50 protein-coding genes and 2 pseudogenes (1 of these 52 running past the window's edge) are annotated in these 57,671 nt (G+C 61.1%); 29 read left to right on the top strand and 23 right to left on the bottom strand.

All coding sequences use genetic code 11. From position 1 onward, the window contains the following. Positions 1 to 1,731: the 5' portion of a bifunctional 23S rRNA (guanine(2069)-N(7))-methyltransferase RlmK/23S rRNA (guanine(2445)-N(2))-methyltransferase RlmL gene (gene rlmKL / locus AD670_RS13415; RefSeq protein ID WP_053132804.1), read on the bottom strand. Its footprint begins 534 nt before the window's first position; 1,731 of the gene's 2,265 nt are visible here — the first part of the coding sequence; it begins with the start codon at positions 1,729 to 1,731; the stop codon falls past the left edge of the window. 532 nt (positions 1,732 to 2,263) lie between these two features. On the opposite strand from rlmKL, the gene rmf reads away from it, so the two are divergent. Next, entirely contained in the window at positions 2,264 to 2,479 is a 216-nt protein-coding gene (rmf, locus tag AD670_RS30910) for a ribosome modulation factor (protein WP_002553055.1), read from the top strand. A 159-nt stretch (positions 2,480 to 2,638) separates the two neighbouring features. Here the strand turns inward: rmf and AD670_RS13410 are convergent, their stop codons facing one another. From AD670_RS13410 to sctC, 3 genes are all read right to left on the bottom strand, one after another. Further along, positions 2,639 to 3,661 carry a quinone-dependent dihydroorotate dehydrogenase gene (locus tag AD670_RS13410; protein WP_053132801.1) on the bottom strand — a complete coding sequence of 341 codons (1,023 nt, stop codon included), beginning with the start codon at positions 3,659 to 3,661 and terminating at the stop codon, positions 2,639 to 2,641. A gap of 233 nt (positions 3,662 to 3,894) precedes the next feature. Further along, positions 3,895 to 4,293, bottom strand: a complete 399-nt coding sequence (locus tag AD670_RS13405) for a winged helix-turn-helix domain-containing protein (protein WP_053132798.1) — start codon at positions 4,291 to 4,293, stop codon at positions 3,895 to 3,897. A gap of 230 nt (positions 4,294 to 4,523) precedes the next feature. Continuing rightward, positions 4,524 to 5,912, bottom strand: coding sequence for a type III secretion system outer membrane ring subunit SctC (gene sctC, locus AD670_RS13400; RefSeq protein ID WP_082340976.1), 1,389 nt, complete (start codon positions 5,910 to 5,912; stop codon positions 4,524 to 4,526). A gap of 305 nt (positions 5,913 to 6,217) precedes the next feature. On the opposite strand from sctC, the gene AD670_RS13395 reads away from it, so the two are divergent. The 5 genes from AD670_RS13395 to cobA all read left to right on the top strand — a co-directional run bounded on the left by AD670_RS13395 (position 6,218) and on the right by cobA (position 11,940). Continuing rightward, positions 6,218 to 7,444 carry a CmpA/NrtA family ABC transporter substrate-binding protein gene (locus AD670_RS13395; RefSeq protein ID WP_053132791.1) on the top strand — a complete coding sequence of 409 codons (1,227 nt, stop codon included), beginning with the start codon at positions 6,218 to 6,220 and terminating at the stop codon, positions 7,442 to 7,444. A gap of 13 nt (positions 7,445 to 7,457) precedes the next feature. After that, positions 7,458 to 8,033 carry an ANTAR domain-containing response regulator gene (locus tag AD670_RS13390; RefSeq protein WP_053132788.1) on the top strand — a complete coding sequence of 192 codons (576 nt, stop codon included), beginning with the start codon at positions 7,458 to 7,460 and terminating at the stop codon, positions 8,031 to 8,033. A gap of 255 nt (positions 8,034 to 8,288) precedes the next feature. After that, complete coding sequence (locus AD670_RS13385) at positions 8,289 to 9,500, top strand: NarK/NasA family nitrate transporter (protein ID WP_053132785.1); 1,212 nt, start codon at positions 8,289 to 8,291, stop codon at positions 9,498 to 9,500. After that, on the top strand, positions 9,500 to 11,170 hold the full coding sequence (locus AD670_RS13380; RefSeq protein ID WP_053132782.1) for a bifunctional protein-serine/threonine kinase/phosphatase: 1,671 nt from the start codon (positions 9,500 to 9,502) through the stop codon (positions 11,168 to 11,170). The genes AD670_RS13385 and AD670_RS13380 overlap by 1 nt, the downstream gene beginning before the upstream one ends. A 26-nt stretch (positions 11,171 to 11,196) precedes the next feature. Then, positions 11,197 to 11,940, top strand: coding sequence for a uroporphyrinogen-III C-methyltransferase (gene cobA, locus AD670_RS13375; protein WP_053132779.1), 744 nt, complete (start codon positions 11,197 to 11,199; stop codon positions 11,938 to 11,940). A 59-nt stretch (positions 11,941 to 11,999) separates the two neighbouring features. Here cobA and AD670_RS13370 read toward each other — a convergent pair whose 3' ends face one another. The 8 genes from AD670_RS13370 to ppsA form a co-directional block, all read right to left on the bottom strand. Further along, positions 12,000 to 12,980, bottom strand: a complete 981-nt coding sequence (locus AD670_RS13370; RefSeq protein WP_053132775.1) for an OmpA family protein — start codon at positions 12,978 to 12,980, stop codon at positions 12,000 to 12,002. Between the two features lie 107 nt (positions 12,981 to 13,087). Continuing rightward, the gene (gene sigX, locus AD670_RS13365; RefSeq protein WP_053132772.1) at positions 13,088 to 13,678 is read right to left on the bottom strand and encodes an RNA polymerase sigma factor SigX; all 591 of its coding nucleotides are present in this window, start codon (positions 13,676 to 13,678) and stop codon (positions 13,088 to 13,090) included. Between the two features lie 87 nt (positions 13,679 to 13,765). Beyond that, entirely contained in the window at positions 13,766 to 14,590 is an 825-nt protein-coding gene (locus AD670_RS13360) for a mechanosensitive ion channel domain-containing protein (protein WP_003175519.1), read from the bottom strand. A gap of 2 nt (positions 14,591 to 14,592) precedes the next feature. Then, a complete protein-coding gene (locus AD670_RS13355; protein ID WP_025854229.1) occupies positions 14,593 to 14,838 on the bottom strand; it encodes a hypothetical protein in 246 nt (81 codons plus the stop codon). A gap of 86 nt (positions 14,839 to 14,924) precedes the next feature. Then, positions 14,925 to 15,920, bottom strand: coding sequence for a zinc transporter ZntB (locus tag AD670_RS13350; protein WP_053132769.1), 996 nt, complete (start codon positions 15,918 to 15,920; stop codon positions 14,925 to 14,927). Between the two features lie 25 nt (positions 15,921 to 15,945). Continuing rightward, on the bottom strand, positions 15,946 to 16,437 hold the full coding sequence (gene rraA, locus AD670_RS13345; protein WP_027603684.1) for a ribonuclease E activity regulator RraA: 492 nt from the start codon (positions 16,435 to 16,437) through the stop codon (positions 15,946 to 15,948). Positions 16,438 to 16,625: 188 nt separating this feature from the next. Continuing rightward, complete coding sequence (locus AD670_RS13340) at positions 16,626 to 17,615, bottom strand: alpha/beta fold hydrolase (protein ID WP_053132767.1); 990 nt, start codon at positions 17,613 to 17,615, stop codon at positions 16,626 to 16,628. Positions 17,616 to 17,721: 106 nt separating this feature from the next. Beyond that, complete coding sequence (gene ppsA / locus AD670_RS13335; protein ID WP_053132764.1) at positions 17,722 to 20,097, bottom strand: phosphoenolpyruvate synthase; 2,376 nt, start codon at positions 20,095 to 20,097, stop codon at positions 17,722 to 17,724. A gap of 177 nt (positions 20,098 to 20,274) precedes the next feature. Between ppsA and AD670_RS13330 the strand changes: the two genes are divergently transcribed. Then, a complete protein-coding gene (locus AD670_RS13330; RefSeq protein WP_003193298.1) occupies positions 20,275 to 21,093 on the top strand; it encodes a pyruvate, water dikinase regulatory protein in 819 nt (272 codons plus the stop codon). A gap of 177 nt (positions 21,094 to 21,270) precedes the next feature. Here AD670_RS13330 and AD670_RS13325 read toward each other — a convergent pair. Beyond that, a pseudogene (locus tag AD670_RS13325) lies at positions 21,271 to 22,694 on the bottom strand (PLP-dependent aminotransferase family protein). 160 nt (positions 22,695 to 22,854) lie between these two features. Between AD670_RS13325 and AD670_RS13320 the strand changes: the two are divergent. The 7 genes from AD670_RS13320 (at position 22,855) to AD670_RS13290 (ending at position 31,637) form a co-directional block, all read left to right on the top strand. Continuing rightward, positions 22,855 to 23,748 (top strand): DMT family transporter, encoded by an 894-nt coding sequence (locus tag AD670_RS13320; protein ID WP_172681474.1) that lies wholly within the window; start codon positions 22,855 to 22,857, stop codon positions 23,746 to 23,748. Positions 23,749 to 23,771: 23 nt separating this feature from the next. Then, positions 23,772 to 25,634 carry a molybdopterin-synthase adenylyltransferase MoeB gene (gene moeB, locus AD670_RS13315; RefSeq protein WP_053132758.1) on the top strand — a complete coding sequence of 621 codons (1,863 nt, stop codon included), beginning with the start codon at positions 23,772 to 23,774 and terminating at the stop codon, positions 25,632 to 25,634. Positions 25,635 to 25,649: 15 nt separating this feature from the next. Next, complete coding sequence (locus tag AD670_RS13310; RefSeq protein WP_053133371.1) at positions 25,650 to 26,564, top strand: PLP-dependent cysteine synthase family protein; 915 nt, start codon at positions 25,650 to 25,652, stop codon at positions 26,562 to 26,564. A gap of 37 nt (positions 26,565 to 26,601) precedes the next feature. Beyond that, positions 26,602 to 27,594, top strand: coding sequence for a serine O-acetyltransferase (locus AD670_RS13305; RefSeq protein ID WP_053132756.1), 993 nt, complete (start codon positions 26,602 to 26,604; stop codon positions 27,592 to 27,594). Between the two features lie 2 nt (positions 27,595 to 27,596). Then, complete coding sequence (locus AD670_RS13300) at positions 27,597 to 28,325, top strand: alanyl-tRNA editing protein (RefSeq protein WP_053132747.1); 729 nt, start codon at positions 27,597 to 27,599, stop codon at positions 28,323 to 28,325. Between the two features lie 229 nt (positions 28,326 to 28,554). Next, the gene (locus AD670_RS13295) at positions 28,555 to 30,300 is read left to right on the top strand and encodes an ABC transporter permease subunit (RefSeq protein WP_053132744.1); all 1,746 of its coding nucleotides are present in this window, start codon (positions 28,555 to 28,557) and stop codon (positions 30,298 to 30,300) included. 14 nt (positions 30,301 to 30,314) lie between these two features. Beyond that, the gene (locus AD670_RS13290; protein WP_053132742.1) at positions 30,315 to 31,637 is read left to right on the top strand and encodes an AAA-associated domain-containing protein; all 1,323 of its coding nucleotides are present in this window, start codon (positions 30,315 to 30,317) and stop codon (positions 31,635 to 31,637) included. 38 nt (positions 31,638 to 31,675) lie between these two features. On the opposite strand, the gene prpD is transcribed toward AD670_RS13290, so the two are convergent. From prpD to AD670_RS13260, 6 genes are all read right to left on the bottom strand, one after another. Then, entirely contained in the window at positions 31,676 to 33,160 is a 1,485-nt protein-coding gene (gene prpD, locus AD670_RS13285; protein WP_053132740.1) for a 2-methylcitrate dehydratase, read from the bottom strand. A 268-nt stretch (positions 33,161 to 33,428) separates the two neighbouring features. Then, positions 33,429 to 34,619 carry a 2-methylaconitate cis-trans isomerase PrpF gene (gene prpF / locus AD670_RS13280; RefSeq protein WP_053133368.1) on the bottom strand — a complete coding sequence of 397 codons (1,191 nt, stop codon included), beginning with the start codon at positions 34,617 to 34,619 and terminating at the stop codon, positions 33,429 to 33,431. A gap of 11 nt (positions 34,620 to 34,630) precedes the next feature. Beyond that, complete coding sequence (gene acnD, locus AD670_RS13275; protein WP_053132738.1) at positions 34,631 to 37,225, bottom strand: Fe/S-dependent 2-methylisocitrate dehydratase AcnD; 2,595 nt, start codon at positions 37,223 to 37,225, stop codon at positions 34,631 to 34,633. 209 nt (positions 37,226 to 37,434) lie between these two features. Next, positions 37,435 to 38,562, bottom strand: coding sequence for a 2-methylcitrate synthase (gene prpC, locus AD670_RS13270; protein ID WP_053132736.1), 1,128 nt, complete (start codon positions 38,560 to 38,562; stop codon positions 37,435 to 37,437). A gap of 42 nt (positions 38,563 to 38,604) precedes the next feature. Then, on the bottom strand, positions 38,605 to 39,498 hold the full coding sequence (gene prpB / locus AD670_RS13265; RefSeq protein WP_027603670.1) for a methylisocitrate lyase: 894 nt from the start codon (positions 39,496 to 39,498) through the stop codon (positions 38,605 to 38,607). Continuing rightward, the gene (locus AD670_RS13260; protein ID WP_053132732.1) at positions 39,495 to 40,205 is read right to left on the bottom strand and encodes a GntR family transcriptional regulator; all 711 of its coding nucleotides are present in this window, start codon (positions 40,203 to 40,205) and stop codon (positions 39,495 to 39,497) included. Before AD670_RS13260 ends, prpB begins: the two co-directional genes overlap by 4 nt. Positions 40,206 to 40,476: 271 nt before the next feature. On the opposite strand from AD670_RS13260, the gene AD670_RS13255 reads away from it, so the two are divergent. The 6 genes from AD670_RS13255 (at position 40,477) to AD670_RS13230 (ending at position 45,868) form a co-directional block, all read left to right on the top strand. Continuing rightward, a complete protein-coding gene (locus AD670_RS13255; RefSeq protein ID WP_032887566.1) occupies positions 40,477 to 41,010 on the top strand; it encodes an ATP-dependent zinc protease in 534 nt (177 codons plus the stop codon). A 5-nt stretch (positions 41,011 to 41,015) separates the two neighbouring features. Beyond that, complete coding sequence (locus tag AD670_RS13250) at positions 41,016 to 42,548, top strand: inactive transglutaminase family protein (protein ID WP_053132728.1); 1,533 nt, start codon at positions 41,016 to 41,018, stop codon at positions 42,546 to 42,548. Continuing rightward, the gene (locus AD670_RS13245; RefSeq protein WP_053132723.1) at positions 42,548 to 43,534 is read left to right on the top strand and encodes an alpha-L-glutamate ligase-like protein; all 987 of its coding nucleotides are present in this window, start codon (positions 42,548 to 42,550) and stop codon (positions 43,532 to 43,534) included. The genes AD670_RS13250 and AD670_RS13245 overlap by 1 nt, the downstream gene beginning before the upstream one ends. Before the next feature lie 102 nt (positions 43,535 to 43,636). Beyond that, positions 43,637 to 44,980 (top strand): aminodeoxychorismate synthase component I, encoded by a 1,344-nt coding sequence (pabB, locus tag AD670_RS13240; protein ID WP_053132721.1) that lies wholly within the window; start codon positions 43,637 to 43,639, stop codon positions 44,978 to 44,980. 229 nt (positions 44,981 to 45,209) lie between these two features. Then, on the top strand, positions 45,210 to 45,512 hold the full coding sequence (locus tag AD670_RS13235; protein ID WP_053132719.1) for a type II toxin-antitoxin system HigB family toxin: 303 nt from the start codon (positions 45,210 to 45,212) through the stop codon (positions 45,510 to 45,512). Continuing rightward, positions 45,512 to 45,868, top strand: a complete 357-nt coding sequence (locus tag AD670_RS13230; protein WP_053132715.1) for a type II toxin-antitoxin system HigA family antitoxin — start codon at positions 45,512 to 45,514, stop codon at positions 45,866 to 45,868. The genes AD670_RS13235 and AD670_RS13230 overlap by 1 nt, the downstream gene beginning before the upstream one ends. A gap of 139 nt (positions 45,869 to 46,007) precedes the next feature. On the opposite strand, the gene thrH is transcribed toward AD670_RS13230, so the two are convergent. Continuing rightward, complete coding sequence (gene thrH / locus AD670_RS13225; protein ID WP_053132712.1) at positions 46,008 to 46,625, bottom strand: bifunctional phosphoserine phosphatase/homoserine phosphotransferase ThrH; 618 nt, start codon at positions 46,623 to 46,625, stop codon at positions 46,008 to 46,010. Positions 46,626 to 46,776: 151 nt separating this feature from the next. Here thrH and AD670_RS13220 point away from each other — a divergent pair, with 151 nt between their 5' ends. From AD670_RS13220 to AD670_RS13210, 3 genes are all read left to right on the top strand, one after another. Then, positions 46,777 to 47,511 carry a phosphoadenylyl-sulfate reductase gene (locus AD670_RS13220; RefSeq protein ID WP_053132710.1) on the top strand — a complete coding sequence of 245 codons (735 nt, stop codon included), beginning with the start codon at positions 46,777 to 46,779 and terminating at the stop codon, positions 47,509 to 47,511. Between the two features lie 425 nt (positions 47,512 to 47,936). Continuing rightward, on the top strand, positions 47,937 to 49,466 hold the full coding sequence (locus AD670_RS13215) for an NCS1 family nucleobase:cation symporter-1 (protein WP_053132706.1): 1,530 nt from the start codon (positions 47,937 to 47,939) through the stop codon (positions 49,464 to 49,466). 13 nt (positions 49,467 to 49,479) lie between these two features. Next, positions 49,480 to 50,208, top strand: a complete 729-nt coding sequence (locus tag AD670_RS13210) for an aspartate/glutamate racemase family protein (protein WP_053132703.1) — start codon at positions 49,480 to 49,482, stop codon at positions 50,206 to 50,208. Positions 50,209 to 50,221: 13 nt separating this feature from the next. Here the strand turns inward: AD670_RS13210 and AD670_RS13205 are convergent, their stop codons facing one another. After that, positions 50,222 to 51,145 (bottom strand): LysR family transcriptional regulator, encoded by a 924-nt coding sequence (locus AD670_RS13205; RefSeq protein WP_053132702.1) that lies wholly within the window; start codon positions 51,143 to 51,145, stop codon positions 50,222 to 50,224. A gap of 126 nt (positions 51,146 to 51,271) precedes the next feature. On the opposite strand from AD670_RS13205, the gene AD670_RS13200 reads away from it, so the two are divergent. Further along, positions 51,272 to 52,018 (top strand): 3-oxoacyl-ACP reductase family protein, encoded by a 747-nt coding sequence (locus AD670_RS13200; RefSeq protein ID WP_053132699.1) that lies wholly within the window; start codon positions 51,272 to 51,274, stop codon positions 52,016 to 52,018. 48 nt (positions 52,019 to 52,066) lie between these two features. On the opposite strand, the gene AD670_RS13195 is transcribed toward AD670_RS13200, so the two are convergent. Then, the gene (locus AD670_RS13195; RefSeq protein ID WP_053132697.1) at positions 52,067 to 52,756 is read right to left on the bottom strand and encodes an HAD-IA family hydrolase; all 690 of its coding nucleotides are present in this window, start codon (positions 52,754 to 52,756) and stop codon (positions 52,067 to 52,069) included. A gap of 109 nt (positions 52,757 to 52,865) precedes the next feature. Here AD670_RS13195 and AD670_RS13190 point away from each other — a divergent pair, with 109 nt between their 5' ends. Beyond that, positions 52,866 to 53,237: a DUF2784 domain-containing protein gene (locus AD670_RS13190; RefSeq protein WP_053132694.1), complete on the top strand. Its 372-nt coding sequence runs from the start codon at positions 52,866 to 52,868 to the stop codon at positions 53,235 to 53,237. Here AD670_RS13190 and AD670_RS13185 read toward each other — a convergent pair. Further along, positions 53,209 to 54,192, bottom strand: coding sequence for an SDR family oxidoreductase (locus AD670_RS13185; RefSeq protein ID WP_053132691.1), 984 nt, complete (start codon positions 54,190 to 54,192; stop codon positions 53,209 to 53,211). The genes AD670_RS13190 and AD670_RS13185 overlap by 29 nt on opposite strands. A gap of 95 nt (positions 54,193 to 54,287) precedes the next feature. Here AD670_RS13185 and AD670_RS13180 point away from each other — a divergent pair, with 95 nt between their 5' ends. The 4 genes and pseudogenes from AD670_RS13180 to AD670_RS13165 form a co-directional block, all read left to right on the top strand. Next, on the top strand, positions 54,288 to 55,172 hold the full coding sequence (locus AD670_RS13180) for a LysR family transcriptional regulator (RefSeq protein ID WP_053132688.1): 885 nt from the start codon (positions 54,288 to 54,290) through the stop codon (positions 55,170 to 55,172). 55 nt (positions 55,173 to 55,227) lie between these two features. Then, on the top strand, positions 55,228 to 55,806 hold the full coding sequence (locus AD670_RS13175; protein WP_053132685.1) for a DUF4337 domain-containing protein: 579 nt from the start codon (positions 55,228 to 55,230) through the stop codon (positions 55,804 to 55,806). Positions 55,807 to 55,876: 70 nt separating this feature from the next. Then, the gene (locus tag AD670_RS13170; protein ID WP_053132683.1) at positions 55,877 to 56,536 is read left to right on the top strand and encodes a M24 family metallopeptidase; all 660 of its coding nucleotides are present in this window, start codon (positions 55,877 to 55,879) and stop codon (positions 56,534 to 56,536) included. 97 nt (positions 56,537 to 56,633) lie between these two features. After that, positions 56,634 to 57,476 (top strand): annotated as a pseudogene (locus AD670_RS13165) (EamA family transporter); the annotation flags it as partial. Between the last annotated feature and the right edge of the window lie 195 nt (positions 57,477 to 57,671).

Raw genomic sequence — 57,671 nt, 5'->3', positions numbered from 1 at the left:
CAGACCGGTGTCCAGGTAGTCGGTGAGATTGACCAGCAGCTTCACGCCGCCTTCGCTGACCTCGGTGAACTTACCCTGGGCGCTCTGGCGCTCATACTGCTTGGTACCGCTCTGGCGCTCGCGGCGCTTGACCACTACGCGGCTCTTGTCGATGTTCAGCGCCTGGGGAATGGCCGCCAGCGCATCGAACATGCGCGCCGAGGCTTTTTCCGGGTCGATGGATTTCGGCGCGGCGTATTCCTGAACGTGAACCCAATCGTGGTACAGGTCGATGGCCATGGAGTATTCCGGCATATCGGCGTCGTACACGCGGTAGCAATCCACGCCTTCACGCTTGGCCCACTTGCCCAGCAGCTTGAGGTTCTTTTGCAGGCGGTTGGCGAACATCTGCCCGCCTTCACTCAAGCGCGCCTGCTCGACCACGGGGACCGGGGCGGGCTTGATCGGGTTGCCATTCTTGTTGTACTGGCGTTCTTGCGGCTCGGCCGGGGCCTGGTCGTATACGGCTTGCTCACGTTCGGCCTGGCGCTGTTCCGGGGTACGGCGCTCGCCGGTGACGAATTGATCCGGGTTGACCTTGATCAGCAGCAATTTGCACGGCAACGCGCCGTTCCAGAACGAATACTGCTTGTGGCTGCGGATGCCCATGCGCTTGCCCAGGTCCGGCGCACCGGTGAACACCGCCGCTTCCCAGCCCATGCACGCCTGGCGCAGACGCTCGCCGAGGTTCTGGTAGAGGTACAACAGGCTGGCTTCGTCACCCAAACGCTCGCCGTAGGGCGGGTTGCAGATGACCAAGCCTTTCTGGTTCTGGTCCGGGCGCGGCTCGAAGGTGCCGACTTCGCCCTGGTACACCTTGATCCAATGGCTGAGACCGGCGCGCTCGATGTTGTTGCGTGCAGGCTGGATCAGGCGCGGGTCGGCTTCGTAGCCACGCACCCACAACGGCGGTTTGTTCATGCCGATCGCCGCGCGTTCAGTGGCTTCGGCGTGGAGTTTTTTCCACAGTGCCGGGACGTGGCCGAGCCAGGTGGTAAAGCCCCAGAGTTCACGATTCAGGTTCGGCGCCATGTCGGCGGCGATCATCGCGCCTTCGACCAGGAAGGTGCCCACACCGCACATCGGGTCAGTCAGCGCGCCGCCTTCGGCAGCAATGCGCGGCCAGCCGGCACGAATCAGGATCGCGGCCGCGAGGTTTTCCTTCAACGGCGCGGCGCCCTGCTGCAGGCGGTAGCCGCGCTGGTGCAGGCTGTGGCCGGAGAGGTCAAGGGACAGGATGGCTTCGCCACGGTCCAGGCGCAGGTGGATGCGCAGGTCCGGGTTGATCTTGTCGATGGACGGGCGTTCGCCGGTCGGGGTGCGCAGCTTGTCGACGATCGCATCCTTGACCTTCAGCGCGCCGAAGTGGGTGTTGTCGATGCCTGAGCCGTGACCGCTGAATTCCACCGCCAGGGTACCGTCAGAGACCATGTGATCGGCCCATTCAATATCCAGCACGCCATGGTAGAGGTCTTCGGCGTCCTTCATCGGGAAGCGCTTGAGCACCAGCAATACGCGGTTGGCCAGGCGCGACCAGAGGCACAGGCGATAGGCGGTTTCCATGTCGGCCATGCCGCGCACGGCCGAGGTGTGCTCGCGGGCTTCCTCAAGGCCAAGCCCCACGGCTTCCTCGATCAGCAGGCCTTCGAGGCCCTTGGGGCAGGTGAGGAAGAGTTCAAAACGGTCCGACATGGGGCATTCCAGGCTTTTCAGCAATAAATGAACGGGCGACGCATCGCCGGCTCGGTTTTCAATCAAGCACTTTTCTTGAAGAGTGCTCGCGTGGCACGAATGTGCCGTCCCACCCCGTCTGCCGGGCCTTTGGGCCTTGATTGACGGGGCAGATCAATAATTTGATGCAACAAAAAGAAATATTCCGACCCTTCGTCGAATAATAACCGACAGCAACAGAAGGACATTCTCACTAAAGGATTAAACCCATCCTCTTTGCAGGGTGCATCATAGCTGGCTTTGCCCAACAAATGGGGCGAAAAGCCATCCCAACTTATGGCTATAGCATCGTTATCGTTACGTGCTTATGACAAAACGATCATTGAATCCATGTGACCTATTGGTTAGAACTCAACACAGGTTGGCGCCGTAACGACGCCGACACCCAGGCTCGCCACGCCGGCAGCGAGCCCACCAACGGCAGAAAAACTCTGCCCGGCCTCAGACGAGGCCGAAGGATATCAAGACAGTCAACAAGTGAGGGAAACACCCTATGAGAAGACTTAAGCGTGATCCGTTGGAAAGAGCATTTTTACGCGGATATCAATATGGCGTTCATGGCAAATCCCGTGAGCTTTGCCCATTTACTCTACCGTCGGTACGCCAAGCCTGGATCAACGGCTGGCGAGAAGGACGCGGCGACAACTGGGACGGTATGACTGGCACTGCGGGAATCCACAGACTCAACGAACTTCACGCCGTCGGCTAATCAAGGGCATTTAATTCCGACACCACCACGAATATGTAACGACTTAACCACGCACGCCCTATCCAGGCGGCGGGCTTCGGCCCAGGGGCTCCTCTTGAGGAGCCCTTTTTATTGGCCTGAGAATAATGAGGACTACCTTAGGAGCGAGCTTGCTCGCGCCTACACGCGTAAGGCAGCAATCGCATCCACTGACTGGCGGATCAGCGCCGGGCCTTTGTAAATAAACCCCGAGTACAACTGCACCAGGCTGGCACCCGCAGCAATCTTCTCGGCAGCATGCTTGCCCTCGGTGATGCCGCCGACCGCGATGATCGGCAAACGCCCGGCCAGTTCAGCGGCCAGCACCTTGACGATGTGGGTGCTCTTGTCACGCACCGGCGCGCCCGACAGGCCACCCGCTTCATCGCCATGGGCCAAGCCTTCGACGCCGACACGGCTGAGGGTGGTGTTGGTCGCGATGACCGCATCCATGCCCGAATCCACCAGGGCCTGGGCCACCAACACAGTTTCTTCGTCACTCATGTCCGGGGCAATCTTGATTGCCAGCGGCACGCGCTTGCCATGGCGCACGGCCAGGTCTTCCTGGCGCTGGCGCAGGGCTTCGAGCAGTTGCTTGAGCGAATCGCCGAACTGCAGGCTGCGCAGGCCTGGGGTGTTGGGCGAGCTGACGTTGACGGTGACATAGCTGGCGTGGGCGTAGACCTTGTCCAGGCAGATCAGGTAGTCATCCACCGCGCGTTCGACCGGGGTGTCGAAATTCTTGCCGATATTGATGCCCAGAATGCCCCTGTACTTCGCCGCCTCGACACGCGATAGCAGGTGATCGACGCCGAGGTTGTTGAACCCCATGCGATTGATGATCGCCTCGGCTTCCGGCAGGCGGAAGATTCGCGGCTTGGGGTTACCCGGCTGCGGTCGCGGCGTCACGGTGCCGATCTCCACAAAACCGAAACCCAGTTGCGCGAAGCCATCAATGGCCGCGCCGTTCTTGTCCAGGCCGGCGGCCAATCCGACCGGGTTGGGAAAGTCGAGCCCCATCACTGACACCGGCATTTTTGCCGGTGCCTTGCATACCAGGCCATTGAGCCCCAGGCGGCCACCGGCGCCGATCAGGTCCAGGGACAGATCGTGGGAGGTTTCCGGGGAAAGTTTGAACAACAGCTGGCGGGCCAGGGTATACATGGGCGGGCTAGACTCGGATGGCGGCGAAAGGTGGCGGCGATTATAGCCGGGGTGACGGGGTGCACGCGAGGCGTGCCGCCCAAACGTCAGCAGCGCCGCTGTACCAAGGCCTCATAACGTGCCCCGATTTTTCCTGCATAGCGCATGCGTCGCGCTGAGCGCCGGGGCCAGCGTCCCAGGAATCTACCGCCGTACAGTTAATGAATACGATTGATCTCAGCCTGCCTCAGAAACTAACCATGACTGACCTGGCCACAGGCCGAACACACATGCTGCACGGCATCCAAAGGCGCGGGCAGATGCCGCTCAATCTTCACCGGGCATGTAAAGCGATACCCCCGACCGTAGATAGTCTTGATAAACCCCTTGTCAGCTCCAAGCTGCTTACGCAGTGAGTAAATGCAACGGGTCAGCGACTCCTCGGCGACCTCTCCCTGGGGCCAGGCCTGCTCCAACAAACGATCCTTAGTCATCAGTACGCCGCCAGAAACCAGCAGCAGCCGCAAAACATGCAACTCCTTGGGCGGCAACTGAACATCGCTGCCTTTGCCGGTCAGGCGACCATCACCATGAAGTGTCCACTGGGAAAAAAGCAGGGAAGTCGCAGTCACCCCATCATTCAAGACGGCCATATCTACCTCGGCATCCGACTACTGACATTGAAGTCCCTATTTCCAGTACTGGCTCTTGCGCCCACGTCATGACTATAAAAAACCGCCGTGCAGCCCACGCTAGGAAAAACCCCATACAGCCAGCGCTTTTTAGCAACACCCTGTAAGACACTTCACGCTCATCCGTCAGACGTCCCCATTTGGATAAACCTCATGCCACTCACCCCCAACCGCCTGGGCTAACACCTTATTCACGGAGAGCGATCCGGGTTTACAAACGCACGTTGCACACGCTCGTATTGCGCCGCACTCAATGGCGGTGCGCCAACCCCTGTGGCCAAATCCTTCGATTCGCTACCCACTGCCCGGGCCTGGAACACAAACAGGCGAACCTTGCTCGGGCTGACTGAGCCGATACTGCGTACCGGCTCATGTGACTCACGGCTAAACGCCCCCAGCCACAGGCGCTTGCCCTGCGGCACCCGCACCACGCTGCTGACACTCACGCGCCCGACCGCTGATGGTTTGCCGTGCCGCCCTGCCTGGCTCAGTTGGCGACCATCCTCGACGTGGAGAAGCATCTCGATCTGATTCGCTTCGGCAAAACGTGGCAGCACACTGACCTGGGAGCCGTACTGCACGGGCTTCCAATCCGCTGACTCATCGCCGGGCGCCGGCAGATAGAAGGTGTGGTTATCCTGAAACACTGCCGGCACATTCTCCTGACTGAGAATCACCGGCAATGTCATCACCCTCGCCCGCCGCCGCCGCTCCAGCATGGCAATCTTCGCCATCAGACGGTTATCGTCCACCGGTTCCAGAATTCGTGTGGCTTGCACCTTCGCTTCCGTGTCCCAAGCAGGGTCGAGTTTTTTCAGTTCGTCACGCTCCAGGTCCACCATCCATAGCGAGACTTCGATAGACCGCTTGGGCGTGTCCAACTCAGCCACCAGGCGCTCGATGAAACTCAGTTGCTCAGGCTCCCCCTTAAGCAACAGGCTGTTGGTGTCCGGGTAGGCGATCACCACCAGGTTCTTGTCAGCCAGCGGCCCATTCTGTTCAGACGCCAGCACGGTTTCGATCATCGACGCGATTCCCGGCACCGTGACCTTTTCGTCGCCTATGGTGTACCCGCGGTCTGCCACATGGGTGTTGAGTACCTGAACGACAGCAAACGCCTGGCTGCCTAAGTGCAACTCAGCACGCTCGCGGTCCATTAATTCGGCCAGGCGCAAAACCTGATCGACATAATGAGGTGGCCCGGACACATCAAATGTCCGGGGCCCGGTGACGCTCAGGGGGTAGCGCGTTTCATCAAGGCCCGAGCGGCGCATGAGCTCACGAAACCGCTCGACGGAAATATGCCGCAGCGCCACCTGCGAACTTTTTGCCTCGCTGACGCTGTAAAGGTAGAGCGCCTGCCCATCGCTGTACCAGATCAAGCCGTATTGCAATGCCAGCGTCTCCAGGGCGTGTTGCGGCGTAGCGAGGTCAATGACCTCACTGACGCGGATGCGCGCCACTTCACCGCTCACAACGATGGGCAGGCCCATCGGCACGGACAAGGCGGTGAAGACGGTCTGCAGGCGCTCGTCCTGCGCCTGGTAGGTCTCGCCCTGGGCACCGGCACTTCCTGGCATCAGCGTGACAAGCAGCAGCCAGAAGCAGGCAGTGGTTACGGAAAAGTGAGCGTACACCGTGGATATCCTGGGCGGTCTGGCAGTAAGAGGCGGCCATACTGAGAGGCAGCCCTTTTTCAATCTTGATGGAAAGTTGACGGCTGACTGCGCCTGCCGGACCGTGGCATGTGCCTTGCTTTGCACTTTCTATAAAGCGCGCACCAACGGCGGAGCGAGCTTACGGACAAAGGCGTCGTTACCCGCAATGGCCTTGCATCGCCATCTGAGGGAACGACGCTTTTTTTTGAAAGAAAAGGTAGGTGTTGATGAACGATTCGGTTGGCAACAGCCCGGTGAACGACCCGCTGGCGTGGGTCAACGGCAGTGATGCCCCGGAGAAAAGCAGCCTTGACCTGGGGTTCATGGCCTTAAGCGACTGCGCCTCCTTGGTGGTGGCGGCGACCCAGGGTTTCGCTCAACCCTATGGACTGACCCTGAACCTCAAGCGCCAATCCTCATGGGCCAACCTACGGGACAAACTGGTCAGCGGCGAACTGGACGCCGCCCACAGTCTGTACGGGTTGATCTATGCCGTGCACCTGGGCATCGGCGGTGTCGTGCCTACCGACATGGCAGTCTTGATGGGGCTGAACCAGAACGGTCAAAGCATCAACCTGTCCCACAGCCTGCAACAGCAGGGAGTGGTCACTCCTGAGGCACTGGACCGCCACGTGCACCAAAGCCGAACAAAACTGACCTTCGCCCAGACCTTTCCCACCGGCACCCATGCCCTGTGGTTGTACTACTGGCTGGCGAGCCAGGGCATTCATCCGCTACAGGATGTCGACAGCGTCGTGGTACCGCCGCCGCAAATGGTTGCTCACCTGCAAGCCGGGCGTATCGACGGTTTTTGCGTCGGTGAACCCTGGAGTGCCAGCGCGGTAGCGCAAAACCAGGGCTTTACCCTGGCAACCACTCAGGCGATCTGGCCGAATCATCCGGAAAAGGTACTCGGCTGCACCCAGGCCTTCGTCGACCAATACCCCAACACCGCCCGCGTATTGGTAATGGCCATCCTGGAAGCCAGCCGGTTTATTGAAGAAAGTACCGAAAATCGCCGTTCTACCGCGCAATTGCTCAGCGGCCGCGAATACCTCGACGCGCCGCTCGACTGCATTGAACCCCGCCTGCTGGGCGCCTATGACGACGGCCTGGGCAATCACTGGCAGGATCCCCATGCCTTGCGTTTTTTTGCCGACGGCGAAGTGAACCTGCCGTACCTCTCTGATGGCATGTGGTTCATGACCCAGTTCCGGCGCTGGGGCCTGCTGCGCGATGACCCTGACTATTTGGGTGTGGCCCGCCAGGTCCAGCAACTGGCACTGTATCGTCAGGCGGCCGATGCCTTGGGCATTGCTGCGCAACGCCAGGACATGCGCAGCAGCCAACTGATCGACGGCAAGGTCTGGGACGGCTCGGACCCCATCGGCTACGCCCGCAGCTTCCGCCTGCATGCCCTGGCCGACCACACTCATCGCCAAGCCTTGCGCTGACAGGAGCACATGTATGCTGCGAATCCTGTTGATCAACGACACACCGCGCAAAGTCGGGCGTTTGCGCGCAGCGCTGATCGAGGCCGGCTTCGAGGTGATCGATGAGTCCGGCCTGACCATCGACCTGCCGGCGCGCGTCGAAACGGTGCGCCCGGACGTCATCCTGATCGATACCGAGTCACCCGGCCGCGATGTGATGGAGCAAGTGGTGCTGGTCAGCCGCGACCAGCCCCGGCCCATCGTGATGTTTACCGACGAGCACGACCCGAATGTGATGCGCCAGGCGATCAAGTCCGGCGTCAGCGCCTATATCGTTGAAGGCATTCAAGCCCAGCGCCTGCAACCGATCCTCGACGTGGCCATGGCCCGCTTCGAGAGCGACCAGGCCTTGCGCGCCCAGCTGCAAGCGCGGGACCAGCAGTTGGCCGAGCGCAAGCGCATCGAGCTGGCCAAGGGCATGCTGATGAAAATGAAGGCCTGCAATGAGGAAGAGGCCTACACCCTGATGCGCCGCCAGGCCATGAGCCGCCAGCAGAAACTGATCCAGGTGGCAGAGCAGATTATCGCCATGAGTGAATTGCTCGGATGAACCCGGTAGATGCGGTCTTATCCAACACCACTACGGTCAGCGTGTTGGCGCAGGACTTGCTAAGTAATCATTACAGGTAACCAACGGCGGTTGCCCCTTCCACGACAAAGACGTCGCACACCCGGTTTGCCCTCGCGAACCCGGTGGCGGCGTTTTTTTGTTTTGGCCCCCGTAGCACGGGGCCGGTGGGGCGGCCGCAGCCGGCGGCTCCATCACCAGGCCTTCTTACAAGACTCCCAACCGTTGAGGTGCGTGATGAAATCAAGCTTCTGGAAATCCGGGCACACCCCGACCCTGTTTGCCGCGTTCCTGTATTTCGACCTGAGCTTCATGGTCTGGTATTTGTTGGGCCCCCTGGCGGTGCAGATCGCCGCCGACCTGCACCTGACCACCCAGCAACGCGGCCTGATGGTGGCGACGCCGATCCTGGCAGGTGCGGTATTGCGCTTCCTGATGGGCATGCTGGCGGACAAGCTGTCGCCCAAGACCGCCGGGCTGATCGGCCAGGTGATTGTGATCGTCGCCTTGTTCGGCGCCTGGAAACTGGGGATTCACAGCTACGAACAAGCCTTGTTGCTGGGACTGTTCCTCGGCATGGCCGGCGCATCCTTCGCGGTGGCGCTGCCGCTGGCATCCCAATGGTACCCCGCCGAACACCAGGGCAAGGCCATGGGCATCGCCGGGGCCGGTAACTCGGGCACGGTCTTCGCGGCCCTGCTGGCCCCGGTGTTGGCGGCGGCGTTTGGCTGGAGCAACGTGTTCGGCTTCGCACTGATTCCGTTGATCCTGACCCTGATCGTCTTCGCCTGGCTGGCGCGCAACGCGCCCGAGCGGCCTAAAGCCAAGTCCATGGCCGATTACTTCAAGGCCCTGGGCGACCGCGACAGCTGGTGGTTCATGTTTTTCTACAGCGTGACCTTCGGCGGTTTTATCGGCCTGGCCAGCGCCCTGCCCGGCTATTTCAACGACCAATACGGCCTGAGCCCCATGACTGCCGGCTACTACACCGCCGCCTGCGTGTTCGGTGGCAGCCTGATGCGCCCATTGGGCGGAGCATTGGCCGACCGTTTCGGCGGGATCCGCACCCTGCTCGGCATGTACAGCGTCGCAGCGATCTGCATTGCGGCGGTGGGGTTCAACCTGCCCAGTTCCTATGCCGCACTGGCCCTCTTCGTCTGCACCATGCTCGGCCTGGGCGCGGGCAATGGTGCGGTGTTCCAGTTGGTGCCACAGCGTTTTCGGCGTGAGATCGGCGTGATGACCGGCTTGATCGGCATGGCCGGCGGTATCGGCGGTTTTGCCCTGGCGGCAGGCATGGGCGCGATCAAGCAAAGCACCGGTAGCTATCAGTTGGCCTTGTGGTTGTTCGCCAGCCTGGGCGTACTGGCCTGGTTCGGCCTGCACGGCGTCAAACGTCGCTGGAGAACCACCTGGGGTTCGGCGGCAGTGACCGCCGCACGCGTCTGATGAGTCTGCAACTGAGCGTCGCCCATGCCAGCGCCATCGGCCCACGGGCGGAAAACCAGGATGCACTGCGGGTCGTCACCCCCGCAGCGGAACTGGCGGCGAGCAAAGGCTACCTGTGCGCCATGGCCGACGGTGTGAGCCAGTGCGCCGACGGCGGCCTGGCCGCACGCTCGACCTTGCAGGCTCTGGCCCTGGATTACTACGCCACGCCGCAAACCTGGGGGGTGGCACAGGCATTGGAGCGTTTGCTGCTGGCGCAAAATCGCTGGTTGCAGGCCAATGGCGGCGGCCAGCCGCTGTTGACCACCCTCAGTGCCTTGGTATTTCGCGGCCAGCGCTTCACCCTGGCCCATGTCGGTGATTGCCGGGTGTATCGCTGGCTGGACGGTGAGTTGCAGCGCATCAGTGAAGATCACGTGTGGGAACAGCCAGGCATGCAGCATGTGCTCAAACGTGCCCTCGGTCTGGATCAGCACCTGGTGCTGGATTTTCTCGACGGCCAATTGCGCGAAGGTGAGTGCTTCCTGCTGCTCAGCGATGGCGTCTGGGCCACGCTGGGCGATCACAGCATCAGCGCGATCCTGCGCGAACAAACCGACCTGGACTTGGCGGTAACCACACTGGTCAGCGCCGCACACCTGGCGGGCAGCCAGGACAATGCCAGCGCCTTGCTGGTGCGCGTCGACACACTCGGCGCCGCCACGCTCGGCGACGCCCTGGTGCAATTGCAGCAATGGCCCTTGCCACCGCTGCTGAAATCCGGGCAACGCTTTGAAGGCTGGCAGGTGGACACCGTGGTGGCGCAAAGCAGGCAGTCATTGCTGTACCGGGTGCGCGATGCCCAACAGCAACCCTGGCTGCTGAAAACCCTGCCACTGAGCCGCGACGACGACAGCGACGCCGGCCAGGCATTACTGTCGGAAGAGTGGTTTCTGCGGCGGGTAGCCGGGCGCGCATTTCCTGAAGTGCATGCCGCCAGCGGGCGCCAGCACTTGTACTACGTGATGCGTGAATACCCAGGGCAAACCCTGGCCGATCTGTTCCAGCACCAAGGCCCATTGCCGCTGGCGCAATGGCAGTCCGTGGCCGAACGTTTGCTGCGCGCAGTGGGCATGCTGCATCGACGGCAGATCCTGCACCGCGACATCAAGCCGGAAAACCTGCTGCTGGGGGATGACGGTGAATTGCGCGTGCTGGATTTCGGTCTGGCCTACTGCCCCGGTCTTTCAGAGGACCGTGCCCATGTACTGCCCGGCACCCCGAGTTTTATCGCACCCGAAGCGTTCAATGGCGACCGTCCCACAGCCCAACAGGATTTGTACAGCGTGGGTGTCACCTTGTATTACCTGTTGACCGGGCATTACCCCTACGGGGAAATCGAAGCCTTCCAACGGCCGCGCTTTGCCCAGGCGGTCAGCGCCAGCCGCTATCGCCCGGATCTCCCGGATTGGCTGCCCCTGAGCCTGGAACGGGCCGTGGCCGCACAGCCGGCGCATCGCTACGAAACCGCCGAGGAATGGCTGCGGGTGCTTGAACAGGCTGACCGCCAGGAACTGAGCATCCGCCCCAGGCCCCTGCTGGAGCGCGAACCGTTGAAGGTCTGGCGCACCTTGGGGCTGGTCTCGATGCTGATCAATCTGATTCTTCTGTATTCACTCTTTCACAGCTGACGTCAGCTCTCGACGAGGAAAAACCCATGAACGCAAAAGTCTGGCTGGTGGGCGCGGGCCCTGGCGACCCGGAGTTGTTGACGCTCAAGGCTGTACGGGCCATGCACGAAGCCGACGTGGTGCTGATCGATGATTTGGTCAACCCGGCGGTGCTGGAGCATTGCGCCAAGGCGCGAGTGATCACGGTCGGCAAACGCGGCGGCTGCCGCTCGACCCCGCAGGCGTTTATCCACCGCCTGATGTTGCGTTACGCCCGCCAAGGCAAGTGCGTGGTGCGGCTCAAGGGGGGCGACCCGTGCATTTTCGGGCGCGGCGGCGAAGAGGCGATGTGGCTGCGTGAGCGCGGCGTCGAGGTGGAGTTGGTCAACGGGATTACCGCCGGGCTGGCGGGCGCAACGAATTGCGCAATTCCACTGACGTTGCGCGGTGTCAGCCGCGGTGTGACCCTGGTCACGGCCCACACCCAGGATGACAGCAGCCTTAATTGGCGCGCGCTGGCGGAAGGCGGGACGACATTGGTGGTGTATATGGGAGTGGCCAAGCTGGAGGAAATTCGCCAGCAATTGCTGGAAGGTGGGATGGCAGCAAATATGCCGGTGGCGATGATCGAAAACGCATCACTGCCCCAGCAGCGCGAATGCCGCAGTGAGCTGTCGCGGATGCATGAAGACGCACAGGCATTTGCCTTGAAGAGCCCGGCGATTCTGGTGATCGGCCATGTGGCGGACGCCGAACAGACGGCGTGTGTCGCTACCGCAGTCAGTGCCTGAGACAAATTCCAGGCGAAAAAAAACCCGGCCGAAGCCGGGTTTTTTCTACATCTCAGTAATTACTGAGCGGTAGCTTCAACCGACGCTTCTACGCGACGGTTAACAGCACGACCAGCTTCAGTTGCGTTGTCAGCAACTGGGCGGGATTCGCCGTAACCTACAGCAGTTACACGGCTAGGAGCCACGCCGTCTTTAACCAGGACTTGCTTAACAGCGTCAGCACGACGCTGGGACAGCTTCTGGTTGTAAGCGTCTGGACCTACGGAGTCAGTGTGACCAGCAACTTCTACGTTGGTAGCTGGGTACTGAGCCATGAAGTCGGCCAGGTTTTTCACGTCGCCGTAGCTGTTAGGCTTAACAACGGCCTTGTCGAAGTCGAACTTAACGTCCAGCTCAACACGAACAACCTGAGCAACTGGAGCTTCTGGCTCTGGAGTTGGCTCTGGAGCTGGTGCTGGGGTAGGAGCTGGAGCAACTGCGCCAGCGTTACCGCCGAAGTTCACGCCCAGGCCGACCAGTGCGGAGTAATCCCACTTGCCGTTGTCCAGACCGTAGTCAGCTTCAACACCGGCACGAGCGTACAGGTTGTTGGTGAAGTAGTACTTCACGCCAGTACCAACGGTAGCGAAAGTAGTCTGGTCGCGACCGCTGTGGCCGTCAGCCAGTACGTTGGTACGGCTCTGGTGACCGAAACCGCCTTCTACGTATGGACGCAGGCTGTCAACGCCAGCTTGACCGAAGTGATACTGGGCAACCAGGCTGCCGGTATCGCCTTTGATCTTCTGGTTACCAGTACCGTCGTTCGAACGGGTGTGGTTAGTCTTGTCATACGACAGGTTCAAGGACAGGTCGTCGGTCAGGAAGTAACCGATGCGAGCGCCAGGATTGTAGCCGTCTTCGATGTGCTTAACGCTATCGTTGAACTGCTTTTTGTAGAACAGCTCGCCTTCAACTGCGCCTTGGCCTTGTGCCAGCGCGCCGAAAGAAGTAGCGGCAATAAGAGTACCAATGGCCAAGCCCAAGGTGTTTTTCAGTTTCATCCGTTAAATCCCCATCTGGTGATTGTAAAGCAGTCCCACAAACCGGGGGACAACTCGGCGACAAGTCTAACAGAACTTGCCTACACGTAAGAGATATTTGCCACGCACTAAGTTTCAGTCTCGTCCGCAAATTTCTCACGTAATTTATCAAGAGCACGTTTGTAACGCATTTTTGTAGCACTCAAACCCATGTGCATGATGTCAGCGATTTCCTGGAATTCCAGCTCTGCGACAAATCGTAGCACCAGAATTTCTCGGTCAATCGGGTTCACATACACCAGCCAGCGATCGAGTCCGCCCTTATCCTCGGGTGTCGGCGCCTTTTCTTCAGACGCTTCCTCAAGGGGGTCCAGACTCAAAGCGTCCATCAAGCGACGCTTTCGCCGTTCCTTCCGATACTGCGTGATGCACTCGTTGTAGGTGATGCTGTAGAGCCAGGTCTTGAACTTCGATTTGCCCTCGAAGTTCTTCAGGCCGTACAACACCTTGAGCATCACTTCCTGACAGACATCGTCCGCATCTCTATCGTTCCCTAAATACCTTGAACAAACGTTGAACAGAGTGCGTTGATATCTGCGCATCAATTCTTCGTACGCGCGAGTTACGTGAAACAGCTCCGTGTGCGAGCGCGCGACCAACTCCTCATCAGAGAGCTCACGGGGGTCATAGCGCGTGGACAGCGTTTGGGCTTTATTCAAAACAAGTCGTGCCGACAGTCAGGTCAATGTCCGCTACAGCCCGGTCAGCCGGGTTTGCGGCGGCGTACATTAGCAGGATTTGCCGGGTTAGCGGCTACTGACCTGCTGCTCCAGGAGAATCCGATTGGACAACGACACCAGGTCGCCGTCATCGGTCAGCACCGTTGTCTTGACTGTGCCAATCTCCTCGATTTGCCCTTCGACCTCGCCCACACGCACCTGTTGCCCAACCTGATACAACTCACGCACATAGATTCCCGCAAGAATCTGGCCGGCAATTTCCCGGCTTCCCAAGCCCATGGCCAGCGCAACGGCCAGACCAACGGTAATCAAAACGATCACAATCACGTGGTTGAGCAGGTCAGTCTTGACCTCCAACTGGCTGATCGCGACCGAAATACTGATGATGATCACCAGCCCCTGGGCAATTCGCCCCAGGCCAGCGGCATAGTCCAATCCCACACCTTCGGCGGCGCCGCGCACCAGCCCATTGGCCAATTGTGCAAGCAAAACGCCTACGAGAAGCACCAGCGCGCCACCGAAAACCTTCGGCAAATACAGCGCCAGCATGTCGAGCGTAGCTGAAACTCGCTCAAGTCCAAGGGATTGCGCCGCAGAAACCAGAAATATCAGCAAAACAAACCAGTAGACGATCTTGCCGATCAACGTGGAGATCGGCACTTGCAGCCCGGCGCGCCCCAGCAGCTTGGTCAGGCCTGTGCCGGCCATCAGGCGGTCAAGACCCAGTTTTGCGAGCAATTTGGACAGCAGGGTGTCGAGCAGCTTGGCCACGACAAAGCCCAGCAACACCAGTACCAGGGCACCAAACAGGTTGGGAATGAAATTCGCCACCTTGGTCCACAATGCGGTCATCGCGGTGACCAGGCTCTGGGTCCAGAGATCAAGTTCCATATTCAATCAGCCTTATCAGCAGTGCGAGCAAGGGGTTTACGACGGGAAACAGGCGATACGTGCGCAGAACCATTGTTCAGGGCCATCATCAACGCTGGCACCCAGCGGCCGAGCAGACCGAACAGGTCACCCGCGCCCACCTGACGGTTAGCGGTTTTCAACACGCGGCCCAGGCAGGCATCGTCGTCACGGTTGGACGGCGAGGCATTGAGCATGTCACGTAAAGACTGTTCGAACGGATCGTGCATAAAGACCTCTCGCAAGTGTTTTAAAAGACGAGGGTAAAATTCTTGGGGTCACATAGGACCCTTCCTACGTTCAGGTCATATTCAGCTCAAACCCAGCGCAATCGTCGAAACAACCACCACTGTCCGAGCGCCACCGACACCATCAACAGGCATGCAATCACGAATCCGTAGGGGCTGGCAGAGAACGGTATGCCACCCACATTTATACCCAGCAGGCCAGTGAGGAAACTCATCGGCAGAAAGATCCCGGTGATGATCCCGAACCGATACATGGTGCGGTTCATGCGCACGCTCAAGCGCCGGTCTTCAGCCTCAAGCACAAGCCCCACGCGCTCCCGGGTCAATTCGAGCTCTTCCAGGTAGCGGGTCAGGCTGTTGTTCAATTCGTTCCAGTAGTCGGCATCGTCGTCACAGAACCACGGCAATTTTATCCGCGTGAGCTGGGCAAAAATATCCCGCTGTGGCGCAAGGAAACGCTTGAGCCCGGCCGCTCGGCGACGGATCTGCAAAATGCTGCCATGCTCAGGGGTATACCGTTCGTCGGTATCGAGTTTTTCTTCCTCGGCATCGACGATTTCCGACAAGTCCGTGACCAGATCCTGGACCTTGTTTGTCAGGTACTGCGCCATATAAAGGATGAGTTCCGACGCGGTTTTCGGCCCCTTGCCATCCGCCAACTGCACCAGCAGTTGGTCAGTGGCGCGCAGCGGGCGCAAACGCAGGGAAATCACGCGGCTGGCGGCAGCGAAGATGCGTACCGAGACCATGTCTTCCGGCTCGGCTCCCGGATTGAGGTTGATCCCGCGCAGGAACAACAGCAGTTCCGAATCCGGCAACGGCAACAGGCGCGGGCGGGTGTTCTCCTCCAGCAGCAGGTCACAGGCGAATTCGCTCAAACCGCTGGATTTGCGCAGCCAGGTCTGGGTCTGGGGATGGCTGCGATCCCAATGCAGCCACAGGCTTTCCTGAGGCTGCAGTTGCAAGTCGTCGAGCTCAGTCCGGGCAATCGAACGCGCACCGCCTTTACCGTCCAGCACCAGGGCATGCACCAGCCCCCACTGCGCGTTTTCTTCCTCGAACATCCTCACCCCTGTTGGTTATTGCAGTTTATTCAGGCATTTGCAGCGGGCTTGGCGAGACAATCACGCCATTGTTGTCGGCGTAGATGTACTCACCCGGGCGAAAGGTCACGCCGGCAAACGTGACCACCACGTTCAGATCACCGATGCCGCGCTTGTCGGTTTTCATCGGGTGGCTGGCCAGCGCCTGCACGCCCAGATCGGTCTGGGCAATGACATCGACGTCACGGATACAGCCGTAGATCACCAAACCTTCCCAACCGTTTTTCGCGGCTTTCTCGGCGATCATGTCGCCCAGCAACGCGCGGCGCAGGGAACCACCACCGTCGACCACCAGCACCTTGCCGGCGCCCGGCTGGTCGGCCTGTTCCTTGACGAGGGAGTTATCTTCGAAGCATTTGATGGTGACAATCTCGCCGCCAAAGGAATCTCGGCCACCGAAGTTGCTGAACATCGGCTCGACCACCTGCACCAGGTCCGGGTAGGCGTCGCACAGGTCGGGGGTCACGTAATGGTTCATTGAAAAATTCCTTTCCGTCAAAGAAGTGTCTTTCGAAAGAAGCGCCAGCCGGAGCCGGTGCGCAACATCCCATCCGCTTCGTCGCAACGCAATAACCAGTAAGCGACTGAATATGACCAGAAGCGTTTAACGCGTCATATCTTAGCCGCAACCACACACGAGTGAAACGCCCTTGGCAGAGCGCTGCATCAAACCGTCGCCAACACCTCGGCCGACACCCCGAACAACGGTGTGAGCGGATCTTTCAGCCATTGGGCCACCAGGGGCCACACTTCGGCCTGCGCAGCTTTGCTGACCAGCATTTCCACATGCCCGAAATCACCGGTAAACCCTTGCCGGCGCCCCAGACACAGGTATTGACGGTGCTCGGAGCCGATCTGCTCGAACAGCTTGCGGCACGCCCAGTCTGGATCTTGCTGATCGCCCGCCGCGCTGACGGCCAACAGCGGCACATCGACGTCTGCCAGGCCTTTCCACCAATCCTGCTTGCCTTCGCCGAAGCGCCCGAACAGGCCATTCCAGCGCATGGCTTCGATCAGCACGCCCGCTGGCTCGTCCTCGGGACCCCGTTTGAGCCGCGAACCGGAGACTTCGCCGAAACGTTTCAAAAGCAGACGGCCGGTCCACTCCACCGGGGGCAGTTTCAACGGCCAGTGGCTGCGACTGACCTGGCAACCAAACAAGGCCACCGAGGCCACCGCCGGTGCACCCAGGTGCTGCCCACCCAGGGCCGCAGCCAGGGTTGTGCCGCCAAGGGAGTGGCCAATCCAATGGGGAATCTGCGCACTTTGCTCACGCACAAACGCGCCGATGGCCGGCAAATCGTAGCGCGCGTAGTCGGCGACGCGGTTCCGGGCGTAGCCCTGATTGCGCCGCGACAGCCCATGACCACGCATCTCCGGGATCCACACATCGAACCCCTGGCGTGCCAGGTAAGCACCCAGGCCGATGCCTTTGGGCGAGTACCAAAAGCGCCGATTGGAAAAACTGCCGTGCAACAAAATAACCGGGATGCCCCGGCTTTCCGGGACATCGGCCAGGCCCAAACGGGTAACGGCCAGCTCGACGGTACCGTCAGGGCTGTTACCGGGTTTGAGGCGGTACACATCTTCACTCAGGTCGCCACGACGTTCAGCGCTGATCAGGGCGACGGGAAACAGGTTGCTGCTGCTTTGCATAATGCTCTTGCACAAAAAAGGGCGGCGTCCGGAAGGAGTTCCGCCCTGCACAGATAAGAATGCCGGTCACCCTCGACAGGGGACCGGCACTTTTGACATGACGACCTTAAGCGGACGCTTGGCCTTCCGCCAGGAAGAACCAGGTTTCCAGCACGGAATCGGGGTTCAGCGAGACGCTTTCGATACCCTGCTCCATCAGCCATTTGGCCAGGTCCGGGTGATCGGAAGGGCCTTGGCCGCAGATACCGATGTACTTGCCAGCCTTGTTGCACGCCTGGATGGCGTTGGCCAGCAGCTTCTTGACCGCAGGATTACGCTCGTCGAACAGGTGAGCGATGATCCCGGAGTCGCGGTCCAGGCCCAGGGTCAGCTGGGTCAGGTCGTTGGAACCGATGGAGAAACCGTCGAAGAACTCCAGGAACTCTTCGGCGAGGATGGCGTTGGACGGCAGTTCGCACATCATGATGACGCGCAGGCCGTTTTCGCCACGGGACAAACCGTTTTCTGCCAGCAGGTCGACGACCTGGCTCGCCTCGCCCAGGGTGCGCACGAACGGCACCATGATCTCGACGTTGGTCAGGCCCATCTCGTTGCGCACACGCTTGAGGGCGCGGCACTCAAGCTCGAAGCAATCACGGAACGCTTCGCTGATGTAACGCGAAGCGCCACGGAAGCCCAGCATCGGGTTTTCTTCTTCCGGCTCGTAGAGCTTGCCGCCGATCAGGTTGGCGTACTCGTTGGACTTGAAGTCCGACAGGCGCACGATGACCTTTTTCGGGTAGAACGCCGCCGCCAGGGTGCTGATGCCTTCCACCAGCTTCTCGACGTAGAAGCCCACCGGATCGTTGTAGCCGGCGATGCGCTTGTCCACACTTTCCTTGATGTCCAGCGGCAGGCCGTCGTAGTTCAACAGGGCCTTGGGGTGCACGCCGATCATGCGGTTGATGATGAACTCCAGGCGGGCCAGGCCCACACCGGCGTTCGGCAACTGCGCGAAGTCGAAGGCGCGGTCCGGGTTGCCGACGTTCATCATGATCTTGAACGGCAGGTCGGGCATGGCGTCGATGGAGTTTTGCTTGATGTCGAAGCCCAGCTCGCCTTCAAAGATGAAGCCGGTGTCGCCTTCGGCACAGGAGACGGTCACGCCCTGGCCGTCCTTGAGCAGTTGGGTGGCGTTGCCGCAACCAACCACCGCTGGGATCCCCAGTTCGCGGGCGATGATCGCCGCGTGGCAGGTACGCCCGCCACGGTTGGTAACGATGGCGCTGGCACGCTTCATCACCGGTTCCCAGTCCGGGTCGGTCATGTCGGAAACCAGCACGTCACCGGGCTGGACTTTGTCCATCTCGGACACATCCTTGATGATCCGCACCTTGCCGGCGCCGATGCGCTGGCCAATGGCACGGCCTTCCACCAGCACGGTGCCGGTTTCTTTCAGCAGGTAGCGCTCCATGACGTTGGCCGAGGTACGGCTCTTCACGGTTTCCGGGCGGGCCTGCACGATGTACAGCTTGCCGTCGTCACCGTCCTTGGCCCACTCGATGTCCATCGGGCACTTGTAGTGCTTTTCGATGATCATCGCTTGCTTGGCCAATTCGCTGACTTCCGCGTCGCTCAGGCAGAAGCGCGCGCGGTCGGCCTTGTCGACGTCCACGGTTTTCACCGAACGACCGGCCTTGGCCTCGTCGCCGTAGATCATCTTGATCGCCTTGCTGCCCAGGTTGCGGCGCAGAATGGCCGGGCGGCCGGCTTCAAGGGTGTGCTTGTGTACGTAGAATTCGTCCGGGTTGACCGCGCCCTGGACAACGGTTTCGCCCAGGCCGTAGGCGCCGGTGATAAACACCACGTCACGGAAGCCCGACTCGGTGTCGAGGGTGAACATCACGCCGGCGGTGCCGGTTTCCGAACGTACCATGCGCTGCACACCGGCAGACAGGGCTACCAGCTTGTGGTCGAAACCCTGGTGTACACGGTAGGAAATGGCGCGGTCATTGAACAGCGAGGCGAACACTTCCTTGGCTGCGCGGATCACGTTTTCCACGCCGCGGATGTTAAGGAAGGTCTCTTGCTGGCCGGCGAAGGAGGCGTCGGGCAAGTCTTCGGCGGTGGCCGAGGAACGCACGGCGACGGCCATGTCCGGGTTGCCGGCCGACAGGGTGGCGAAGGCGGTGCGGATTTCTTCGTTGAGCTTCTCGGGGAACTCGGCTTCCATGATCCATTGGCGGATCTGGGCGCCGGTCTTGGCCAGGGCATTGACGTCATCGACGTCCAGGGCATCCAGCGCGGCGTGGATCTGAGCGTTGAGGCCGCTCAGTTCGAGGAAATCGCGGTAGGCCTGGGCCGTGGTGGCGAAACCACCCGGCACCGACACACCTGCGCCTGCAAGATTACTGATCATCTCGCCGAGGGATGCGTTCTTGCCCCCTACGTGCTCTACATCATGGACGCCGAGCTTATCGAGGGAAACTACGTACTCTACCAAGGTGATCTCTCCACTAACTGTGTTGGAAAAGCTCAGGACGCCGGCTGCTCGTAGGAGCGATTACCCGCGTTTGTGGCCTGGACCTGGAAAATAAGTGAGAATGCGGCCCACTATGGGACGGCAAAATCGCGCCTATCATATCCAAGATTCGTCATCAGCTTAAGGCCCAGGGCTCAAATGAAACGATCTGCTTTCTTTATCTCCGATGGCACCGGCATCACTGCCGAAACCCTGGGTCAGAGCCTGCTCGCGCAGTTCGAAAACATTACCTTCGCCAAATTCACGCGGCCTTATATCGACAGCGTGGATAAAGCGCGGGCCATGGTACAACAAATCAATCTGGCCGCTGAAAAAGACGGCTTTCGGCCGATCATTTTCGACACCATCGTCAATCAAGACATCCGTGAGATTCTGGCAACGTCGAATGGTTTCATGATCGACATTTTCTCGACGTTCCTGGCGCCGCTGGAACAGGAGTTGAGCGAACACTCCTCCTATTCGGTCGGAAAGTCCCATTCCATTGGGCATAACTCCAATTATATGGAGCGTATCGAGGCGGTGAACTTCGCCCTCGACAACGACGACGGCGCCCGCACCCACTACTACGACAAGGCCGACCTGATCCTGGTTGGCGTGTCGCGCTGCGGCAAAACGCCCACCTGCTTGTACATGGCCATGCAATTCGGCATCCGTGCGGCCAACTACCCGCTGACCGAAGACGACATGGAGCACCTGACGCTGCCCGCAGCCCTGCGCGCCCATTCGCACAAGCTGTTCGGCCTGACCATCGACCCGGACCGCCTCACCGCCATCCGCAACGAGCGCAAGCCCAACAGCCGCTACTCCAGCTACGCCCAGTGCGAATTCGAAGTACGCGAAGTAGAAAACCTGTTCCGTCGCGAGAATATTGCGCACATCAATTCCACGCATTTTTCGGTGGAAGAGATTTCGGCGAAGATTTTGGTGGAGAAAGGTGTGGAGCGGCGCTTCAAATAACGCCTTGAGACTCTAGCTTTACTGTGGCGAGCGGGCTTGCCCCGCGCTGGGCTGCGCAGCAGCCCTGAACCAGTCACCGAGAACTGGCTGACACACCGCATTTATCTTGATTGGGGCTGCTTCGCAGCCCAACGCGGGGCAAGCCCGCTCGCCACAACGCGCCTGGACGTCCACTCGCTACAGGTGAAACCGCCCACCCCCCTGCCCCAACGCCGTCGCCAACGCATCAAACCCCGCCCGCAACAACTGATCATCCCCCGACGTATTGCAAATGCTCGCCCGAATAAACTGCGGCACCGCCGTCTGACCAACGGCAAACGCCTCGGCGGTGGCGATCAGGTAATTATTCTGCTTGAGCTCAGCCTCGATTTCCGACGCGCGCCAGGGCTCCGGCACTTCGATCCAGAAGTGCGGACTGTTCAGATGGGTCCGATAGGCCAGGCCCGCCAACAAATCCTGCACCAGGGCTTTGCGCCGGCTGATCTCGTTGATCTGCTGGCGCAGCAGGTATTCCGCCGTACCGTTTTCGATCCACTGGGTCGCCAGTTCCAGGGTCACCGGCGTGGCCATCCAACAGGTGGAGCGCAAAGCCGCTGAGATACGGCTGACCAGCGCCGGGGGCGCATGCACATAGCCCACACGCAACCCGGCAGACACGGCCTTGCTCAGGCTGCTGATCAAAATCGTACGTTCGGGGGCGAAATGGCTGAGGGGCGGCGGACGGTCTTCGACCAATACACCGTGGGCTTCGTCCTCAAGAATCAGCAGATTATGTTCCCGGCACACCTTCACCAGGGCTTCGCGCCGCGCCACGGATAACACCGCCGTGTCGGGTTCTGGATGGTCGGCGTGCAATACAACGCTGAAACCCGGTGATTACGACAGACTTCATCCAGCGCGCTTGGCAGCACGCCTTCTTCGTCCATCTCCAGGCCGATCAGGCGGATACCCAGCATACGCGCGGCGGTGATCAGCCCAGGGTAAGTCAGTTGTTCGGTGACCACCGTATCGCCAGCGCGCAGCAAAGCCATCATCGCGCACAGCAGGCCGTGCTGGCCGCCGTTGACGCAGATCACCTGCTCGGGGATCGGATGAAAATCACGCTGCACCAGCCACTGCGCGCCCGCGTCGCGATAACGCGGCAGGCCCGCATCCGGGGTGTAGGCGCTGATGTCCTGGAGGAACTTGGCGTTGGTCGACAGGGTTTGGAAGCTCTGGGCCAGGAAGGTGGTTTCCTGACCCGGGATGTGCATGTTGCGGCTCATGTCGAAGTACTGGCGCGGCTCCTCGCTGACGTTACGAAAGCCTTCATCACGCTGGCGCTCCATCCCACGCTTGCGTACGAAAGTGCCGTCACCCACTCGCGCGACCACCAACCCCAGACGCTCCAGCTCACCGTAGGCCCGGCTGATGGTGCCGATGGTCACCCCCAGATTGTCGGAAAGCACCCGATGAGGCGGAAGTTTTCGTCCCGGCTCAATCAAGCCTTCGAGGATGCCCCGTTCCATGACATCGGACAGGCGCTTGTACTTCACGCCCTGCCCGTTGGACAACCCCTCACGCATAATTGACACCATGTCAATATTTGTTTTGACAGCCATCTTTTGCCCTAATAGTGTGCTTTTACGGGTTCAATCGCCGAAATTTATCACTCATTACCAGCTCAATATAGAGTTCAATTCCGGCTCAGGGAAGCAATAAACGATGCCAATGTCAGCCGTTCTCGAAAACACCACCAAAACAAAAAACCAGAAACAGTGGTTGGCCGGCCTGGTCACCAGCGTGATGTTCCTGATCGTGTGCCTGAGCTGGGGCACCACCTGGCTGGGGATCAAGATTGCCGTCGAGAGCGTGCCGCCGTTGACGTCCGCCGGCCTGCGCTTCCTGATCGCCTTCCCGCTGTTCCTGTGTTTTGCCATGGTGCGCCGCGAGCCCATCCTGTTTCCCCGCGAGAGCCGCTGGTTCTTCGTATTCGTGACCCTGTCCTACTTCAGCGTGCCCTATTACCTGCTCAACTACGGCGAGATGCATGTCTCATCCGGTCTCACCGCCCTGCTGTTCAGTTGCATGCCGGTGTTTATCCTGATTTTCTCCGCGCTGTTCCTGCGCGAGCGCATCTACTTTTCCCAAGTGGTCGGCATCGGTATCGGCTTCGGCAGCCTCTACATGATCATCAGGAGCCAGGGCCTGCACCTGGACCACGCCGAGTTCTTCGGGGTACTGGCGATCCTGACCGCCGCGATCATGCATGCCCTGTGCTACGTCATCACCAAGCAAAAAGGCAGCGCCATCAGCGTGATCACCTACAACACACTGCCCATCGGCATCGCCGGGCTGATGCTGTTCGTGGCCGGGTTGTGGTTTGAAACGCCGACCTTCGAGGACATCACGCTGCGCTCCTGGAGTGCGCTGTTCTACCTGGGGCTGGTGGCCTCGGTGGGAGGGTTCATCGTGTATTTCATGCTGCTCAAGCGCTTGAGCCCGATCATCCTGTCGTTCGTATTCATCATTTTCCCGGTGTTCGCGGTGATCATCGGTGCCTGGTACGAAGGCGTGGCGATTTCCCGCGACCTGATGCTGTATTCGGCCATCCTGCTGGCCGGCTTTGCGATCACCAAGTTGCCGATTGAAAAGCTCCTGGCCAAGAAAAATTGATCATCAACCGACGCGAGAGAAACATGGACGTCCTCCGCCCCGAAGCCCTGGAACAGATCTACACCCACGCCAGCCGCAGCTACCCCGAGGAATGCTGCGGTTTTGTCTTCGCCGACGGCAGCGTGTACCTGGGCAACAACATCCAGAACGAACTGCACCGCAAGAACCCCGAGATGTACCCGCGCAGCGCGGCCAATGGCTACACCTTCTCGGTGGCCGACACGCTGCTGATGAACAAGGCGTTTCGCAGCGACAACCCGGTGGTGGTGATCTACCACTCCCACCCCGATGTCGGCGCCTATTTCAGCGATGAAGACCAGGACAAGGCGCTGTTCATGGGGGAGCCGATCTACCCCGTCAGTTACCTGGTGGTCGACGTTCGCCAGGGCCAGGCCCTGGGTTCCAAGCTGTTTGCCTGGGATGGCAAGCATTTCGCCCTAAACCCCTTCAACGACCTGCACACGGAGTTGTCCATGAACGCTGTCTCTTTCCCCGACATTCTGGTTCGCGTGGCCAAGCTGCCGGAATCGACCCTTGAGGGCGCCGGATCGACATTGCGCGAAGTCATTGAAAACCTCTGCAGCAGCCACCCGCAGTTGCGCCCCCATCTGTTTCACGAAAAGAACAACCAGCTCAAGGAGCACTTCCTGTTCACTGCCGAGGAAGAGCTGATCAGCGCCGACGACCGGCTGCCGGAAAAAGCCAGGATCGAAGTGTTGCTCGCCACGTCAGGCGGTATGGACATCGACGGCCTCAGCAACGAGGAAGTGCAACGTTATGTGCGCCATATCACCCTGCCCGGCGTCGGCCGCGAAGGCCAGCTGAACCTCAAGAAAGCCAAGGTGTTGATCATCGGCACCGGCGGCCTGGGTTCGCCCATCAGCCTGTACCTGGCAGCGGCCGGTGTCGGCACCCTGGGGCTGGTGGATTTCGATGTGGTGGAAAGCAGCAACCTGCAACGCCAGGTCGTCCATGGCAACAGCACCCTGGGCATGCCCAAGGTCGAGTCGGCCAAACAGCGCCTGCAGGACCTCAACCGCCATATCCAGATCAACGCCCACAACACCGCCCTGAACGCCGATAACGCCCTGGAACTGGTAGGCGCCTACGACCTGGTGATCGACGGCACCGATAATTTCGACACCCGCTACCGGGTCAACGACGCTTGCGTGCAATTGGGCAAACCCCTGGTGTACGGCGCCATCTACCGCTTCGACGGGCAGATCAGCGTGCTCAACTACCAAGGCGGGCCGTGCTACCGCTGCCTGTTCCCCAGCGCACCGCCCGCAGAGCTGGCGCCCAATTGCAGCGCCGGCGGGGTGATCGGCGTGCTGCCTGGGGTGGTCGGGATGATCCAGGCCACCGAGGCCATCAAATTGCTGATCGGCATTGGCGAGCCCCTTTCCGGCCGACTGATGCGCTTCGATGCACTGGCCATGAAGTTCAGCGAAATACGCTTCAAGCGCCGCGCCGACTGCCCGTGCTGCTCCGAGCTGCGCCACAGCGAAACCCTGGCGCCCACCGTGTGCGCAGATGCCGTGCCCAGCCAACCGTCCCTGGCCGAGGAGCGCTACATCAAGCCCCGTGTACTCAAGCAGGTGCTCGAACACCCCAACAGCGCCGACGTGCTGCTGGATGTGCGCGACGCCAGCGAACTGGAGGTGTGCAAACTACCGGGCGTGGTGCATATCCCCCTGGCCGAACTGGATGGGCAACTCGGCCGCCTCAGCCGCGACAACACTCACTACCTGATCTGCTACGCCGGCACCCGCGCCGAGCAAGCGGCCAGTACGCTGTTGGCGGCTGGCTTCGCCAACACCAAAGTCCTGCAAGGCGGCATGAAGCACTGGGTTCGCGACGTCGAACCAGATATGCCGCTGTATTGAGCCGAGGACTGAATGATGTTGCATAACTCTATCCTCGACGCCATTGGCCACACGCCGATCGTGCGCCTGGCGCAGTTTTCCGAAGACCTCGGCATTGAGGTCTACGCCAAGCTCGAATCCCTCAACCCTGGCGGCAGCCACAAGGCCCGCATCGCCCTGGGCATGATTCTCGACGCCGAGCGGCGCGGCGTACTGATCCGCGACTCCGGGCAAACCATCATCGAACCCAGCGGCGGCAATACCGGCATCGGCCTGGTGATGGCCGGCAACGTGCTGGGCTACAAGGTGGTGCTGGTGATCCCCGACAACTACAGCCCGGAAAAACAGAAGCTGCTGCGCCTGTACGGCGCCAAGGTGGTGCTCTCGGACAGCCGCCTGGGCAACAACTCCCACGGCGAAAAATGCATGGAGCTGCAGCTGGAAAACCCCAGCTACGTGATGCTCAACCAGCAACGCAACGGCGCCAACCCGCAGACCCACCGTGACACCACCGCACCGGAAATCCTTCGCGCCTTTGGCGATAAGCGCGCGGACTACTTCGTCTGCGGCATCGGCACCGGTGGGCATATCACCGGCATCGGCGAAACCCTGAAGGCCAGCTGGCCTGGCGTGCGCGTCATGGGCGTGGAGCCGGAAGAATGCGACCTGCTGAAAAACCAGCACGCGCCGCACCATATCCAGGGCCTGTCGATCGGGCTGATCCCGAGCATCCTCAACCTGGAGGTGATCGACGGCATGCTCAAGGTCTCGCGCCAGGAGTGCATCGACATGATCAAACGCATCATGCGCACCGACGCCATCAGCCTGGGCCTGTCCTCTGCGGCCAACATGGTGGCCATCGCCAGGCTCGCCCCCGAATTGCCGCCCGAAACGGTGGTGTTGACCATGGTCTACGACAATGCCGACAGCTACCTGCCCAGTTTCGAATAACCGGTTTTTCAACCATCCAGAATGCGGGGGAGCCTCCATGGGCGGCTTTATCGACATGCGACAGTTGCACGATGAGTTGCTCACCCACCTCATCAAGACCCTCACACCCGCGCAGATCAAGGCGCTTGAGCCGCACCTGGCGCCGCTGATCCAGAATGCCGCCCAGGCGGTGGCCGAAGACCTGATCGCCTATGCCTATCGTGACCCGGCGTCCCGCGGGCGCGGCGAGCTGATCCTGGAGTCCTACGCCTCGTTCAAGGCGGTGCTCTATTACCGGCTTGCGCACCAGATATGGAATTTTCCCGACCAGACCAACGGGGTGTTTTCACGCATCGCCCTCAAGCTCAGTAACCAGGGCAAGGTCCTCTCCGGGGCCGAAATCCACCCGGCAGCGCGTATCGGCCGGCGCTTTGTGCTCGACCACGGCTACGGCACGGTGATCGGCGAAACCTGCGAAATCGGCAACGACTGCTACATCCTCTGCGGCGTGACCCTGGGGGCCCGTGGCATTGCCAACAACCCCGATGGCAAACGTCATCCGCGCCTGGGCAACAACGTCGAGGTCGGCTCGGGCGCCCGCGTGCTGGGCTATGTGCTGATCGGCGACAACGTGTTTATCAGCCCCGCCTGTGTGATCACCCAGGACGTACCCGCCGGCACCAAGGTGAAGGTGGTGAACCAGATCCAACTGCAAAAAAACGATGAATCGGACCACAGTAATTACCTCGGTGCCTTCGCCCTGGATGAGCGCCTGCACGTGGTCGGCGAGGTCAATACCAGCCATAAGGTCACGGTGCTGGACGCCGACTTTCACCCGTTGCAAGGCTTGATGCTGGAGCCGACGGTAAAGGAGCGTCACCACCTGCAATTCAGGCTGCACCGCCTCGAATCCGGCAACCACCTGCCGCGCCTGCCGCTGAACCTGAAAGTCTGCGGGCCGGAATTCGAAATCACCCTGCTCTCTCCCCCTGGCTTGAGCGCAATGGTGCGCCACCTGCTGCAAGCCAGCCCACTGATCGTCGGAGGTTGAACATGTCCGTGCACACCATGGAAACCCTGGCGCTGTTTGACAGCGCGCCCTACCAGAACGCATTCAGCGCCCGGGTGATTGCCGTCAGCGAACACGGCATTGCCCTGGAACACACCCTGTTCTACCCCACGGGTGGCGGCCAACCAGGCGATACCGGCCACTTGAGCCTGGCGGACGGCACACGGGTCGAAGTGACCGGCACGGTGCGCGACCCGGTGCAGCGTTCGATCATCTGGCACCAGGTGGAACACTGCCCCGCGCAGTTGGTCGCCGGGGTATTGGTGGACGCCGGCCTGGATTGGGAGCGGCGCTACCAGCACATGAAAATGCACACCTGCCTGCACCTGCTGTGCTCGCTCATCGACGCACCGGTGACCGGTTGCAGCATCAGTGCCGACAAAGGTCGCCTGGATTTCGACCTGCCGGAAATGACCCTCGACAAAGACACCATCACCCGTGACCTCAACGCGCTGATCGAACAGGCCCACCAGGTCAAAACCCTGTCGATGCCGGCTTCGGAGTACACCACCCTGCTGCAGATCACCCGCACCCAGGCGGTTGCGCCGCCGGTGATCCAAGGCTCGGTACGGGTGATTGAAATCGGCGGGATCGATATCCAGCCGTGCGGTGGGACACATGTGATCAACACCGAGGAAATCGGCCGGGTGTTCTGCGAGAAAATCGAGAAGAAGAGCAAGCACAACCGCAGGGTGATTTTACGCTTTGAATAACCCCGGATCGGCGGCTGGGACGCCCGTGTCCCAGTCGCGTTTCGTACAGCAAACTGACAGCAAATTTACCCGCCTGTAACATTCAGAAACGTACAATTCCGCCAGCATCGTCTAGATGCCCCTGACTCACGAACGTAGCGCCCGCCCTTCTCGGTGGGACATTCGTGCAGCAGCTAAAGCTCACGCCCATCACACTATTTGAACCTGAACGCTGCAGGACTGACCGCCTATGAACAAAGTGTTCCGTCACTACCTCCCTGCGTCCACGCTGCGCTTGCTACCCAATCGCTGGGACCTGGTTGCCCTGCCACTCGTCATCGGTTTCCTGCTGTTTTTCTCGATCACCGCCCGCGAAACCTGGGCCCCCATCGCCACCCTGCAAAGTGAAGTCATCTCCCTGGACCCGGCCAACCTGCCGGAATATGCCATGCGCACGACCTTGCGCATGCTGGCGGCGATGGTCGCGGCGCTGATCTTCACCCTGCTCTACGGCACCCTGGCAGCCAAAAGCCGGCGCGCCGAGAAACTCTTGGTACCGGTGCTCGACATCCTGCAATCGGTGCCAGTGCTCGGGTACATCTCGTTTACGGTGACGTTTTTCCTGCTGCTGTTCCCTGGGCGCGTGCTCGGCGCCGAGCTTGCCGCGATCTTTGCGATCTTCACCAGCCAGGCATGGAACATGACCTTCAGCTTCTATCAGTCGCTGCGCATGCTTCCCCATGACCTGGTGGAGGTCTCCACCAACCTGCGGCTCTCCGGCTGGCAGAAGTTTTGGAAGCTCGACGTGCCCTTCGCCATGCCCGGCATGGTCTGGAACATGATGATGAGCATGTCCGGCGGCTGGTTTTTCGTGGTGGCCTCCGAGGCGATCACCGTCGGTGACAAGACCATCACCCTGCCGGGCGTGGGGTCGTATCTGGCCTTGGCCATCGCCCAGAAAGACCTGCACGCCGTGGGTTACGTGATCCTGGCGATGATCGCGGTGATCCTGATCTACGACCAGTTCCTGTTCCGTCCATTGGTGGCCTGGGCCGACAAGTTCCGCATGGAAACCACCGCCTCCCAAGGCGCCGCCCCGCAATCCTGGCTACTGAACCTGATCCAGCGCACCCGTGTGGTCCAACGCATCCTGCGCCCGATTACCCGCACGTTCAGCCGCCTGGGTAACCAACGCTTCAGCCTGTCGAGCCGCGCGCGCAAGGCATTGCCGGCAGCCAGCGCCGCGCGCTCCAAGCTGATCGACTGGGTGTGGGGCGCGCTGATAGCCGTGCTGACCGCCTATGCGCTGTACCACATCGTGCGCTATGTCGGCACCGAAGTGACCCTTGGCGAAGTCGGCCATGTGTTGGTGCTGGGCCTGATCACGCTGCTGCGCGTCGTGGGGTTGATCCTGATTGCCTCGCTGATCTGGGTGCCCCTGGGCGTGATGATCGGCCTGCGCCCGAGGCTGGCGGAGAAGATCCAGCCACTGGCGCAATTCCTCGCAGCCTTCCCGGCGAACCTGCTGTTTCCGGTGTTTGTCATTGTGATCCTGCACTACCACCTCAACCCGGATATCTGGCTGAGCCCGCTGATCGTGCTGGGCACCCAGTGGTACATCCTGTTCAACGTGATCGCCGGCGCCAGCGCCTTTCCCAATGACTACAAGGAAGCCGCCGCCAACTTCCGCATTCGTGGCTGGTTGTGGTGGCGCAAGGTCATGTTGCCGGGCATTTTTCCGTACTACGTCACCGGCGCGATCACGGCCTCGGGAGGCGCGTGGAACGCCAGCATCGTTTCCGAATATGTGTCCTGGGGCCAGGACAACGTGGTCGCCCACGGGCTGGGCGCGTATATCGCGCAGACCACCGCCGCAGGCGACTTTCCGAAAATCGCCCTGGGCGTAGTGGTGATGTCGATCTTCGTGGTGGCGTTCAACCGTGCCGTCTGGCGGCCGATGTACGCCATGGCTGAAAACAAACTTCGTCTGAATTGATGGGATTCGCAGTGATGACTACCTACACCGAGCGCGCCACCGAGACCCCGGAAATCTACTCGCTGAAAAACGTCAACCGGGTGTTCGGCAAAGGCAAGGATGAACTGCAAGTCCTCAGCGGCGTCGACCTGAGCCTGCACGAAGGCGAGATCGTCGGCATGCTGGGCCGCTCCGGCTCGGGCAAGTCGACGCTGTTGCGCATCATCGCCGGGCTGATCCAGCCGTCGTCGGGCGAAGTGCTTTATCACGGCGCGCCGCTGAACGGCCCGGCCGAAGGCGTGGCCATGGTGTTCCAGACCTTTGCGCTGTTCCCCTGGCTGACCGTACTGGAAAACGTCGAAGCCGGTCTGCAAGCCTTGCAAATCGAACGCAAGGAAACCCGCAGGCGCGCCCTGGCGGCCATCGACCTGATTGGCCTGGACGGCTTTGAAAACGCCTACCCGCGCGAATTGTCCGGTGGCATGCGCCAGCGCGTGGGGTTTGCCCGTGGCCTGGTGGTCAACCCGACCCTGCTGCTGATGGACGAACCCTTCTCGGCGCTGGACGTCCTCACCGCCGAAACCCTGCGCACTGACTTGCTGGATTTGTGGAGCGGCAAGCAGTTGCCGATCAAGTCGATCCTGATCGTGACCCACAACATCGAAGAAGCGGTGCTGATGTGCGACCGCATCCTCGTGCTGTCGTCCAATCCCGGTCGGGTCGTGGCCGAAATCAAGGTGCCGTTTGCGCACCCGCGCAACCGACTGGACCCGACCTTTCGGCAAATGGTCGACGACATCTACGCGCTGATGACCGACCGCCGCAGCGCCGATGCCAGCCGAGGGTTACCGGAGCTGAAAATAGGCAGTCTGCTGCCGGAAGTGTCCACCAACCTGATGGCCGGCCTGATCGAAACCCTGGCCGCCGAGCCCTACAACGGCCACGCCGGCCTGCCGACCGTGGCCGAACGGCGCCTGCTTGAAGTCGATGACCTGTTCCCGGTGGCGGAGATGCTTGAGCATCTGGGCTTTGCCGAACTCAAGGGCGCCGACATCACCCTGACCGATGCAGGCAAACTGTTCGCCGACTACGGCACGCAGGAGCGTAAAACCCTGTTCGCCGAGCATTTGATCCGCCACGTGCCCTTGGCCGCACGCATTCACCAGGTGTTGCTGGAGCGCAGCGGACACCGCGCGCCACGGGTGCGTTTCGAGCAGGAACTGGAAGACTCGATGACGGAAGCCTTTGTCGAGAAAACCCTGGAAAGCGTGATCGCATGGGGGCGCTATGCGGAAATTTTCTCCTATGACGACCATACCGAGACGTTCAGCCTGGATGATGTCGAGGGCAGTATGTAGCCCATAGCGCCCCTCCCACATGGGGTTTGCAAGGTGTCTCAGATCACGAACAGGTCCACGAAACGATTGACCGGCGTCGCCTCCAGCTTCGCCTGATCCTTGCACAAGGCAAAAATCTCGGCACTGCGCTGCGCGGTAAAACGCGTGGCCAGGTTGGCCTTGAACTTGTCTTCCAGCATTGGAATACCCTCCACTCGACGACGGCGATGACCGATGGGGTATTCCACCGCCACTTGCCCGGTGCTGGAGCCATCCTTGAAGAACACCTGCACCGCGTTGGCGATGGAACGCTTGTCGGCTTCCAGGTATTCACGGCTGTAGCGCGGGTCCTCGACGATGACCATCTTGTCGCGCAGTTCGTCGATGATCGGGTGAGCAGCGTGAAAATCATCCTCGTACTGCTCGGCCACCAGGTTGCCGAATGCCAGGGGCACGGCGGTCATATATTGCAGGCAATGGTCGCGGTCGGCCGCGTTGGCCAGTGGCCCGACCTTGGAGATGATGCGAATCGCCGACTCATGGGTGGTGATCACGATGCGCTCGATGTCGTGCAGGCGATCCTTGACCAACGGATGCAAGGTCACCGCGGCTTCACAGGCGGTTTGCGCGTGGAACTCGGCGGGGAAGCTGATCTTGAACAGCACGTTTTCCATCACGTAGGTGCCGTACGGCTGGGACAGGCTGAACCCGCGCTTGTCCTCGGGCTTGAGCGCCAGGTCGTTGTTGGTGTGGCTGAACAGCACATCGTAGAAGCCCCATTGCGGCGCGCTCAGCACACCGGGGATGCCCATTTCGCCGCGCAGGGCGATGTCCGCCAGGCGTACGCCGCGACTCGACGCATCCCCCGCCGCCCATGACTTGCGCGAGCCGGCATTCGGCGCATGCCGGTAAGTGCGCAAGGCCTGGCCATCGACGAAGGCGTGAGACAACGCCGACAGCAACTGTTCGCGGTTGGCGCCCATCAGTTTGGCGGTAACCGCCGTGGAGGCGACTTTCACCAACAGCACATGGTCGAGGCCGACGCGGTTGAACGAGTTTTCCAGGGCAATCACCCCCTGGATTTCGTGGGCCATGATCATCGCGTCCAGCACCGCGCGCACCGTCAGCGGTGCGTCGCCATTGGCCACGCGCTTTTGCGACAGGTGATCCGCCACGGCAAGGATCCCGCCGAGGTTATCCGAGGGATGCCCCCATTCGGCAGCGAGCCAGGTGTCGTTGTAGTCGAGCCAGCGCACGATGCAACCGATGTCCCAGGCCGCCTTGACCGGGTCCAGGCGAAACGACGTGCCCGGCACACGCGCACCGAACGGCACCACCGTGCCCTCGACAATCGGCCCCAGGTGCTTGGTGCACTCGGGGAAGCGCAGGGCCAGCAGGCCGCAACCCAACGTGTCCATCAGACAGTTGCGGGCGGTGTCGAGGGCGGCTTGGGAGTCGATGCGGTAGTTGAGGACGTAGTCGGCAATGTCCTGCAGGACCTGGTCGTAGTCGGGGCGGTTGTTCTGGTCGACGTTGGTGCTCATGGCAGATCTCCAAAAAGGGGTGGGGTCAATCCTCGGGCTAACGGTTACGGGAAGCAGATCTTGGATGCCTGCCTTTTGGAATAGAGATCCTCTGTGGGAGGGGCTTACCCTAATGCCAGTTCACATCGCCTCCTGTAGGAGCGAGCTTGCTCGCGAAAAACGTCAACGATAACGCGTGCCTCCTGAATGAACGCGGCGCCTGTGAGTTTTTCGCGAGCGAGCTCGCTCCTACAAAAAGCCTCCTCCCACATTGGATCTGTGCAGGGTTTTAGAAGGCGTCGCCGGGTACGCGGACGAAACCTTCCATCAACACCCGTGCACTGCGACTCATAATGGCTTTCTTCACCACCCATTCACCGTTCACCTGGGTGGCCTCGGCGCCCACGCGCAAGGTGCCGGACGGATGCCCGAAGCGCACGGCATTGCGTTCAATACCGCCCGCAGCGAGGTTGACCAAGGTCCCCGAAATCGCCGCCGCCGTGCCGATCGCCACCGCCGCCGTGCCCATCATCGCGTGGTGCAGCTTGCCCATGGACAGGGCACGCACCAGCAAATCCACATCGCCGGCCTTGATCGACTTGCCACTGGACGCTACGTAATCCGCAGGCTGGGCCACAAACGCCACCTTCGGCGTGTGCTGGCGCTGGGCGGCTTCGTCGAGGTTTTTGATCAGCCCCATGCGCAACGCGCCATAGGCCCGTACGGTCTCGAACATCGCCAGGGCCTTGGGGTCGCTGTTGATCGCGCCTTGCAGCTCGGTGCCGGTGTAACCGAGGTCTTCGGCATTGATGAAAATCGTCGGGATACCGGCGTTGATCAGCGTGGCCTTGAAGGTGCCGACACCCGGCACTTCCAGGTCGTCGACCAGGTTGCCGGTGGGGAACATCGAGCCGCCGCCGCCCTCTTCTTCTGCCGCCGGGCCCATGAATTCCAGCTGCACTTCGGCTGCCGGGAAGGTCACGCCGTCCAGCTCGAAGTCGCCGGTTTCCTGTACCGCCCCATCGGTGATCGGCACGTGGGCGATGATGGTCTTGCCGATATTCGCCTGCCAGACCCGCACCACCGCCACGCCGTTTTGGGGCACGCGGGCCGGATCGACCAGCCCCGCGCTGATGGCGAACGAACCCACCGCCGCCGACAGGTTGCCGCAGTTGCCACTCCAGTCGACAAAGGGTTTGTCGATGGCGACCTGGCCAAACAGGTAGTCCACGTCGTGATCGGCACGGGTGCTTTTGGCGAGAATCACGGTTTTGCTGGTGCTCGATGTGGCGCCGCCCATGCCGTCGATTTGCTTGTCGTAGGGATCGGGGCTGCCGATCACCCGTAGCAGCAAGGCATCCCGCGCCGCGCCCGGCACCTGCGCCGACTCGGGCAGGTCCTGGAGGCGGAAAAATACGCCCTTGCTGGTGCCGCCACGCATATAGGTGGCGGGGATCTTGATTTGCGCTGCGTGTGCCATGGTCATCCCCTTCAGGCGGTGGTGGCCGATTCCAGGAAATCCTGGGCAAACCGTTGCAATACGCCGCCGGCCTCGTAGATCGACACTTCTTCGGCAGTGTCCAGGCGGCACGTCACCGGCACCTCGACACGTTCGCCATCCTTGCGATTGATCACCAGCGTCAGCTGCGCACGCGGGGTGCGTTGGCCGATCACGTCGTAGGTTTCGCTGCCATCAATCTGCAAGGTGTGACGGTCGGTGCCCGGCAGGAACTCCAGCGGCAACACGCCCATACCCACCAGGTTGGTGCGGTGGATGCGCTCAAAACCTTCGGCGGCAATCGCTTCCACACCCGCCAGGCGTACGCCCTTGGCGGCCCAGTCGCGGGACGAGCCCTGGCCGTAGTCGGCGCCGGCAATAATGATCAGCGGCTGCTTGCGCTCCATGTAGGTTTCGATGGCTTCCCACATCCGCGTGACCTGGCCTTCCGGCTCGATCCGCGCCAGGGAGCCCTGCTTGACCTTGCCGTTCTCCCGCACCATTTCGTTGAACAGTTTCGGGTTGGCGAACGTCGCGCGCTGCGCGGTCAGGTGGTCGCCACGGTGGGTGGCGTAGGAGTTGAAGTCGACTTCCGGCAGGCCCATTTTCGCCAGGTATTCGCCGGCGGCGCTGTCGAGCATGATCGCGTTGGACGGCGACAGGTGATCGGTGGTGATGTTGTCCGGCAGCACCGCCAGCGGGCGCATGCCCTTGAGCGGCCGCGCACCAGCCAGCGCGCCTTCCCAGTACGGTGGGCGACGGATATAGGTGCTCTGCGGGCGCCAGTCGTACAACGGCGCGACTTTCGGGCCGGTGTCTTCGTGGATCGCGAACATCGGGATATACACCGCGCGGAACTGCTCCGGCTTGACCGAGGCCTTGACCACCGCGTCGATTTCTTCGTCGCTCGGCCAGATGTCCTGCAGGCGGATTTCCTTGCCGTCGGTGTCGAGGCCGAGCACGTCCTTCTCGATGTCGAAACGGATGGTGCCGGCAATCGCATAGGCCACCACCAGCGGCGGCGAAGCCAGGAACGCCTGCTTGGCGTACGGGTGGATACGCCCGTCGAAGTTACGGTTACCCGAGAGCACGGCGGTAGCGTACAGGTCGCGGTCGATGATCTCTTGCTGGATCACCGGGTCGAGGGCGCCGGACATGCCGTTGCAAGTGGTGCAGGCAAACGCCACCACGCCAAAGCCGAGCTTTTCCAACTCATGGCCCAGGCCGGCTTCTTCCAGGTACATGGCCACGGTTTTCGAACCCGGTGCCAGGGACGACTTGACCCACGGCTTGCGCGTCAACCCAAGCTTGTTGGCGTTGCGCGCCAGCAGCCCGGCGGCGATCACGTTGCGCGGGTTACTGGTGTTGGTGCAACTGGTGATGGCGGCGATGATCACCGCGCCGTCGGGCATTTGCCCCGGCACGTCATCCCACTGGCCGGAGATGCCCTTGGCAGCCAGGTCGCGGGTGGCGACGCGGGCGTGCGGGTTGCTCGGGCCAGCCATGTTGCGCACGACGCTGGACAGGTCGAAGGTGAGGCCACGCTCGTATTGCGCACCTTTAAGGTCGTCTGCCCACAGGCCGGTATGACGGGCGTATTGCTCGACCAGGGTGACTTGTTCGTCTTCGCGGCCGGTGAGTTTCAGGTAGGCGATGGTCTGCTGGTCGATATAAAACATGGCCGCCGTGGCGCCGTATTCCGGGGCCATGTTGGAGATGGTCGCGCGGTCGCCGAGGGTCAGTTTCGACGCGCCTTCACCGAAGAACTCCAGCCACGCACCAACGACTTTCTGTTGCCGCAGGAACTCGGTCAGGGCCAGCACCATGTCGGTGGCGGTGATGCCTGGCAGCAGCTTGCCGGTCAGTTCGACGCCGACGCTTTCCGGCAGGCGCATCCACGAGGCGCGGCCCAGCATGACGCTCTCGGCTTCCAGGCCACCGACGCCAATGGCGATCACGCCCAGGGCATCGACATGGGGGGTGTGGCTGTCGGTGCCGACGCAGGTATCGGGGAAGGCCACGCCGTCACGCACCTGGATCACCGGGGACATTTTCTCCAGGTTGATCTGGTGCATGATGCCGTTGCCCGGCGGGATCACGTCGACGTTCTTGAAGGCCTTTTTGGTCCACTCGATAAAGTGGAAGCGGTCTTCGTTGCGACGGTCTTCGATGGCGCGGTTTTTCTCGAACGCGTCCGGGTCGAAACCGCCGGCTTCGACGGCCAGGGAGTGGTCGACGATCAACTGGGTCGGGACCACCGGGTTGACCTGGGCCGGGTCGCCGCCTTGCAGGGCGATGGCGTCACGCAGGCCGGCGAGGTCGACCAGCGCGGTCTGGCCGAGGATGTCGTGGCACACCACACGGGCCGGGAACCACGGGAAGTCGAGGTCGCGCTTGCGTTCGATCAGTTGGCTCAGGGAAGCATTGAGGGTGGCCGGGTCGCAGCGGCGCACCAGGTTCTCGGCGAGCACACGAGAGGTATAGGGCAATGTGGCGTAGGCGCCGGGGCTGATTGCATCGACAGCCGCGCGGGCGTCGAAGTAATCCAGGCGGCTGCCGGGGAGCGGTTTGCGAAATTCAGTGTTCATCGTCAGGACTCGGTCACGGTGATTGCAAAAGGAAGACCTGGGCCGATCCAGAATTGAAATGCGATTCAAATGTGGGAGGGGCGGTGCGACGATTCGACTTGCTCCCGATGGCGGTGTATCAGTTGCTATAGGTTTGAATGACACACCACCATCGGGGGCAAGCCCCCTCCCACACTTTGACCTCATTCCAGTCCAGGGATCGTCGGTCTTCAGCGACGTTCGATTGGCACGAACTTGCGCTGTTCGACGCCGGTGTACTCGGCGCTTGGACGGATGATGCGGTTGTTGGCGCGCTGTTCGAACACATGCGCGGCCCAGCCGGTAAGCCGCGAGCAGACGAAGATCGGCGTGAACAGCTTGGTCGGAATGCCCATGAAGTGGTACGCCGAGGCATGGTAGAAGTCGGCGTTGGGGAACAGTTTTTTCTGTTCCCACATGGTCTTGTCGATGGCTTCGGAGACCGGGAACAACACGGTGTCGCCCACTTCGTCAGCGAGTTTTTTCGACCAGCCCTTGATCACTTCATTACGCGGATCATTGTCTTTGTAGATCGCGTGGCCGAAGCCCATGATCTTGTCCTTGCGCGCCAGCATGCCGAGGGTGCCTTCGACGGCTTCCTCTGCCGAGCCGAAACGCTCGATCATTTCCATCGCCGCTTCGTTGGCGCCGCCGTGCAGCGGGCCGCGCAGGGAGCCGATGGCGGCGGTGACGCAGGAATACAGGTCGGACAGGGTCGAGGCACACACCCGCGCGGTGAACGTCGAGGCGTTGAACTCGTGCTCGGCGTAGAGGATCAACGACACGTTCATGACTTTTTCATGCAGCTCGCTCGGCTTCTTGCCGTGCAGCAGGTGCAGGAAGTGGCCGCCGATGCTCGGCTCGTCGGTCACGCAGTCAATGCGCTTGCCGTCGTGGCTGAAGCGGTACCAGTAGCACATGATCGCCGGGAACGCGGCGAGCAGGCGATCGGTCACGTCGCGTTGCACGCTGAAGTCTTTTTCCGGCTCGATATTGCCGAGGAACGAGCAACCGGTGCGCATCACGTCCATCGGGTGGGCGTCGGCGGGGATGCGTTCGAGCACTTCTTTCAGCGCCTGCGGCAGGTCGCGCAATTTGCTCAGCTTGGCGCTGTAGGCAGCCAGTTCGGCCTGGGTCGGCAGTTCGCCGTACAGCAGCAGATAAGCGACTTCTTCAAACTGCGCGTCGGCGGCCAGTTCGCGCACATCGTAGCCACGGTAGGTCAAGCCGGCACCGGCCTGGCCCACGGTGGACAGTGCGGTCTGCCCGGCGACCTGGCCACGCAGTCCGGCGCCACTCAATACTTTTGCTTCAGCCATGGTTTTTCTCCAATTTTGTCGTTATTCAGGGAGGCGTGTTCGTCACTTTTTCGCGGCGAACAGCGCGTCAAGCTTCTGCTCGAAGGTGTGGTAGTCGATGCGATCGTAGAGCTCCATGCGGGTTTGCATGGTGTCGATCACGTTCTGTTGGGTGCCGTCGCGACGGATCGCGGTGTAGACGTTCTCGGCGGCCTTGTTCATGGCGCGGAAGGCCGAGAGCGGGTACAGCACGATGGAAACATCGGCAGATTTCAACTGTTCGGTGGTGTACAGCGGCGTCGCGCCGAACTCGGTGATGTTGGCCAGGATCGGCGCTTTCACACGGGCGGCGAACAGTTTGTACATCTCCAGTTCAGTAATGGCTTCCGGGAACACCATGTCGGCGCCGGCTTCGATGCAGGCGGCGGCACGCTCCAGGGCGGACTCCAGGCCTTCGACGGCCAGGGCATCGGTACGCGCCATGATCACGAAGCTGTCATCGGTGCGCGCGTCCACGGCGGCCTTGATGCGGTCGACCATTTCCTGCTGGGACACGATCTCTTTGTTCGGACGATGGCCGCAGCGCTTGGCGCCGACCTGGTCTTCGATATGGATGGCGGCGGCGCCGAACTTGATCATTGATTTGACCGTACGCGCGACGTTGAACGCCGAGGAACCGAAACCGGTGTCCACGTCCACCAGCAGCGGCAGGTCGCAGACGTCGGTGATGCGGCGCACGTCAGTGAGTACGTCGTCCAGGCCGGTGATGCCCAGGTCCGGCACGCCGAGGGAACCGGCCGCCACGCCGCCGCCCGACAGGTAGATCGCCTTGAAGCCGGCGCGCTTGGCCAACAGCGCGTGGTTGGCGTTGATCGCACCGACCACCTGCAAGGGGTGTTCGCTGGCGACCGCATCACGGAAACGCTGGCCGGGTGTGCTTTTATTGTTCGAACTCATGACTCACCTCTATCAGGGGCGCCGCCGGGGAAATGACGGGCAATGTTGCGTTTGGAAGCACCGATATGCCGGCGCATCAACAACTCGGCCAGTTCACCGTCGCGATCGGCAATCGCATCAAGAATGCGGTGATGCTCGGCAAAGGCCTGGCGTGGACGATTGGGGGTGGCGGAGAACTGGATGCGGTACATGCGCACCAGTTGGTACAGCTCGCCGCAGAGCATTTGGGTCAGGGTGCGGTTGCCGGCGCCTTGAATTATCCGGTAATGAAAATCGAAGTCGCCTTCCTGCTGGTAGTAGCCGAGGCCCGCCTGGAACGCTTCGTCGCGCTCATGGGTGTGCAGCACCTGGCGCAGCTCCTCGATTTCCACATCGGTCATGCGCTCGGCGGCCAGGCGGCAGGCCATGCCTTCCAGAGACTCGCGGATTTCATAGAGCTCGATCAGCTCAGCGTGGCTCAGGGACACGACCCGGGCGCCCACATGGGGCACGCGCACCAGCAGGCGCTGGCCTTCGAGGCGGTGGATCGCCTCACGCAACGGACCGCGGCTGATGCCGTAGGTGCGGGCCAGCTCCGGCTCGGAGATCTTGCTGCCGGGGGCGATCTCACCCTTGACGATGGCGGCCTGGATACGTCGGAAAACGTTCTCGGACATCGTTTGGGATTCGTCCGACGCGATTATCGGAGCATCTGGCTGAACCAGCATATTGTCGACACCTTAAAAACCAATGTGGCAAAAACTAGTCAATCAAGGCGTAATAGTCAAAGAATAAATCAACATTGTCGACAATCGTCTAATAACCCTCACTGCACTCTCTCGGGGCATGGCCGCCTGCCAGCGCTGGCGCCAAAAAAGCATCATGTTAGAATGCCGCCGCATTTGCCTGACATCGCTTGATGAAACGGCGCACGAGGGAGTTTGCGCAGCAATGCCAGTCGCCTTGAATTGAACATCGCACTGCACCGCCTCAGGATCTATGAGACTCAAGCCCTTCCCCCTGTTTTGCCTACTGTTCATCCCCGGCCTTGGCGTTGCCGCCGAGAAGACCGTGTATGGCCTCAACGAATACGCACAATTGGCCGGCATCGACCTTGAAGTCGCAGCCAAACTCGACACCGGCGCCAAGACCGCCTCTCTCAGCGCCCGCGACATCAAGCGCTTCAAGCGCAACGGCGAATCCTGGGTGCGCTTCTACCTGGCCATCGACACCGCCCATTCCCACCCCATCGAACGGCCCCTGGCCCGCGTCAGCAAGATCAAGCGTCGCGCCGGTGACTACGATCCCGATGAGGACAAGAACTACACCGCCCGTCCAGTGATTGCCCTGGATATCTGCATGGGCACCGCTTTACGCAGCATCGAAGTGAACTTGACTGACCGCAGCGCTTTCCAATACCCGCTGCTGATCGGCTCCGAAGCGTTGAAACGCTTTGATGCGCTGGTCGACCCCAGTCTTAAATACGCAGCAGGCAAACCTGCCTGCGCCGCCGACGCTCATACCGCCGAGTAAACCGAATGCGCTCTCTAACCCTGCACCTGAGAATCCTGATCGCCATCCTGGTGGTGTTGGGTATTTCGGTCACCGCCTATCAGATCTTCGTGCTGGGCATTCCTGTCACCGAGGACGCCACCGACGACTTGTGGAACATCGACGCCAAGGTCGAGTTCGTCGCCAACCCGAAAGACCCGGTGAAGATCCAGATGTTCGTGCCGCCCTTGAGCCGCGACTTTGTCAGCCTTAATGAGAGCTTTATCTCGAACAACTACGGGGTGAGCGTCAACCGCATCGACGGCAACCGCAAGGTCACCTGGTCAGCACGCCGCGCCAAGGGCAACCAGACCCTGTATTACCGCCTGGTGCTGACCAAGCGCTACAGCGGCGAAAAAACCAAGATCAAGGGCCCGACGTTCCGCGACAGTATTGCCGTGGAAGGTCCGGAAAAAATCGCCGCCGAAGCCCTGCTGGCGCCGATCCGCCAGCATTCGGCCGACGTCGAGACCTTCATCACCGAAGCCATCAAGCGCACCAACAACCTCAACGACGACAATGTGAAGCTGTTGCTGGCGGGCGATCCGTCCACGCCGCACAAGGCCAAGATCGTCGAGTTGCTGCTGTCCATCGCCCACGTGCCGGTGGAAAAGGTCCACACCATCCGCCTGGTGGCCGACCAGCCGCAAAGCCCGGAACTGTGGCTGCGCAGCTTCAATGGCAACGACTGGCTGTACTTCAACCCCGAGACCGGCGAACAGGGCCTGCCCGCCGACCGCCTGCTGTGGTGGACCGGCGATGAAAACCTGATCACCGTCGATGGCGGCAAGAAAGCCATGGTCACCTTCAGCCTGAACAACAGCGAAATGAACGCGATTCGCCTGGCCAAGCTGACCGACGAGAATACCGACGCCAACTTCCTCGAATACTCGCTGTACGGCCTGCCGCTGCAAACCCAGCAGACCTTCATGATCATGGTGATGATCCCGATTGGCGTGCTGGTGATCCTGATCCTGCGCAACCTGATCGGCCTGCAGACCCTGGGCACCTTTACCCCGGTGCTGATTGCCCTGGCGTTCCGCGAGACGCAACTGGGCTTCGGGATTGTGCTGTTTACAATTATCACGGCGCTGGGCCTGTCCCTCAGGTCGTACCTGGAACACTTGAAGTTGCAGATGCTGCCGAGGTTGTCGGTGGTGCTGACCTTCGTGGTGGTGCTGATCGCGGCCATCAGCCTGTTCAGCCACAAGCTGGGGCTGGAGCGCGGGCTGTCGGTGGCGCTGTTCCCGATGGTGATTTTGACCATGACCATCGAACGCCTGTCGATCACCTGGGAAGAGCGCGGCGCCAGCCATGCGCTCAAGGTGGCGATTGGTACGCTGTTCGCCGCGTCCCTGGCACACATCATCATGAGCGTGCCGGAGCTGATCTACTTTGTGTTCACCTTCCCGGCGATCCTGTTGATCCTGGTGGGCTTCATGCTGGCGATGGGTCGCTATCGCGGCTACCGCCTGACCGAGCTGGTGCGGTTCAAGGCCTTTCTCAAGGCTGACTCGTAATGTTCGGCTTCTGGAAGACCTGGAAGGCCCTGGAAGCGCGGGGGATCATGGGCATCAACCGGCGCAATGCCGACTACGTGCTCAAGTACAACAAGCGCAGCCTGTATCCGATCGTGGATGACAAGATCATCACCAAGGAACGGGCCATCGCCGCCGGCATCCATGTGCCGGAAATGTACGGGGTGATCTCCACCGAGAAGGAAATCGACAAGCTCGACGAGATCATTGGCGGGCGCAGCGATTTCGTGATCAAACCGGCCCAGGGCGCCGGCGGCGACGGTATCCTGGTGGTGGCGGACCGTTTTGAGGGGCGCTATCGCACAGTGTCCGGCAAGATCATCAGCCATGAAGAGATCGAACATCAGATTTCCAGCATCCTCACCGGCCTGTATTCCCTGGGTGGTCACCGCGACCGCGCGCTGATCGAATACCGCGTGGTGCCCGACCAGATCTTCAAGAGCATCAGTTACGAGGGCGTGCCGGATATTCGCATCATCGTGCTGATGGGCTACCCGGTGATGGCGATGCTGCGCTTGCCCACCCGCCAGTCGGGCGGCAAGGCCAACCTGCACCAGGGCGCGATTGGCGTGGGCGTCGACCTCGCCACCGGCCTGACCCTGCGCGGCACCTGGCTGAACAACATCATCACCAAACACCCCGACACCACCAACGCGGTGGATGGCGTGCAACTGCCCAACTGGGACGGTTTCATGAAGCTCGCGGCCGGCTGCTACGAGCTCTGCGGGCTGGGGTATATCGGCGTGGACATGGTGCTCGACCAGGAAAAAGGCCCGCTGATCCTGGAGCTGAATGCGCGGCCGGGGCTCAATATCCAGATCGCCAACGACTGCGGCCTGACCCTGCGCACCCATGCGGTGGAGGCGCGACTGGAAGACCTGAAAGCCGCCGGCGTGACGGAAACCCCAGAAGAGCGGGTGAAGTTTGTGCAGGAGATGTTCGGGCATATTCCGCCCGTGGAAGGCTGACCCTGCCTTCAAACTGTCTATCCCCGACATCCCCTCTAGGAGCAAATCCTACAGGGGACTACAATCCCCCTCCTCCCGCGCCATTAGCTGATCCAACCCCGCATGTTGACCTGCTCCGTACACCCATTGCCCTACCGGGCCAACCCCGCCGAGTATTTTGCGGCGATTCGCCATGCTCCCGGCGCGGTGCTGCTCGACAGCGGCCGCCCGGCCGCCGAGCGTGGGCGTTACGACCTGCTCAGCGCCTGGCCTGAAGCGACGTTGACGGTAGCGCCTGACGAAAGCGGCGCTGCTTTCCTGCATCGCTTACGGGAAAACCTGACGCGATTGGGTGAAGCCGCAATTCCCTCCGGTTTGCAGTTGCCGTTCGCCGGCGGCTTGATCGGCTACCTGAGCTACGACTTCGGCCGGCACCTGGAACACATGCCGCACTTGGCGGTGGATGACCTGCACCTGCCGGACGCGCGCTTTGGGCTGTATGCCTGGGCGCTGATCAGTGACCACCAGGCGCAGGCCAGCCAGCTGGTGTTTCATCCCACGCTGGCAGATAGCGAACGGCAACGACTGATCGCGTTGTTCAGCCATGGGGCTGTCGACACCTCTGCGCCGTTCAAACTCCAGGGCCCGATGGCGCCCGACCTCAGCGCCGAGGCCTACCGCCAGGCCATCGTGCGTATCCAGGATTACATCCAGGCCGGCGACTGCTACCAGGTCAACTTCGCCCAGCGTTTTCGCGCACCATGCATCGGTGATCCCTGGGCCGCCTATTGCGCCCTGCGCGAAGCCTGCCCGACGCCATTTTCCGGGTTCCAGAGCCTGCCGGACGACGGCGCGGTACTGAGCCTGTCGCCGGAGCGTTTCGTGCACATCAGCGAGCGCCACGTCGAAACCCGCCCGATCAAAGGCACCCGCCCCCGCGGCCTCACGCCGGAAGAAGACGCCGCCCATGCAGCCGAGCTGCTGGCCAGCCCCAAGGACCGCGCCGAGAACCTGATGATCGTCGACCTGCTGCGCAACGACCTCGGCCGCACCTGCCGCATCGGCTCGGTAAACGTGCCGGAACTGTTCAGCCTGGAAAGCTACCCCAATGTGCATCACCTGGTCAGCAGCGTGACCGGCGAGTTGGCCGACGATAAAGACGCCCTCGACCTGATCGCCGGCAGCTTCCCTGGTGGCTCGATCACCGGCGCCCCGAAGATCCGCGCGATGCAGATCATCGACGAACTGGAGCCCACACGCCGTGGGCTGTACTGCGGTTCGCTGGTGTACCTGGATGTGCGCGGCGAGATGGACAGCTCCATCGCCATCCGCAGTTTGCTGGTCAAGGATGGCCAGGTGTGCTGTTGGGGCGGCGGTGGGATCGTGGCGGATTCGCAGTGGGAGGCGGAGTACCAGGAGTCGCTGACGAAGGTGCGGGTGTTGTTACAAACGCTGGAAAGCCTGTAGCGCGCAGTGCCTTCCTGGCTCTCAGACGCAGCGCCGAGCAGTAGAAAAAACCTGAATCAGAACCGCAGTAGACGTAGTTGAACGTTGGAAGATAGCGTCCGGCTTCAACCGTCCACCCGCCGTCTGTGAAGGATCACATGAAGCGACTGCCTACCCGTCAGGAAATATTTCCGAGATTGCACCCCCTCTCAACCGCGCCTATCATCTCCCAAATTGGGAGATTGCAGCGATGCGGATAATCGCCCTCTCGACCTTACGAATATTCTGGGAAAGCCAACCCGCCTATATCGATGCAAAGGCACCGCTTATTGAATTGTATCGCCATATGGAAAAGGCCATTTACCCAACGCCACAAGCACTCAAGGCAGCGCTCAGGACCGCGAGCATTCTCAAAGGTGGCAGGGTTGTATTCAACGTGGGCGGCAACAAATATCGAGTGATCATGGCGATCGATTACCAGCGACAGCTTGGGTTCATACGGTTCGTAGGGACTCATGCGCAGTACGACCAGATCAATGCGGAGACCGTGTAATGAACATCAAACCCATACACTCCCAGGAAGACCTCACTGCGGCACTCGCGCGGGTGCAGCAGCTCTGGGGAGCGGACATCGGCTCGACTGAAGGCGATGAGCTGGAAATTCTTGCAGTACTCATTGAGAAGTACGAAGCCGAACATTACCCAATGCCACCTTCTGATCCGGTGGAAGCCATTAAATTTCGCATGGAGCAACTGGGCATGACTGCCCGCGACCTGGAGCCATTTATCGGCACCAGCGGACGTGTATCCGAAGTGCTGAACCACAAGCGCAAGCTGAGCCTGTCGATGATCAAGCGGCTGCATGAAGGCTTGAGTATTCCCTATGAGCGGTTGCTTGCAGGGGACTGACAGGAACATTGGTAGTGGCGCTACCTTCCCCATCGGGAGCAAGCCCCCTCCCACATTCGACCTCGTTTATCTGTTGGAATGGTGTCGAATGTGGGAGGGGGCTTGCTCCCGATAGGGCCCTCAGCCGGACCGAAAGAAATTACAGGCTCAACTGCCGATTCGACGCCCTGATGAACTCTTTCTTCAAATCTTCAAACGTATGCACCGCCGGAAACTGCGGGAATTCGCGAATCACATTTTCCGGCGCATGGAACAGAATCCCACGGTCGGCCTCGCCCAACATGGTGGTGTCGTTGTAGGAGTCGCCTGCGGCGATCACGCGGTAGTAGAGGGTCTTGAACGCCAATACTGACTGGCGCTTGGGGTCTTTCTGGCGCAGTTGGTAGCTGACCACGCGGTCGTTTTCGTCGGTGATGAGGCGGTGGCACAGCAAGGTCGGGAAGCCCAGTTGGCGCATCAGCGGCTGGGAGAATTCGTAGAAGGTGTCGGACAGGATCACCACCTGGAAGCGCTCGCGCAGCCAATTGACGAACTCGATGGCGCCGTCCAGCGGTTTGAGGGTGGCGATCACTTCCTGGATGTCGGCGAGCTTGAGCCCGTGTTCGTCGAGGATGCGCAGGCGCTGCTTCATCAGCACGTCGTAGTCGGGAATGTCCCGGGTGGTGGCCCGCAGGGATTCAATACCGGTTTTTTCGGCGAAGGCGATCCAGATTTCCGGCACCAGCACCCCTTCCAGGTCGAGACAGGCAATTTCCACAAGACACTCCCATTAGATGTTGTTGGTTGAGCGAGCAAAAGGACTGCCGAACTCTAGCGATTCAAGCCCGCCGCCGCAACGCAGAGCGGATTTTGATACCATCGCTCCCCTATAGAGCGCTCAGCGCCACTGACCTGTAGGAACCGTCCTGATGAACCAAGCCTTCGACGTCGTTGAACTCGCCACGACTTATGCCAACAAGTCTGCCCAGGACATTCTCAAGCTGGCGTTCAGCCAGTTCGGTGATGACCTGTGGATTTCCTTCAGCGGCGCCGAGGATGTGGTGCTGGTGGACATGGCCTGGAAGCTGAACAAGAACGTCAAGGTGTTCAGCCTCGACACCGGCCGCCTGCACCCGGAGACCTACCGGTTTATCGAGCAGGTGCGCGATTTCTACAAGATCGATATCGAACTGATCTCCCCGGACCAGAGCAAGCTGGAACCCTTCGTCAAGGAGAAAGGCCTGTTCAGCTTCTACAAGGACGGCCATGGCGAATGCTGCGGCGTGCGCAAGATCGAGCCGCTGCGCCGCAAGCTTTCCGACGTCAGCGCCTGGGCCACCGGCCAACGCCGCGACCAGAGCCCCGGCACCCGCAGCCAGGTGGCGGCGCTGGAAATCGACACGGCCTTCTCCACCCCGGAGCGAACCCTGTACAAATTCAACCCGCTGGCGCAGATGACCAGCGAAGAGATCTGGGGTTACATCCGCATGCTGGAATTGCCGTACAACAGCCTGCATGAGCGCGGCTTTATCAGCATCGGGTGCGAGCCGTGCACCCGTCCTGTGCTGCCGAACCAGCACGAGCGCGAAGGTCGTTGGTGGTGGGAGGAAGCCACCCAGAAGGAATGCGGGCTGCATGCCGGGAATATCATCAGCAAGGCCTAATGGCGGACGCGATTAAAAAATTTGGGAGGGGCGGTGCGACGATTCGACTTGCCCCCTCCCACATTTTGTCTTGTGCTGAATGTTAGAGATGTACACATAGATGTAACCATCGGTGCCATTTATGTGTGCAATTTCTCTTCAGCCGCACCATAACGTAACACCTCTCCCCTCCCCTCGGTTGGCCTGGTGAATCGCACGCTGACAACCCAAAAATAAATAGCTGTTCAATCGGTCAATTTATATTTCTTCAAATTCAGTCAGTTATTTAACCGACCTATAAAAACGAAATTACCCAGGACTTTCATAGATCCAAAACTGGCACGCATGTGGCTTAAGGTGGAATGTGCTTTGTATACAATAAATACAAAACCTACATACACTTTGCCATCTGCGGCTTCCCGGCAGATGTGCTGGAGCCTGCCGGAATGCGTACAAGCCTCTCGAATAACATCGCACTGGATCTGCCCTCCTCCGCCCTGAACCCAGACGCCACGAGCCCCGGCCCCTTGGTGCTCAGCCCACGCCTGCACAACAAGGACCTGGCGCCCACCAAGGTCGAAGGCCGACGTTGGGGGCGCTACAGCATCTTCGCGCTGTGGACCAATGACGTGCACAACATCGCCAACTATTCGTTCGCCATCGGCCTGTATGCGCTGGGCCTGGGCGGCTGGCAGATCCTGTTGTCCCTCGGGATCGGCGCGGCGCTGGTGTACTTCTTCATGAACCTGTCGGGGTATATGGGCCAAAAGACCGGCGTGCCGTTTCCGGTGATCAGCCGCATCAGTTTCGGCATTCACGGTGCGCAGATTCCGGCGTTGATCCGCGCCGTGATCGCGATTGCCTGGTTTGGTATCCAGACCTACCTCGCCTCGGTAGTTTTCCGCGTACTGCTGACGGCGATTCATCCAGGCTTTGCCGACTATGACCACAACTCGATCCTGGGGTTATCCACCCTGGGTTGGGCGTGTTTTGTGGCGATCTGGTTCGTGCAACTGGTGATCCTGGCCTATGGCATGGAGATGGTGCGCCGTTATGAAGGCTTCGCCGGGCCGGTGATTTTGCTGACTGTGGCGTCGCTGGCCGGTTGGATGTACTTCCAGGCCGGCGGCAACATTGCCTGGTCGATCCGCGAACCGCTGAGCGGCGGCGAGATGTGGCGCAATATCTTTGCCGGTGGCGCGTTGTGGCTGGCGATCTACGGCACGCTGATCCTCAACTTCTGCGACTTCGCCCGCTCTTCGCCGTGCCGCAAGACCATCCTGGTCGGCAACTTCTGGGGCTTGCCGGTGAATATCCTGGTGTTTGCCGCAATCACCGTGCTGCTCTGCGGCGGCCAGTTCCAACTCAATGGCCGGGTGATCGAAAGCCCGACCGAAATCATCGCCGCCATCCCCAATACCTTCTTTCTCGTGCTGGGCTGCCTGGCGTTCCTGATCGTCACAGTGGCGGTAAACATCATGGCCAACTTCGTCGCGCCGGCCTTTGTGCTAAGCAACCTGGCGCCCAAGTACCTGAACTTCCGCCGCGCCGGCCTGATCAGCGCCACCGTGGCCGTGCTGATCCTGCCGTGGAACCTCTACAACAGCCCGCTGGTGATCGTGTATTTCCTCTCCGGCCTGGGCGCACTGCTGGGGCCGCTGTACGGGGTGATCATGGTCGATTACTGGCTGATTCGTAAAAGCCAGGTGGACGTGCCGCAGCTGTATAGCGAAGACCCAAATGGCGTTTATTACTACAGCCGAGGGGTGAATATGCGTGCAGTGGCGGCGTTTATTCCTGCAGCCGTGATCGCCATCCTGCTGGCGCTGTTGCCGGGATTTGCCAGCGTCTCGCCGTTTTCCTGGTTGTTTGGCGCCGGTATTGCAGGGTTGCTGTACCTGCTGATCGCCAAGCGCCAGCCGTTCTACGCCGATGTCAGCGGCGAAAGCATTGCCGTCGATAACGTCAGTCACTGAGTAAGGACCTTCCATGCGTATCCTCGTGGTCAACGTCAACACCACCGAATCCATCACTGAAACCATCGCCCAGCAAGCGCGGGCCGTGGCCTCGCCAGGCACTGAGATTGTCGGGCTTACCCCGTACTTCGGCGCGGAATCGGTGGAGGGCAATTTTGAGAGCTACCTGGCCGCCATCGCCGTGATGGACCGGGTAATGGCTTACGACCAACCGTTCGATGCGGTGATCCAGGCCGGCTACGGCGAGCACGGCCGTGAAGGCTTGCAGGAATTGCTGAACGTACCGGTGGTGGACATCACCGAAGCGGCCGCCAGCACGGCGATGTTCCTCGGCCATGCGTATTCAGTGGTGACGACCCTGGACCGCACGGTGCCGCTGATCGAAGACCGCCTGAAACTCGCCGGCCTGTACCAGCGCTGTGCCTCGGTGCGCGCCAGCGGCATGGCGGTGCTGGAGTTGGAAGAAGACCCGCTGGCCGCCATGGAAGCCATCGTGCGCCAGGCGGAACTGGCTATCCGCGAGGACAAAGCCGAAGTGATCTGCCTGGGTTGCGGCGGCATGGCCGGGCTGGATGAGCAGATTCGCCAGCGCACCGGGGTGCCGGTGGTGGATGGGGTGACGGCGGCGGTGACCATCGCCGAATCCCTGGTGCGGCTGGGGTTGTCGACGTCGAAGATCCGGACTTACGCGACGCCTCGACCGAAGCAGGTGATTGGCTGGCCAACTCGGTTCGGCCGCTGATCTGCGCCTGGTTTCAGATTGCGCTGAACCTCTGGCCCAGCTTCTTCTCGGCAAACTGCTCGATGATGAAATCCACAAACGCCCGGGTCTTGCCGGGCAGCAGTTTGTGCTCGGCGTAGTAGATGGAAATATTGCCGTCGTCGACGTACCAGTCGGGCAACACCCTTACCACCTCGCCGCTGTCGAGGAACGGCACGGCCATGGGCATGCTCACCAGCGCAATCCCCAGGCCTTGGGCACTGGCGCAGCAGGCGGCTTCGGAGTCGCTCATGGTCATGCCGGGCTTGAGCACCAGCGGGCGGTGTTCACGTTCGACACTGGTCAACTGCCAGGAACGAATACGCCCGGTTTGCGGCGAGCGGATCAGGATGCCCTTGCAGCGCGACAAGTCTTCGGGCTCGCGCACCGGTGGGCGTTGCGCCAGGTAAGCCGGTGAAGCCACCAGCACCCGATGCGCCGGCGTCAACTTGCGCGCCACCACGCCTTGGGGCAGCTCAAAACCGCCGCCGATGGCGGCATCGAAGCCTTGGCCGATCAGGTCCACCTGGCGGTTATCGAAATGCCAGTCCGGGCTGATATCCGGAAAGCGCCCCATGAACGTCCCGAGCAACGGCACCACATAACGATTGCCAAACACCGTGCCCATGCTGACCTTGAGTGTGCCCACCGGCCGACCTTCGGCGCTGGCCAGGTTGGCCACGGCATTCTGGATGGTGGTGAGGCTGCCGCTGACTTCGGCCAGGAACAACTTGCCGGCTTCGGTCAGCGCCAGACGCCGGGTGCTGCGCTGGAACAGCCGCACGCCGAGGCGCACCTCCAGCTTGGCGACGCTTTTGCCGACCGCCGCCGGGGTCAGGCTCAGGTGCCGGGCCGCCTCGGCAAAGCTGCCGCCTTCAGCGCTTCGCACAAAGCATTCGATACTGCCAAAGCTTTCCATAACGCCCCACTCTAAACTTTTGGTTTACACAGACTATAGCAATCACGGTCTACCGGCAGCGGCGAGCGAGGTCGATACTCGGCTCCCACAACAGGGCATTGCGCCTTGAACGACTCGGAGATCGACATGACCACACACAACCTCAGCGGCAAAGTCGCCTTGATCCAAGGCGGTTCCCGCGGTATCGGCGCCGCCATCGTCAAGCGCCTGGCCGCACAGGGCGCAGCCGTCGCCTTCACCTACGTCAGCTCGGCCGCCAAGGCTGAAGCCTTGCAGAACAGCGTGATCAGTGACGGCGGCAAAGCCTTGGCGATTCACGCCGACAGCGCCGATGCCACTGCGATCCGCAACGCCGTCAACGCCACCGTGGAAGCCTTTGGCCGCCTGGACATCCTGGTGAATAACGCCGGCGTGCTGGCCATCGCTCCGCTGGAAGACTTCAAGCTGGAAGACTTCGACCAGACTTTGGCGATCAACGTGCGCAGCGTGTTTATCGCCACCCAGGAAGCCGCCAAGCATATGGGTGAAGGTGGCCGGGTGATCAACATCGGCAGCACCAATGCCGAACGCATGCCGTTTGGCGGTGGTGGCCCGTACGCGATGAGCAAGGCGGCGCTGGTCGGTTTGACCAAGGGTTTGGCGCGGGACCTGGGGCCGCGCGGCATCACCATCAACAACGTGCAACCTGGGCCGGTGGACACCGATATGAACCCGGCAAACAGTGATTTTGCCGAGAGCCTGATCGGGTTGATGGCGGTGGGGCGTTACGGGCACGTGGAAGAGATTGCCAGTTTCGTGGCGTATCTGGCCGGGCCGGAAGCGGGGTATATCACCGGTGCCAGCCTGACTATCGATGGTGGCTTCAGCGCATAACCCAATGTGGGAGCGGCTTGCCCCCTCCCACATGTTGACCTTGTTGGTTCAGGAGATGGGGGGCAGTCCATAGGCCGCCAGGTCGAAGTCCGCAAGCTTGCGGATGATCTGGTCGGCATGCTGGTACTTGCTGTCGGCCATGGCTTCATCAGGGACGGCGATCGCGGTCATATGGGCGGCCTTCGCAGCCGTTACACCAAACGGCGAATCCTCGAACACCAGGCAATCTTCCGGGGCAACGCCCAGGCGGCGTGCAGCGGTGAGGAAGATGTCCGGCGCCGGCTTGGCGGCGCCGACTTCCGGGTCGTCAGCGGTGACGATGGTGTCGAACAAACCAAACCACTCGCGGTGCAAGGTGGTCTTGTGGCCAAACGAATTGCGCGACGAACTGGTACCCACGGCAATCGGAATGTTGTGCGCCTTCAAGTGCCGCACCAGCGCTTCCGCGCCAGGCATGCCCAAGGCCTTGGGAAAGCGCTCGCTCATCAGCGGTTCGCGAATTTCGAGGAATTCAGCCGGGGTAATCGGCAGGTCCAGCGCCTTGACCACATAGTCGGCCAAATCCTGGGCACCGCGCCCGATGATGTGCTGCTTGATGCCCCAGTCGTAGGTTCGGCCGTAGCGTTCAGCGATGATCTGCGTGACTTCGGTGTAGATGCCTTCCGTATCCAGCAACAACCCGTCCATATCGAAAATCACGGCCTTGATCGGACCGACTGCGGTACGCGGTGCATTCATCGCTACAAAACCCTGGAGGAAGGACTAAAAGGATTCAGCACAATAACGGCCACGCTTGCCCGCTAGCAACCCTTTAGACTGTGCGCCCCCTCCTTTCGAAGCGCGCGCAATGCTCTATCGTCTAGCCGCAGACAGCCTCGTGCTGTTCCACCTGTGTTTCATCCTGTTCGTACTGTTTGGTGGGCTGCTGGCCCTGAAATGGCGCCCGGTTATCTGGCTGCACCTGCCTGCCGCTGCGTGGGGCGTGGCGGTAGAAGTATTCCACCTGCCCTGCCCGCTGACCCGTTGGGAAAACCTGTTTCGCCACCTCGCCGGGCAGGACGGTTATGGCGGTGGGTTTATCGAGCACTACATCCTCACGCTGATCTACCCGGCCGGGCTGACGCCACAGATCCAACTGGGCCTGGGCGCGTTGGTGCTGGCGATCAATATCGCGGTGTATGTGCGCTTGATCAGGCAGCCGCGGGGTTTGCCGCATTAGACAGGTTGCCCATGCCGAGCAGCGTGGCCTCCACCGCCTCATCCAGCGGCGTATGGGGTTCACTGCCCAGGGTTTGCAGGAGCCGGTTGTTGTCCAGGAGCAGTGGGGTTTGCCACAGGTAACGCATCTCCTGCAGTTCGCGGAAGGTGACGACAAAAGGCGCAGCCAGCTTCAGCAGCCACCAGGGGAAAGCGCCTACGCGGGGTGTGGTGCCCGTCCTGCGTTGGACGACTCGGCGGATGGCCTCAACCATCTGGGTGCCATCGGTGTCCACATACCCGGCCATATGAAAACGCGCAAACGGTTCCAGGCTTTCGCGACGCTCCAGCAACTGGACCATCGTGCGTGCCACGTCCGGCAGGTAGGCCCACTGGTGCGCCATACCCGGCGCGCCCGGGTAACTCACCGTGCCCACCGGTTTGCCCGGTTTGACCAAGCCTTGGGAAAACCAGCTGTTGGCCGCCTTGGGGCCGAAAAAATCCCCGGCCCGCACAATCAGCACCCGTGCACCGTTACGCGATGCGTCCAGCAGGTGCTGTTCCATCTCGACGCGAATCGCACCTTTGCGCGTGTGCGGGTGCTGTGGCGAATCTTCGCCGACCTGTGGGAAAGCGTCTGGCCCATAGTTATAGACGGTTCCCGGCAACACAATGGTCGCCCCTTCGGCGATTGCCGCGGCAATGCTGTTATCCAGCATCGGCAACACCAGCTCGGCCCAGCGACGATAACCAGGCGGGTTCACTCCGTGCACGATCACTGAACACCCTTTGGCCGCCGCGAGCACATCCGAACGGTTCATCGCGTCACCCTGTACCCAGGTGAAATCGCGGCTGTGGCGGCGGGCCGTTTCCACATCCCGCGTCAGCGCTATGACCTGCCACCCTTTGGCGAATAACTGGCGTGCCACTTCACCGCCGATCCCACCGCTCGCGCCGAGTACCAATACCTTGTCCATGCCCTGCCTCCCGCACTGAGTTGATGGGGTCATCCTGAGCGTCGGCACGCTATAGATAAATTACCCAAGAGCGTCCAGCCGCTATACATTTATGCATGGTATTGACTATCGGTTGGGAGCTTTACCGAACCTTCCTCGGTGTACTCAAGGAGGGCTCGTTGTCGGGGGCCGCACGGCAGCTCGGCATCACACAGCCCACGGTCGGTCGGCATATTGCCGCCCTGGAAACCGCGCTGGGCGTTGTGCTGTTTACCCGCTCACCGACCGGTTTGTTGCCGACGGCGGTCGCCCACACGCTGCGCGCCCACGCCGAAACCATGGCGCGTACCGCCGCCGCCCTTGAGCGCGCCGCCTCGTCACAGGGCGATGAAGTACGCGGCGTCGTGCGGGTGTCTGCCAGTGAAGTGGTCGGTGTTGAGGTACTGCCGCCGATCCTCAGCCAATTGCGCCAGCAACATCCCCACCTCAAGGTCGAACTGATCCTGACCAACCGCCTGAGCGACCTGCTGCAACTCGAAGCCGACATCGCCGTGCGCATGGTCCGCCCGAGCCAGGAACAACTGCTGGCACGGCGTATCGGCCTGATCGAAGTGGGCTTGCACGCCCGCGACGACTACCTGCAACAGCACGGTATCCCGCAGCAACTGCAAGACCTGGCGGCACACTCGGTGATCGGCTTCGACCAGGAAACCGCGTTCATCCGCAGCCTCGCTATCCCGGGCTTCGAGCGCAGTGCGTTTGCCCTCAGCAGCGACAGCGACCTGGCACAACTGGCGCTGATTCGCGCCGGTGCCGGCATTGGCGGCTGCCAGGTGCAACTGGCCAAGCGCGACCCACGCCTGCAGCGCGTTCTGCCGGATGCCTTTGCGTTCAAGATGGACACCTGGGTCACCATGCACGAAGACCTGCGCAACAGCCCGCGCTGCCGAGTGATGTTCGACGCCCTGGTGCAGGGTTTGCAGCGTTACGTACAGGATTGAGACAGCTTCACTGGTGAAGAATCAGACTCCCTCAGTCCCTTCACCGGCGCGCCCCATGTCCGAAGCCTTCGAAGTCCCCAGCCCTCACGAAAAACACCTTGAACACACCACCGAACATGCCCACGGCCGTGGGGACAATTTCGCCAGTCGCATCGCCGTCATGACCGCACTGATGGCCACCCTCGGCGCCATGCTCAGCTACCAGGCCGGCTCCACCGAGAGCGAGGCGGCGATGGACAAGAACAACGCGGCCATCATCAAGACCGAAGCCGCCAACCAGTGGAACTACTACCAGGCCAAGTCCAGCCGGCAGAACCTGGCGGAACTGGCGACCCATATTCCCGGTGTGGATGCCGCGCATTACAAGGATGAGATCGAGCGCTACAAAAGCCAGAAGGAAGAGGTACGCAAGCAGGCGGAGAAACTGGAGGCAACTTCGAAGCAATGGGATGAAAAATCCGAGCAGGCCCTGCACCAGCATCATCGATGGGCCCAGGCGATGACCGCGATTCAGATCGCGATTTCGCTGGCGGCGATTACGTTGTTGACGAGAAGGGAGTGGTTGAAGCGCATGTCCTATGCGGCGGCGGGTGTGGCGGTGGTGTTAGGTAGCCTGGCGTGGCTGCATATCTAGCAATTTTACTTGGGCGCGTTGCATTCATCGCTATATAGTAAATCGCATAACGCTACCCAAGGAGATACCGGTGTCCGCACAACCCAAAGAAGCCGTGGGCGCCGCCTACAGCATTGAATCCATGCGCTATGCCCAGGCCATGACCTGGCAAGCCATCGCCCACCTCGCCCAGCGCATCCGCCCCGGCATGCTGGAATCCGAAGCGCGCGAATTGGGCAAGCAAGTGCTTGCCGAGCTCGACATGCAACGCATCTGGCACCCGCTGCTGGTGCGCTTCGGCGCCAACACCCTCAAGACCTTCAAACAACGCTCCGATGGCGACCCGGTGCTGGGCGACAACGACATCTTCTTCATCGACATGGGCGCCGTGTGGCAAGGCCACGAAGGTGACGCCGGCGCGACCTTCGCCACCGGCAACGACGCGGACATGATCGCCTGCGCCAACGCCGCCAAGGAACTGTTCGACCGCGTGCAAGCGCGCTGGATAGACGACCGGGTCGTCGGCCTGGAGCTTTACCGCTACGCCGAAGCACAAGCCCAGGCCATGGGCTGGCAACTGAACCTGGACATCAAGGGCCATCGCGTCAGCGACTTTCCCCACGCCATCCACCGCGGCGGCGACCTGGGTGACTTCGAGCACTACCCGAATGCGGGGCTGTGGATCCTGGAAATCCAGATCGCCCACCCGACCAAGCCCTATGGCGCCTTCTATGAAGACTTGCTCGCCTGACCTTTAAAGGGACAGAAATGGAACGCTCCGACGTTGCCAAAATCGCCCCCGCTTTAACCTGAGCCCGCGACGTATCATGGGCCGACCTTTTCGAGGATGGCCCTGGCTGCTCGGCGCCATCGCATTCGGCGGCATCCTAGGGCCAGTCGCATTGATGTTCGGCCTGACCCGCACCGCCGGCGCGACCGCCTCCCTGATGCTCAACCTTGAATCGGTGCTGACCGCCGTCACCGCCTGGGTCGTGTTCAGGGAAAACGCCGACCGTCGCATCGTCCTGGGGATGATCGCCATCGTGCTGGGCGGCGTGGTGTTGTCAGCGGTCGACGGCGGCGGTACGAGCCATGACTGGACGGGGCCGCTGGCGGTTGCCGTGGCATGCCTGTGCTGGGGGATCGATAACAACCTGACACGCAAGGTGTCTGCGTCGGACGCGCTGTTTATCGCCGGGGCCAAGGGGTTGATTGCGGGGCTGGTGAATGGCGGGTTGGCGCTTTATCTCGGGGCGCAGATCCCGGGCATGGCGCAGCTGGCGCCTATCTTGCTGGTGGGTTTTCTGGGCTATGGCATCAGCCTGGTGATGTTCGTGCTGGCGTTGCGCGGACTGGGCAGTGCACGCACAGGCGCCTATTTTTCCACCGCGCCGTTCCTGGGTGCCGCGATGGCGGTGCTGATGTTGGGTGAGTCAGTGACAGCCGCCTTCTGGATTGCATCGGCGTTGATGGCCGTGGGCGTTTGGCTGCACCTGACGGAGCGGCACGCCCATGATCATCAGCATGACGCGACGGAACACGGGCATCGGCATGTGCATGATGAACATCATCAGCATGAGCACGGGTTTGAGTGGGATCCGGCGGAACCCCATAGCCATGTGCATGTGCACAGTCCGCTGAGGCACAGCCATGCGCATTTTCCGGATGTGCATCATCGGCGTAGGCATTGAGGGCGGCCCCACTACCTCTTCGACGTAGCGCTGTCGCGCAGCAAACGGGGCCCTCTGTGGCGAGCGGGCTTGCCCCGCGTTGGGGTGCGAAGCGCCCCTGATGAAAACGTATACGGTGTATCAGGCACTAATCAGCGCCTGGTTTTGGGGCTGCTGCGCAGCCCAACGCGGGACAAGCCCGCTCGCCACAGGAAT

It is taken from the genome of Pseudomonas sp. MIACH (assembly GCF_001269925.1).
GTDB lineage: Bacteria > Pseudomonadota > Gammaproteobacteria > Pseudomonadales > Pseudomonadaceae > Aquipseudomonas.
Note: the sequence above shows the minus strand (reverse complement) of the source record. Positions and strands in the feature narration are given on the sequence as shown.

Coding starts and splice junctions, on each gene's coding strand:
- rmf (WP_002553055.1), top strand. CDS start 2,264: ATGAGAAGACTTAAGCGTGATCCGTTGGAAAGAGCATTTTTACGCGGA.
- AD670_RS13410 (WP_053132801.1), bottom strand. CDS start 3,661: ATGTATACCCTGGCCCGCCAGCTGTTGTTCAAACTTTCCCCGGAAACC.
- AD670_RS13405 (WP_053132798.1), bottom strand. CDS start 4,293: ATGGCCGTCTTGAATGATGGGGTGACTGCGACTTCCCTGCTTTTTTCC.
- sctC (WP_082340976.1), bottom strand. CDS start 5,912: ATGCCAGGAAGTGCCGGTGCCCAGGGCGAGACCTACCAGGCGCAGGAC.
- AD670_RS13395 (WP_053132791.1), top strand. CDS start 6,218: ATGAACGATTCGGTTGGCAACAGCCCGGTGAACGACCCGCTGGCGTGG.
- AD670_RS13390 (WP_053132788.1), top strand. CDS start 7,458: ATGCTGCGAATCCTGTTGATCAACGACACACCGCGCAAAGTCGGGCGT.
- AD670_RS13385 (WP_053132785.1), top strand. CDS start 8,289: ATGAAATCAAGCTTCTGGAAATCCGGGCACACCCCGACCCTGTTTGCC.
- AD670_RS13380 (WP_053132782.1), top strand. CDS start 9,500: ATGAGTCTGCAACTGAGCGTCGCCCATGCCAGCGCCATCGGCCCACGG.
- cobA (WP_053132779.1), top strand. CDS start 11,197: ATGAACGCAAAAGTCTGGCTGGTGGGCGCGGGCCCTGGCGACCCGGAG.
- AD670_RS13370 (WP_053132775.1), bottom strand. CDS start 12,980: ATGAAACTGAAAAACACCTTGGGCTTGGCCATTGGTACTCTTATTGCC.
- AD670_RS13360 (WP_003175519.1), bottom strand. CDS start 14,590: ATGGAACTTGATCTCTGGACCCAGAGCCTGGTCACCGCGATGACCGCA.
- AD670_RS13355 (WP_025854229.1), bottom strand. CDS start 14,838: ATGCACGATCCGTTCGAACAGTCTTTACGTGACATGCTCAATGCCTCG.
- AD670_RS13350 (WP_053132769.1), bottom strand. CDS start 15,920: ATGTTCGAGGAAGAAAACGCGCAGTGGGGGCTGGTGCATGCCCTGGTG.
- rraA (WP_027603684.1), bottom strand. CDS start 16,437: ATGAACCATTACGTGACCCCCGACCTGTGCGACGCCTACCCGGACCTG.
- AD670_RS13340 (WP_053132767.1), bottom strand. CDS start 17,615: ATGCAAAGCAGCAGCAACCTGTTTCCCGTCGCCCTGATCAGCGCTGAA.
- AD670_RS13330 (WP_003193298.1), top strand. CDS start 20,275: ATGAAACGATCTGCTTTCTTTATCTCCGATGGCACCGGCATCACTGCC.
- moeB (WP_053132758.1), top strand. CDS start 23,772: ATGGACGTCCTCCGCCCCGAAGCCCTGGAACAGATCTACACCCACGCC.
- AD670_RS13310 (WP_053133371.1), top strand. CDS start 25,650: ATGTTGCATAACTCTATCCTCGACGCCATTGGCCACACGCCGATCGTG.
- AD670_RS13305 (WP_053132756.1), top strand. CDS start 26,602: ATGGGCGGCTTTATCGACATGCGACAGTTGCACGATGAGTTGCTCACC.
- AD670_RS13300 (WP_053132747.1), top strand. CDS start 27,597: ATGTCCGTGCACACCATGGAAACCCTGGCGCTGTTTGACAGCGCGCCC.
- AD670_RS13295 (WP_053132744.1), top strand. CDS start 28,555: ATGAACAAAGTGTTCCGTCACTACCTCCCTGCGTCCACGCTGCGCTTG.
- AD670_RS13290 (WP_053132742.1), top strand. CDS start 30,315: ATGACTACCTACACCGAGCGCGCCACCGAGACCCCGGAAATCTACTCG.
- prpD (WP_053132740.1), bottom strand. CDS start 33,160: ATGAGCACCAACGTCGACCAGAACAACCGCCCCGACTACGACCAGGTC.
- prpF (WP_053133368.1), bottom strand. CDS start 34,619: ATGGCACACGCAGCGCAAATCAAGATCCCCGCCACCTATATGCGTGGC.
- acnD (WP_053132738.1), bottom strand. CDS start 37,225: ATGAACACTGAATTTCGCAAACCGCTCCCCGGCAGCCGCCTGGATTAC.
- prpC (WP_053132736.1), bottom strand. CDS start 38,562: ATGGCTGAAGCAAAAGTATTGAGTGGCGCCGGACTGCGTGGCCAGGTC.
- prpB (WP_027603670.1), bottom strand. CDS start 39,498: ATGAGTTCGAACAATAAAAGCACACCCGGCCAGCGTTTCCGTGATGCG.
- AD670_RS13260 (WP_053132732.1), bottom strand. CDS start 40,205: ATGCTGGTTCAGCCAGATGCTCCGATAATCGCGTCGGACGAATCCCAA.
- AD670_RS13255 (WP_032887566.1), top strand. CDS start 40,477: ATGAGACTCAAGCCCTTCCCCCTGTTTTGCCTACTGTTCATCCCCGGC.
- AD670_RS13250 (WP_053132728.1), top strand. CDS start 41,016: ATGCGCTCTCTAACCCTGCACCTGAGAATCCTGATCGCCATCCTGGTG.
- AD670_RS13245 (WP_053132723.1), top strand. CDS start 42,548: ATGTTCGGCTTCTGGAAGACCTGGAAGGCCCTGGAAGCGCGGGGGATC.
- pabB (WP_053132721.1), top strand. CDS start 43,637: ATGTTGACCTGCTCCGTACACCCATTGCCCTACCGGGCCAACCCCGCC.
- AD670_RS13235 (WP_053132719.1), top strand. CDS start 45,210: ATGCGGATAATCGCCCTCTCGACCTTACGAATATTCTGGGAAAGCCAA.
- AD670_RS13230 (WP_053132715.1), top strand. CDS start 45,512: ATGAACATCAAACCCATACACTCCCAGGAAGACCTCACTGCGGCACTC.
- AD670_RS13220 (WP_053132710.1), top strand. CDS start 46,777: ATGAACCAAGCCTTCGACGTCGTTGAACTCGCCACGACTTATGCCAAC.
- AD670_RS13215 (WP_053132706.1), top strand. CDS start 47,937: ATGCGTACAAGCCTCTCGAATAACATCGCACTGGATCTGCCCTCCTCC.
- AD670_RS13210 (WP_053132703.1), top strand. CDS start 49,480: ATGCGTATCCTCGTGGTCAACGTCAACACCACCGAATCCATCACTGAA.
- AD670_RS13205 (WP_053132702.1), bottom strand. CDS start 51,145: ATGGAAAGCTTTGGCAGTATCGAATGCTTTGTGCGAAGCGCTGAAGGC.
- AD670_RS13200 (WP_053132699.1), top strand. CDS start 51,272: ATGACCACACACAACCTCAGCGGCAAAGTCGCCTTGATCCAAGGCGGT.
- AD670_RS13195 (WP_053132697.1), bottom strand. CDS start 52,756: ATGAATGCACCGCGTACCGCAGTCGGTCCGATCAAGGCCGTGATTTTC.
- AD670_RS13190 (WP_053132694.1), top strand. CDS start 52,866: ATGCTCTATCGTCTAGCCGCAGACAGCCTCGTGCTGTTCCACCTGTGT.
- AD670_RS13185 (WP_053132691.1), bottom strand. CDS start 54,192: ATGGACAAGGTATTGGTACTCGGCGCGAGCGGTGGGATCGGCGGTGAA.
- AD670_RS13180 (WP_053132688.1), top strand. CDS start 54,288: ATGGTATTGACTATCGGTTGGGAGCTTTACCGAACCTTCCTCGGTGTA.
- AD670_RS13175 (WP_053132685.1), top strand. CDS start 55,228: ATGTCCGAAGCCTTCGAAGTCCCCAGCCCTCACGAAAAACACCTTGAA.